General features: G+C 72.0%; 48 protein-coding genes, 3 tRNA genes and 1 pseudogene (2 of these 52 only partly in view). 24 read left to right on the forward strand and 28 right to left on the reverse strand.

What is annotated here, in order from left to right; translation table 11 throughout:
- Positions 1 to 979, reverse strand: the 5' portion of a protein-coding gene (locus tag ACFYS8_RS21905) for an MFS transporter (RefSeq protein ID WP_387643178.1). It extends 506 nt beyond the left edge of the window; 979 of the gene's 1,485 nt are visible here — the first part of the coding sequence; its start codon is at positions 977 to 979; its stop codon lies beyond the left edge, outside the window.
- Positions 976 to 1,599, reverse strand: a complete 624-nt coding sequence (locus tag ACFYS8_RS21910; protein WP_387643179.1) for a helix-turn-helix domain-containing protein — start codon at positions 1,597 to 1,599, stop codon at positions 976 to 978. Before ACFYS8_RS21910 ends, ACFYS8_RS21905 begins: the two co-directional genes overlap by 4 nt.
- Before the next feature lie 137 nt (positions 1,600 to 1,736).
- Here ACFYS8_RS21910 and ACFYS8_RS21915 point away from each other — a divergent pair, with 137 nt between their 5' ends.
- The 3 genes from ACFYS8_RS21915 (at position 1,737) to ACFYS8_RS21925 (ending at position 6,324) form a co-directional block, all read left to right on the forward strand.
- Positions 1,737 to 3,011 (forward strand): deoxyguanosinetriphosphate triphosphohydrolase, encoded by a 1,275-nt coding sequence (locus ACFYS8_RS21915; protein WP_387643180.1) that lies wholly within the window; start codon positions 1,737 to 1,739, stop codon positions 3,009 to 3,011.
- A gap of 66 nt (positions 3,012 to 3,077) precedes the next feature.
- The gene (gene dnaG / locus ACFYS8_RS21920) at positions 3,078 to 4,988 is read left to right on the forward strand and encodes a DNA primase (protein WP_387643181.1); all 1,911 of its coding nucleotides are present in this window, start codon (positions 3,078 to 3,080) and stop codon (positions 4,986 to 4,988) included.
- 178 nt (positions 4,989 to 5,166) lie between these two features.
- The gene (locus ACFYS8_RS21925; RefSeq protein ID WP_387643182.1) at positions 5,167 to 6,324 is read left to right on the forward strand and encodes a sigma-70 family RNA polymerase sigma factor; all 1,158 of its coding nucleotides are present in this window, start codon (positions 5,167 to 5,169) and stop codon (positions 6,322 to 6,324) included.
- A 19-nt stretch (positions 6,325 to 6,343) separates the two neighbouring features.
- Here the strand turns inward: ACFYS8_RS21925 and ACFYS8_RS21930 are convergent, their stop codons facing one another.
- The 3 genes from ACFYS8_RS21930 to ACFYS8_RS21940 form a co-directional block, all read right to left on the reverse strand.
- Positions 6,344 to 7,753: a glutamate decarboxylase gene (locus tag ACFYS8_RS21930; RefSeq protein WP_387643183.1), complete on the reverse strand. Its 1,410-nt coding sequence runs from the start codon at positions 7,751 to 7,753 to the stop codon at positions 6,344 to 6,346.
- Between the two features lie 99 nt (positions 7,754 to 7,852).
- Positions 7,853 to 9,292, reverse strand: coding sequence for an FGGY family carbohydrate kinase (locus ACFYS8_RS21935; protein ID WP_387643184.1), 1,440 nt, complete (start codon positions 9,290 to 9,292; stop codon positions 7,853 to 7,855).
- Between the two features lie 141 nt (positions 9,293 to 9,433).
- Positions 9,434 to 9,727 carry a hypothetical protein gene (locus ACFYS8_RS21940; RefSeq protein WP_387643185.1) on the reverse strand — a complete coding sequence of 98 codons (294 nt, stop codon included), beginning with the start codon at positions 9,725 to 9,727 and terminating at the stop codon, positions 9,434 to 9,436.
- A gap of 299 nt (positions 9,728 to 10,026) precedes the next feature.
- Between ACFYS8_RS21940 and ACFYS8_RS21945 the strand changes: the two genes are divergently transcribed.
- Together ACFYS8_RS21945 and ACFYS8_RS21950 are read left to right on the forward strand one after the other, a co-directional pair.
- Positions 10,027 to 10,099 (forward strand) — tRNA-Asn (locus ACFYS8_RS21945).
- Positions 10,100 to 10,104: 5 nt separating this feature from the next.
- A tRNA-Asn gene (locus ACFYS8_RS21950) sits at positions 10,105 to 10,177 on the forward strand.
- 124 nt (positions 10,178 to 10,301) lie between these two features.
- On the opposite strand, the gene ACFYS8_RS21955 is transcribed toward ACFYS8_RS21950, so the two are convergent.
- Entirely contained in the window at positions 10,302 to 11,060 is a 759-nt protein-coding gene (locus ACFYS8_RS21955; protein ID WP_387643186.1) for a trypsin-like serine peptidase, read from the reverse strand.
- 120 nt (positions 11,061 to 11,180) lie between these two features.
- Positions 11,181 to 12,095, reverse strand: a complete 915-nt coding sequence (locus ACFYS8_RS21960) for a trypsin-like serine peptidase (RefSeq protein ID WP_387643187.1) — start codon at positions 12,093 to 12,095, stop codon at positions 11,181 to 11,183.
- Between the two features lie 242 nt (positions 12,096 to 12,337).
- On the opposite strand from ACFYS8_RS21960, the gene ACFYS8_RS21965 reads away from it, so the two are divergent.
- A tRNA-Ile gene (locus tag ACFYS8_RS21965) sits at positions 12,338 to 12,411 on the forward strand.
- A gap of 460 nt (positions 12,412 to 12,871) precedes the next feature.
- Here ACFYS8_RS21965 and ACFYS8_RS21970 read toward each other — a convergent pair.
- Positions 12,872 to 15,148, reverse strand: a complete 2,277-nt coding sequence (locus tag ACFYS8_RS21970; protein ID WP_387643188.1) for a collagenase — start codon at positions 15,146 to 15,148, stop codon at positions 12,872 to 12,874.
- A 478-nt stretch (positions 15,149 to 15,626) separates the two neighbouring features.
- Here ACFYS8_RS21970 and ACFYS8_RS21975 point away from each other — a divergent pair, with 478 nt between their 5' ends.
- A complete protein-coding gene (locus tag ACFYS8_RS21975; RefSeq protein WP_387643189.1) occupies positions 15,627 to 16,253 on the forward strand; it encodes an ankyrin repeat domain-containing protein in 627 nt (208 codons plus the stop codon).
- Positions 16,254 to 16,294: 41 nt separating this feature from the next.
- On the opposite strand, the gene ACFYS8_RS21980 is transcribed toward ACFYS8_RS21975, so the two are convergent.
- On the reverse strand, positions 16,295 to 17,764 hold the full coding sequence (locus ACFYS8_RS21980) for a PLP-dependent aminotransferase family protein (RefSeq protein WP_387643190.1): 1,470 nt from the start codon (positions 17,762 to 17,764) through the stop codon (positions 16,295 to 16,297).
- Between the two features lie 46 nt (positions 17,765 to 17,810).
- On the opposite strand from ACFYS8_RS21980, the gene ACFYS8_RS21985 reads away from it, so the two are divergent.
- Positions 17,811 to 18,263 carry a carboxymuconolactone decarboxylase family protein gene (locus ACFYS8_RS21985; RefSeq protein ID WP_387643191.1) on the forward strand — a complete coding sequence of 151 codons (453 nt, stop codon included), beginning with the start codon at positions 17,811 to 17,813 and terminating at the stop codon, positions 18,261 to 18,263.
- An 87-nt stretch (positions 18,264 to 18,350) separates the two neighbouring features.
- Positions 18,351 to 19,262: a 1-aminocyclopropane-1-carboxylate deaminase/D-cysteine desulfhydrase gene (locus ACFYS8_RS21990; RefSeq protein WP_387643192.1), complete on the forward strand. Its 912-nt coding sequence runs from the start codon at positions 18,351 to 18,353 to the stop codon at positions 19,260 to 19,262.
- A 34-nt stretch (positions 19,263 to 19,296) separates the two neighbouring features.
- On the opposite strand, the gene ACFYS8_RS21995 is transcribed toward ACFYS8_RS21990, so the two are convergent.
- Both ACFYS8_RS21995 and ACFYS8_RS22000 read right to left on the reverse strand, forming a co-directional pair.
- Positions 19,297 to 20,850 (reverse strand): LCP family protein, encoded by a 1,554-nt coding sequence (locus ACFYS8_RS21995; RefSeq protein WP_387643193.1) that lies wholly within the window; start codon positions 20,848 to 20,850, stop codon positions 19,297 to 19,299.
- A 221-nt stretch (positions 20,851 to 21,071) separates the two neighbouring features.
- Positions 21,072 to 21,536, reverse strand: a complete 465-nt coding sequence (locus tag ACFYS8_RS22000; protein ID WP_387643194.1) for a MarR family winged helix-turn-helix transcriptional regulator — start codon at positions 21,534 to 21,536, stop codon at positions 21,072 to 21,074.
- Between the two features lie 94 nt (positions 21,537 to 21,630).
- Here ACFYS8_RS22000 and ACFYS8_RS22005 point away from each other — a divergent pair, with 94 nt between their 5' ends.
- Entirely contained in the window at positions 21,631 to 22,650 is a 1,020-nt protein-coding gene (locus ACFYS8_RS22005; protein WP_387643195.1) for an NADP-dependent oxidoreductase, read from the forward strand.
- Between the two features lie 291 nt (positions 22,651 to 22,941).
- Positions 22,942 to 23,436, forward strand: a complete 495-nt coding sequence (locus ACFYS8_RS22010) for a DUF3145 domain-containing protein (RefSeq protein WP_387643196.1) — start codon at positions 22,942 to 22,944, stop codon at positions 23,434 to 23,436.
- A 96-nt stretch (positions 23,437 to 23,532) separates the two neighbouring features.
- On the opposite strand, the gene fabF is transcribed toward ACFYS8_RS22010, so the two are convergent.
- From fabF to ACFYS8_RS22035, 5 genes are all read right to left on the reverse strand, one after another.
- Positions 23,533 to 24,801, reverse strand: coding sequence for a beta-ketoacyl-ACP synthase II (fabF, locus tag ACFYS8_RS22015; protein WP_387643197.1), 1,269 nt, complete (start codon positions 24,799 to 24,801; stop codon positions 23,533 to 23,535).
- 105 nt (positions 24,802 to 24,906) lie between these two features.
- A complete protein-coding gene (locus ACFYS8_RS22020) occupies positions 24,907 to 25,149 on the reverse strand; it encodes an acyl carrier protein (protein WP_073812203.1) in 243 nt (80 codons plus the stop codon).
- Positions 25,150 to 25,228: 79 nt separating this feature from the next.
- Positions 25,229 to 26,257: a beta-ketoacyl-ACP synthase III gene (locus ACFYS8_RS22025; protein WP_387643198.1), complete on the reverse strand. Its 1,029-nt coding sequence runs from the start codon at positions 26,255 to 26,257 to the stop codon at positions 25,229 to 25,231.
- The gene (locus ACFYS8_RS22030) at positions 26,254 to 27,192 is read right to left on the reverse strand and encodes an ACP S-malonyltransferase (protein WP_387643199.1); all 939 of its coding nucleotides are present in this window, start codon (positions 27,190 to 27,192) and stop codon (positions 26,254 to 26,256) included. Before ACFYS8_RS22030 ends, ACFYS8_RS22025 begins: the two co-directional genes overlap by 4 nt.
- A 90-nt stretch (positions 27,193 to 27,282) precedes the next feature.
- The gene (locus tag ACFYS8_RS22035; protein ID WP_387643200.1) at positions 27,283 to 28,479 is read right to left on the reverse strand and encodes a PucR family transcriptional regulator; all 1,197 of its coding nucleotides are present in this window, start codon (positions 28,477 to 28,479) and stop codon (positions 27,283 to 27,285) included.
- 247 nt (positions 28,480 to 28,726) lie between these two features.
- On the opposite strand from ACFYS8_RS22035, the gene ACFYS8_RS22040 reads away from it, so the two are divergent.
- Positions 28,727 to 29,551 carry a pirin family protein gene (locus ACFYS8_RS22040; RefSeq protein WP_387643201.1) on the forward strand — a complete coding sequence of 275 codons (825 nt, stop codon included), beginning with the start codon at positions 28,727 to 28,729 and terminating at the stop codon, positions 29,549 to 29,551.
- Between the two features lie 178 nt (positions 29,552 to 29,729).
- Here the strand turns inward: ACFYS8_RS22040 and ACFYS8_RS22045 are convergent, their stop codons facing one another.
- The gene (locus ACFYS8_RS22045; protein ID WP_387643202.1) at positions 29,730 to 30,557 is read right to left on the reverse strand and encodes a serine hydrolase domain-containing protein; all 828 of its coding nucleotides are present in this window, start codon (positions 30,555 to 30,557) and stop codon (positions 29,730 to 29,732) included.
- Positions 30,558 to 30,666: 109 nt separating this feature from the next.
- On the opposite strand from ACFYS8_RS22045, the gene ACFYS8_RS22050 reads away from it, so the two are divergent.
- A complete protein-coding gene (locus ACFYS8_RS22050) occupies positions 30,667 to 31,176 on the forward strand; it encodes a MerR family transcriptional regulator (protein ID WP_387643203.1) in 510 nt (169 codons plus the stop codon).
- The gene (locus ACFYS8_RS22055) at positions 31,173 to 32,183 is read left to right on the forward strand and encodes an aldo/keto reductase (protein WP_387643204.1); all 1,011 of its coding nucleotides are present in this window, start codon (positions 31,173 to 31,175) and stop codon (positions 32,181 to 32,183) included. Before ACFYS8_RS22050 ends, ACFYS8_RS22055 begins: the two co-directional genes overlap by 4 nt.
- Before the next feature lie 7 nt (positions 32,184 to 32,190).
- Here the strand turns inward: ACFYS8_RS22055 and ACFYS8_RS22060 are convergent, their stop codons facing one another.
- From ACFYS8_RS22060 to ACFYS8_RS22090, 7 genes are all read right to left on the reverse strand, one after another.
- Positions 32,191 to 33,381 carry an alpha/beta hydrolase gene (locus tag ACFYS8_RS22060; protein WP_387643205.1) on the reverse strand — a complete coding sequence of 397 codons (1,191 nt, stop codon included), beginning with the start codon at positions 33,379 to 33,381 and terminating at the stop codon, positions 32,191 to 32,193.
- 144 nt (positions 33,382 to 33,525) lie between these two features.
- Entirely contained in the window at positions 33,526 to 33,861 is a 336-nt protein-coding gene (locus tag ACFYS8_RS22065; protein WP_387643206.1) for an MmcQ/YjbR family DNA-binding protein, read from the reverse strand.
- A gap of 51 nt (positions 33,862 to 33,912) precedes the next feature.
- Entirely contained in the window at positions 33,913 to 35,121 is a 1,209-nt protein-coding gene (locus ACFYS8_RS22070) for an acyltransferase (RefSeq protein WP_387643207.1), read from the reverse strand.
- A gap of 22 nt (positions 35,122 to 35,143) precedes the next feature.
- On the reverse strand, positions 35,144 to 36,238 hold the full coding sequence (locus ACFYS8_RS22075) for an alpha/beta hydrolase (RefSeq protein ID WP_387643208.1): 1,095 nt from the start codon (positions 36,236 to 36,238) through the stop codon (positions 35,144 to 35,146).
- Between the two features lie 132 nt (positions 36,239 to 36,370).
- Entirely contained in the window at positions 36,371 to 37,045 is a 675-nt protein-coding gene (locus ACFYS8_RS22080) for a response regulator (RefSeq protein ID WP_387643209.1), read from the reverse strand.
- Complete coding sequence (locus ACFYS8_RS22085) at positions 37,042 to 38,328, reverse strand: histidine kinase (RefSeq protein WP_387643210.1); 1,287 nt, start codon at positions 38,326 to 38,328, stop codon at positions 37,042 to 37,044. The genes ACFYS8_RS22080 and ACFYS8_RS22085 overlap by 4 nt, the downstream gene beginning before the upstream one ends.
- 85 nt (positions 38,329 to 38,413) lie before the next feature.
- Complete coding sequence (locus ACFYS8_RS22090; RefSeq protein ID WP_387643211.1) at positions 38,414 to 39,079, reverse strand: TetR/AcrR family transcriptional regulator; 666 nt, start codon at positions 39,077 to 39,079, stop codon at positions 38,414 to 38,416.
- A gap of 127 nt (positions 39,080 to 39,206) precedes the next feature.
- Here ACFYS8_RS22090 and ACFYS8_RS22095 point away from each other — a divergent pair, with 127 nt between their 5' ends.
- Both ACFYS8_RS22095 and ACFYS8_RS22100 read left to right on the forward strand, forming a co-directional pair.
- Complete coding sequence (locus ACFYS8_RS22095) at positions 39,207 to 40,796, forward strand: MFS transporter (protein ID WP_387643212.1); 1,590 nt, start codon at positions 39,207 to 39,209, stop codon at positions 40,794 to 40,796.
- A 150-nt stretch (positions 40,797 to 40,946) separates the two neighbouring features.
- Positions 40,947 to 42,467: a hypothetical protein gene (locus ACFYS8_RS22100; RefSeq protein ID WP_387643213.1), complete on the forward strand. Its 1,521-nt coding sequence runs from the start codon at positions 40,947 to 40,949 to the stop codon at positions 42,465 to 42,467.
- Between the two features lie 119 nt (positions 42,468 to 42,586).
- Here ACFYS8_RS22100 and aceE read toward each other — a convergent pair whose 3' ends face one another.
- Positions 42,587 to 45,337, reverse strand: a complete 2,751-nt coding sequence (aceE, locus tag ACFYS8_RS22105; protein ID WP_387643215.1) for a pyruvate dehydrogenase (acetyl-transferring), homodimeric type — start codon at positions 45,335 to 45,337, stop codon at positions 42,587 to 42,589.
- 458 nt (positions 45,338 to 45,795) lie between these two features.
- Between aceE and ACFYS8_RS22110 the strand changes: the two genes are divergently transcribed.
- From ACFYS8_RS22110 to ACFYS8_RS22120, 3 genes are all read left to right on the forward strand, one after another.
- Positions 45,796 to 46,233: a DUF3052 domain-containing protein gene (locus tag ACFYS8_RS22110; protein WP_387643217.1), complete on the forward strand. Its 438-nt coding sequence runs from the start codon at positions 45,796 to 45,798 to the stop codon at positions 46,231 to 46,233.
- A 204-nt stretch (positions 46,234 to 46,437) separates the two neighbouring features.
- The gene (locus ACFYS8_RS22115) at positions 46,438 to 46,896 is read left to right on the forward strand and encodes a peroxiredoxin (RefSeq protein WP_387643218.1); all 459 of its coding nucleotides are present in this window, start codon (positions 46,438 to 46,440) and stop codon (positions 46,894 to 46,896) included.
- 129 nt (positions 46,897 to 47,025) lie between these two features.
- Entirely contained in the window at positions 47,026 to 47,601 is a 576-nt protein-coding gene (locus ACFYS8_RS22120; RefSeq protein ID WP_387643847.1) for a TerD family protein, read from the forward strand.
- A 58-nt stretch (positions 47,602 to 47,659) separates the two neighbouring features.
- On the opposite strand, the gene ACFYS8_RS22125 is transcribed toward ACFYS8_RS22120, so the two are convergent.
- Positions 47,660 to 47,980 (reverse strand): hypothetical protein, encoded by a 321-nt coding sequence (locus tag ACFYS8_RS22125; protein WP_387643220.1) that lies wholly within the window; start codon positions 47,978 to 47,980, stop codon positions 47,660 to 47,662.
- Positions 47,981 to 48,670: 690 nt separating this feature from the next.
- Here ACFYS8_RS22125 and ACFYS8_RS22130 point away from each other — a divergent pair.
- Both ACFYS8_RS22130 and ACFYS8_RS22135 read left to right on the forward strand, forming a co-directional pair.
- Positions 48,671 to 49,246, forward strand: coding sequence for a TerD family protein (locus ACFYS8_RS22130; protein ID WP_387643222.1), 576 nt, complete (start codon positions 48,671 to 48,673; stop codon positions 49,244 to 49,246).
- 48 nt (positions 49,247 to 49,294) lie between these two features.
- Positions 49,295 to 50,383 carry a DUF475 domain-containing protein gene (locus ACFYS8_RS22135; protein WP_387643224.1) on the forward strand — a complete coding sequence of 363 codons (1,089 nt, stop codon included), beginning with the start codon at positions 49,295 to 49,297 and terminating at the stop codon, positions 50,381 to 50,383.
- A 109-nt stretch (positions 50,384 to 50,492) separates the two neighbouring features.
- Here the strand turns inward: ACFYS8_RS22135 and ACFYS8_RS22140 are convergent, their stop codons facing one another.
- Positions 50,493 to 51,599 (reverse strand): DUF2637 domain-containing protein, encoded by a 1,107-nt coding sequence (locus tag ACFYS8_RS22140; protein WP_387643225.1) that lies wholly within the window; start codon positions 51,597 to 51,599, stop codon positions 50,493 to 50,495.
- Between the two features lie 233 nt (positions 51,600 to 51,832).
- On the opposite strand from ACFYS8_RS22140, the gene ACFYS8_RS22145 reads away from it, so the two are divergent.
- Positions 51,833 to 52,573, forward strand: a complete 741-nt coding sequence (locus ACFYS8_RS22145) for a Tellurium resistance (RefSeq protein ID WP_387643227.1) — start codon at positions 51,833 to 51,835, stop codon at positions 52,571 to 52,573.
- A gap of 108 nt (positions 52,574 to 52,681) precedes the next feature.
- On the opposite strand, the gene ACFYS8_RS22150 is transcribed toward ACFYS8_RS22145, so the two are convergent.
- Complete coding sequence (locus ACFYS8_RS22150; RefSeq protein WP_387643229.1) at positions 52,682 to 53,803, reverse strand: TerD family protein; 1,122 nt, start codon at positions 53,801 to 53,803, stop codon at positions 52,682 to 52,684.
- 277 nt (positions 53,804 to 54,080) lie between these two features.
- On the opposite strand from ACFYS8_RS22150, the gene ACFYS8_RS22155 reads away from it, so the two are divergent.
- A complete protein-coding gene (locus ACFYS8_RS22155; protein ID WP_387643231.1) occupies positions 54,081 to 55,253 on the forward strand; it encodes an HpcH/HpaI aldolase/citrate lyase family protein in 1,173 nt (390 codons plus the stop codon).
- A gap of 303 nt (positions 55,254 to 55,556) precedes the next feature.
- A pseudogene (locus ACFYS8_RS22160) lies at positions 55,557 to 55,966 on the forward strand (phosphoribosyltransferase); it runs 2,125 nt beyond the window's last position.

Genomic DNA, 55,966 nt, shown 5'->3' on the forward strand with positions numbered 1-55,966 from the left:
CGACGGTGCCCTCCGCGATCCCGACCTCGCGGATCAGGAAGACGACCAGCAGGGACTGGTAGCCGGTCAGCACCAGGTTGGAGGCGGCGCCGAACAGGGTGAAGGTGCGGAACCAGACGTCGGAGCCGAGCAGCCGCAGGCCTTCGCCGATCTCCTTGCGCAGCGCCCGGCGGGGCCGGTCGGCGCGGCTGGTCTCGCGGTGGCCGATCCGGGCGGTGCACCAGAGCGAGAGCAGGAACGTCGCGGTGTTGGCGAGCAGGCCGTTGACCGGTCCGGCGAGCTGGGCGATCAGGCCGCCGCTGCCGAGTCCGACGATGCCTGCGGCGGAGGCGCTGCCGTGCAGTTTGGCGTTGCCTTCGGGCTGGTCCGCGGGGTCGAGCAGCTGTGGCAGGTACGCGGTGTACGCGGTCTGGAAGAACACCCCGGCGGCCCCGGCGAGCAGGGCCACGGCCAGCAGGTGCCACAGGGTGAGGGTCCCGGCGAGGGCGGCCAGTGGGACGGTGGCGTACAGGACCAGCGAGATCGCGGTCGCGGTGAGCATGATCGGTCGGGCGCGCAGCCGGTCCACCCACACCCCGGCGGGCAGGCCGATCAGCAGCCAGGGCAGCCAGCCCGCCGCGCCGAGCAGGCCGACCTGGAAGGTGCTCGCGTGCAGGGTGCTGACCGCGATCAGCGGCAGGGCCAGGCCGGTGACGGCGGAGCCGTACTTGTTGGCGGTCTCGCCGACCCACAGCAGCCGGAAGTCGCGGTGGCGCCGCAGCAGCCCGGCGCGGCGGCGGGCGGTCGGGTCGGCGACCACGTAGCCCGGCCGACGGGACCCGGCGGTGACGGGCTCCGCGACCGGCTCCGCGACGGGCTTCGCGGCGTGTTCCGTGACCGCCTTCGCAGCTGGCCCGACGACTGGCCCGGCGGCCGGCCCGACGACTGGCCCGGCGACCGGCTCGGCGGGGTGGGACTCGGTGGAGGCGGTCGAGGTCATGGCCGGTCGGGTTCCTTTCGGGGCAGTACCTGGATCTGGACGATGGCCGGTCGCGCGTCGGGGTCGGGGGCGGCGTCCGGGTCGGGGGTGTGGCGGGCGACGACGGCGGCCAGTTCGTCGCCGAGGGCGCGGAGTTGAGCGGGCGTCAGGACCAAGTTGCTCCAGTCGCTCACGAGGCCCGTGTTGCGCCAGTCGTCCCCCCACTCGGCGGCCAGCGAGTCCGCGACCCGCTGGTACTGACGGCGCAGGTTCTCCGCCTGGTAGACGGAGACCGCCGCCTTGGCGCCGGGGTCCTGCTCGAAGTCGGCGGCGGCCAGCGTGATCGCACCGCGAACGGCGCGCCACCAGCGTTCCCGCTTGGTGCCGCGGCCGGCCTCCTCCTCGATGAACCCGTGCTCGGCGAGGTGCCGCAGGTGCCAGCTGATGGTGCCGGTGGACTCGCCGGTGCGCTCGGCGAGCCGCGCGGAGGTCGAGGGTCCGTGCAGGCGGAGCTCGTCCAGCAGTTGCATCCGCAGCGGATGGGCCAGCCCGCGCAGGCTGTTGGCGTCGAGTCGGCGTCGCGGGGGCTCGCCCTTCGGTGCGGGGGTGACGGGGTGTTCTTCGGGGCGGTGCTCGTTCATGACGGCAACACTAGAGTGCAGAGACTTCTCTGCATAGATCTCTTTGCAGAGAAGTCTCTGCAATTTGCCGCGGCGGCGCCGGGTGTTCGCGCGGCGCAGGTCCGAATGTCCGTCATCCGGCGTACCGTGACTGACATATGAAGACCACCACTCCGTACGACCCGCAGTCCGAAGCCCGCTGGGTGCCCGAGCCCGACAAGCGGCCCGGCCGCACCGCCTTCCAGCGTGACCGCGCCCGGGTGCTGCACTCGGCTGCGCTGCGCCGCCTGGCGGGGACGACCCAGGTGGTCGCGCCGATGCGCAGTGATTTCCCGCGCACCCGGCTCACCCACTCGCTGGAGTGCGCGCAGGTCGGCCGGGAGCTGGGCGCGGCGCTCGGCTGCGATCCGGATCTGGTGGAGACCGCCTGCCTGGCCCACGACATCGGCCACCCGCCGTTCGGCCACACCGGCGAGGAGGCGCTCGACCAGGCCGCCGCGGCCTGCGGAGGCTTCGAGGGCAATGCCCAGTCGCTGCGCATCCTGACCAGGCTGGAACCCAAACGCTTCGCCCCGCTCGACGAGCCCGAGGTCCGGCTCTCCCCGTGGCCCGGCCGCAGCGTCGGCCTCAACCTGACCCGGGCCGCGCTGGACGCCGCCACCAAGTACCCGTGGGCACGCGGCGGCCACCCCACCGACCCCGCCTCCACCAAGTACGGCGTGTACGGCGACGACCTTCCGGTCTTCCGCTGGATGCGCACCGGCGCGCCGGACGGCCGCCGGTGCTTCGAGGCCACCGTGATGGACTGGTCCGACGACGTCGCGTACTCCACCCACGATGTGGAGGACGGCTTCCAGGCCGGCCACATCGACCCGGAGGCGCTGCGTGCCCCGCAGGAGCGGGCCGAGCTGTTCAAGATCGCCGAGCGGTTCGCCGCCGAGACCGGGCCGGAGGAGTTCGGCACGGCCCTCGACCGCCTGCAGTCCGAGGAGTGGTGGCCCACTTCCTACGACGGCACCGCCCGTGCCCGGGCCGGCCTCAAGGACCTCACCAGCCAGCTGATCGGCCGGTTCTGCCTGGCCGCCGAGCAGGCCACCCGGGCCCGCTACGGCCCGGGCCGGCTCACCCGGTACGCCGCCGAGCTGGTCGTCCCGCGCGACGTCCGGCTGGAGTGCGCGGTGCTCAAGGCCGTCGCCGTCCGGTACGTGATGCAGCGCGACGAGCAGGCCCAGCTGCGCTCCCGCCAGCGCGTGGTGATCGCCGAACTCGCCGACGCCCTGCTGCGCACCGCCCCGGACGGGCTGGACCCGGTGTTCGCCGCCCAGTACGCGGAGGCCGAGGACGACCGCGCCGCGCTGCGCACCGTGATCGACCAGATCGCCACCCTGACCGACGCCTCCGCCCTGGCCCTGCACGCCAAGCTGACCGGCTGAGCCCGGAGCCGGTGCGACCGCTTCGTGCGACCGCTGGAACGAACGCCGCTCCCGTAGACTTTCCCAGTGGCCGGGAGGATCAGGGACGAGGATGTGCAGGCGGTGCGTGCCGCCCTGCCGATCGACGCCGTGGTCGGCGACTACGTGCAGTTGGCCAATGGTGGCGGCGCCCAGCTGAAGGGCGTGTGCCCGTTCCACGACGAGAAGTCCGCGTCGTTCTACGTGCACCCGGGCAAGGGCGTCTTCCACTGCTTCGGCTGCGGTGAGTCCGGCGACACGATCACCTTCCTGATGAAGATCGAGCACTGCTCGTTCGCGGAGGCGGTCGAGCGGATGGCCGCCCAGGCGGGCGTCACCCTGCGCTACGAGGAGGGCGGCTACAGCCCCCGGCACCAGCAGGGCGAGCGGACCAGGCTGATCGAGGCGCACAAGGTCGCCGCCGCCTGGTTCCAGGAGCAGCTGGCCACTCCCGAGGCGGAGATCGGCCGTCGTTTCCTCGCCGAGCGCGGCTTCGACGAGGCCGCTGCCAAGCACTTCGGGGTGGGTTACGCCCCGGTCGGCTGGGAGCACCTGGTGCGTTTCCTGCGCGGCCGCGGCTTCACCGACAAGGAGATCTCGGTCGGGGGTCTGGCCTCGCAGGGCCAGCGCGGCGGCCTGATCGACCGCTTCCGGGGCCGCCTGGTCTGGCCGATCCGGGACAGCTCGGGCGACGTGGTCGGTTTCGGTGCGCGACGGCTGCGCGAGGACGACAACGGCCCGAAGTACCTGAACACCCCCGAGACGCCGATCTACAAGAAGTCGAACGTCCTGTACGGCATCGACCTGGCCCGCAAGGAGATCGCCAAGTCCGGCCGGGCAGTGGTGGTCGAGGGCTACACCGACGTGATGGCCTGTCACCTGGCGGGCGTCACCACGGCGGTGGCCACCTGCGGCACCGCGTTCGGCGAAGACCACATCAAGATCATCCGTCGGCTGCTGATGGACACCTCCACCTACCGCGGTGAGACGGTCTTCACCTTCGACGGTGACGCCGCCGGGCAGAAGGCCGCCCTGCGGGCCTTCGAGGACGACCAGAAGTTCGCCGCCCGTACCTCCATCGCCATCACCCCGGGCGGCATGGACCCGTGCGATCTGCGCCTCGCCCAGGGCGACGATGCGGTCCGCACCCTGGTCGAGAACCCCGTCCCGCTGTTCGAGTTCGCGCTCCGCTCGGCGGTCGCCCGGCACCGGGTGGACACCGCAGAGGGCCGCGCCGCCGCGCTCGAAGAGGCCGCCGGCATCATCGTCAAGATCAAGGACCGCTCGATCCAGCACGAGTACGCGGTCCAGCTGGCCGGCATGGTCGGCATCCTGGACGAGCAGTTCGTGGTCCGCCGGATCTCCCAACTCGCGCGCTGGCAGCGGGAGAACCAGCAGAACGGCCAGCGCCGGCCGCTGCACCGACCCGACCCCGCAGGGCAGCAGCCGGCCCGTCCGGAGCGCCCGGCGTTCCGGCTCAACCCGCGCGACCCGGCGCAGTTCGTCGAGCGCGAGCTGCTCAAGCTCGCGCTCCAGCACCCCGATCTGGTCAGCCCGGCCTTCGACCAGTACGGCGAGGACGAGTTCCCCACCCCGCCGTACCAAGCCGTCCGCCGCGCCATCGGCCAGGTCGGCGGCACCGCGTACGGCGCGAGCCTGCCGGACTTCACCGCCGCCGTCCGCGAGGCCAGCCCGGACGACCAGGTGCGCGGCCTGGTCACCGAACTGACCGTGGAGCCGATCCGCTCCCGCCGCAAGGCCGACGAGGTGTACGCGGGGGAGTTCCTGGTCAAGCTCCGCCTGCAGGCCGTGGACCGGCGGGTCGACGAGGTGCGGGCCCACCTGCGTCGGCTGGGCGACCGGGCCACCGCCGAGGAACTGCACCCGGTGCAGAGCGAGTTGTGGGCCCTGCAGCAGTACGGCCAGCAGCTGCGCTCGCGCGGCGTCGCCGCCCTCTGACCGGCGCCCGCCCGCCCCGCCGCTCCCTCGACCGCCCCCGCCCGCCCGGCGGCACCCGGGCGTGCGCCGGGTGCCGTTTGTCCGGATCGCGGCCTCCCACAGGTGCCCGGGCCCGCCGGGCTGGGTATCCCCTCCGGTGTGGCGCGGCACCCCCAGGCCGCGCGCGGCCCCTGGAGGGATGCCCGTGGAGCTCTCAGTCGCCCGCCCGCACCGGACCGCCCCCGCCCGGGACGCCGCGATCCCACGCCAGCCCGGCCCGGCCGGCCCGCAACTCCCCACCGGCGAGGCGCAGTCCGGCCCGACGGACCCCGAAGCCGAAGCCGGGACGGTCCCCGGATCCGAGGGGGCCCAGGAGCCCGAGACCGAGCCCACCGCCGAGGACCTCGCGGACGAGCCCCCGGAAGCCGCCCTGGACGAGGGCGCCGGCCCGGCCGCCGACCTGCTGCGGCAGTACCTGCGCGAGATCGGCCGGATCCGGCTGCTGACCGCCGCCGAGGAGGTCGAGCTGGCCTGCCAGATCGAGGCGGGCCTGTTCGCCGAGGAGGCGCTCGACCGCGCCCCGGACGGGGACGAGCGGCTCACCGACGACCTCGACCGGCTGGTCGTGCTCGGCCGGATCGCCAAGCGCCGCCTGATCGAGGCCAACCTGCGGCTGGTGGTCTCGGTCGCCAAACGCTACGTCGGCCGCGGCCTGACCCTGCTCGACCTGGTCCAGGAGGGCAACCTCGGGCTGATCCGGGCGGTCGAGAAGTTCGACTACGCGCGCGGCTACAAGTTCTCCACCTACGCGACCTGGTGGATACGCCAGGCGATGAGCCGCGCCCTGGCCGACCAGGCCCGCACCATCCGGGTGCCGGTGCACGTGGTCGAGCTGATCAACCGGGTGCTGCGGGTGCAGCGCTCCCTGCTGCAGGAGCGCGGCGTGGAACCGACCGCCGCCGAGGTCGGACTGGTGCTCCAACTGCCGCCGGAGCGGGTCCGGGAGATCCTCAAACTGGCCCAGGAACCGGTCTCGCTGCACACCCCGGTCGGCGAGGAGGACGACGTGGCCCTCGGCGACCTGATCGAGGACGCCGACGCCGCCTCCCCGCCGGAGAGCGCCGCGTTCCTGCTGCTGCGCGAGCACCTGGAGGCGGTGCTGGCCATCCTCGGCGAACGCGAACGCCAGGTGGTCCAGCTCCGCTACGGCCTCGACGACGGCCGCCCCCGCACCCTGGAGGAGATCGGCCAGCTGTTCGGCGTGACCAGGGAACGGATCCGGCAGATCGAGGCGAAGACCCTCCGCAAGCTCCGCGAACACGCCTCCGCCGACCAGCTCCGCGGCTACCTGGACTGACCGCACCCCCGGCGGCCCGTCAGTGGTGGAACCCGCTGCGCTGCGGCATGCCCAGCTCGCTGAGCGGCGCGGGCTGGCGCTCGAGCTCGGGCAGCAGCCGCCGCAGGTCGCCGAGCAGCAGGTCCGCCAAGTCCCGGGTGAACCCGTTGCGGCACACCACGCGCAGCACCGCCAGGTCGGTCCGCCCCTCCGGGAAGGTGTACGCGGGTACCTGCCAGCCGCGTTCGCGCAGCCGCCGGGACACGTCGAACACGTCGAAGGAGGCACCCTCGGCCGTGGTGAAGGCGAACACCGGCAGCTGGTCGCCCCGGGTGATCAGCCGGAACGGGCCGAGCTTCTCGATCTGCCCGGCCAGGTACTCGGCGACGTCCCGGCAGGCCTGCTGCACCGCGTGGAACCCGGCCCGCCCGAGCCGCAGGAACGTGTAGTACTGGGCGACCACCTCCGAGCCCGGCCGGGAGAAGTTCAGCGCGAAGGTCGGCATGTCGCCGCCCAGGTAGTTGACCTTGAACACCAGCTCCTCGGGCAACGCCTCCTCGTCCCGCCACAGCGCCCAGCCGACCCCGGGGTACACCAGCCCGTACTTGTGGCCCGAGGTGTTGATCGAGGCCACCCGGGGCAGCCGGAAGTCCCACTTCAGGTCCGGGTCGAGGAACGGCGCGACCATGCCGCCGGACGCGGCGTCCACGTGCACCGGAATGTCGAGCCCGGAGCGTTGCTGGAGGCCGTCCAGCGCGGCGCAGATCTCGGCGATCGGTTCGTACGAGCCGTCGAAGGTGGAGCCGAGGATGCCGACCACGCCGATGGTGTTCTCGTCGCAGTGCGCGACGGCCTGATCGGCGGTCAGGTGGAAGCGGTCGCCCTCCATCGGGACCAGCCGCGCCTCGACCTCCCAGAAGTTGCAGAACTTCTCCCAGCAGACCTGCACGTTGATGCCCATCACCAGGTTGGGCCGCGCCCCGGCCGCGTACCGGTCGGCGTTGCGCCGCATCCAGCGCCGCTTGAGCGCCATCCCGGCGAGCATGCAGGCCTCGCTGGAGCCGGTGGTGGAACAGCCCACCGCCGCCCCGGGATCGGGCGCGTGCCACAGGTCGGCGAGGATCGCCACGCAGCGCCGCTCGAGTTCCGCGGTCTGCGGGTACTCGTCCTTGTCGATCATGTTCTTGTCGCGGCACTCGCTCATCAGCCGGTCCGCGTGCTCGTCCATCTGCGTGGTGACGAAGGTCGCCAGGTTGAGCTTGGCGTTGCCGTCCAGCATCAGCTCGTTGTGGATCAGCTCGTACGCGACCGAGGGCGGGATCGCCATCTTGGGCAGCTGGTGCAGCGGCGGGGCCACCTGCATCGCGCCCAGCGGGTCGGTCAGTACGTGCATCGGGCTGAACGGCAGCCGGCGGTTGTCCCCGTGCGTCTGCCCCTTGTGCAACGCCATGACGAACCGTCCCTCCAGTCGTGGAGCCCCCAACGTTGCCACCCCGGGCCGCATGACGCATCTTCAGCGTCGTTTCGCCGGAAAGGTGCGGACGGCCCGTCAGGAGGTCGCGGCGGTCTCCGGGTGGAACTGCTCGCGCACCGCCGCGTACTGCTGGCGCACCGCGTTGCCGACCGCCAGGTCGTGCTCCTGGTCCGGGTTGAGCAGGGTGACGTCCGGCAGTTCCCAGTGCGGGGGCTCGGCCGTCCCGGCGAGCGCCCAGGCGGCCTGGCGGGCCGCGCCGCGCGCCGCGTGGTCGCCGCGCGGCGGCACCACCACGGGCAGCCCGAACACCAGGGGGGCTATCTGCTGGACGGCGGGCAGCCGGCCCGCCGTCCCCAGCAGGAACACCCGGTTGACCGCGACGCCGTGCCCGCGCAGCACGTCCAGCGCCTCCGCCAGGTTGCACAGCATGCCCTCGACGGCGGCCCGCGCCACGTGCTGCGGCGCCATCGACTCGGCCCGCAGCCCGGTCAGGGTGCCCGCCGCCTGCGGCAGCTTCGGGGTGCGCTCGCCGTCCAGGTAGGGCAGGAAGACCATCCCGTACGCGCCCGGCGAGGACTGCAGGGCCAGCTCCGACAGGCCCTCCAGGTCGGTGCCGAGCATCGCGGCGGTGGAGCGCAGCACCTGGGCGGCGTTCAGCGTCGCCACCATCGGCAGGTGTCGGCCGGTGGCGTCCGCGAACGAGGACACCAGGCCGGACGGGTCGACCACCGCCCGCTCGTGCACCGCGAAGATCGTGCCGTTGCCGCCCAGCGACACCACCGCGTCGCCCGGGACCAGCCCCAGGCCCAGCGAGGCCGCCATGTTCTCGCCGGTGCCGGCCGAGATCAGCAGCCCCTCGGGGGTGTGCCCGGCGGGCTCGGCCGGGCCGAGCACGTCCGGGACCTTCAGCTCGTGGCCGAACGCCAGCTTGATCAGGTCCTGCCGGTACTCGCCGGTGATCGGCGACCAGTAGCCGGTGCCGGAGGCGTCGCCGCGGTCCGTGGTGCGCCGCCGGGCGCCGCCCAACAGTTGGGAGACCAGCCAGTCGTGCGGCAGCAGCACCTCGGCGATCCGCTGCGCCGACACCGGCTCGAACTCGGCCAGCCAGCGCAGCTTGGCGATGGTGTACGTGGGGCCCGGCACCGCGCCGATCGCCTCCACCCAGGGCTGCGCACCGCCGAGCGCGTCCAGCAGCGCGGCCGCCGAGCCCGCCGAGCGGGGGTCGTTCCACAGCAGCGCGGGCCGCACCAGGACGCCGCCGGCGTCCAGGCCGATCAGCCCGTGCTGCTGGGCGGACACCCCGATCGCCCGGACGCCCTCCAGCAGGCCCCCGGCGGCGGCGTCGCCGAGCGAGTGCAGCCAGCTCTGCGGGTCGACCTCGGTGGAGCGGGCGTCGTCGCCCTCGGGCAGCGGATGGGGGGCCCGGCCCTGCCGCAGCACGGCGCCGGTGTCGGCGTCGCACGCGACGATCCGGGTGCGAGTGGTGGAGCTGTCGATGCCCGCGACGATGGCCATGCCGAGATCATGCCGCAGTCGGCGGCCGGGGCGGGCCCGACTGCCGCAAGTGTTGCCCAGTCGGTACCGGAACCAGCCCCGCCTCCGACCCTCCGTGCCTGGTCGGAGGCGGTCCGTGCGGACCGGGGACGTTCGGTGCGATCACGGGCGGACGGTGCCCCAGCCGTCGTCCTCGCCCTGGTGCTTCGCGAAGTACGGGACGCGCTCGGTCAGCGAGTTCGGCAGCTTCTCGCCGACCTTGTCGGCCACCGCCCCCGCGGCCTTCCCGGCCACCGCGCCCGCCTGCTGCTTGGCCTTGCCGGCCGCGTCCTGCACCCGCGGGTTCTCCCGCAGCTGTCGGGCCGCACCGGCCAGCTGGTCGTACCGTTCCCGCCCGGCCCGGGTACCGAGGACGTACCCGATCCCGATGCCCACGATCAACGACACCTTCCACATGCCCTGGTTCCACCCTTCGTCGCCGCGCGATTGTCTGCCGCGTCTACCCGTCCGGCCGGGCCGTGAACCGCCCTGCCGGTGGCGGGTCCGGGCCAGCCGGAGCCACCGTGCACCAGCATCCCCGTCCGCACCGTACGGCGCGCGCGGGGCACGCCGGACCGGCCCGCGGCCGAGGTGGGGGAGGCCGCTGCCGAAAGCGATTGGCGGAACACCCCCCTGAGTGCGCTAATGTATGTCCCGCAGCGAGCACCGTGGGCCCGGAGAGATCCGGAGACCGGGGTGGTCGAAGCGAAGCACTATCCTCCATAGCTCAATTGGCAGAGCAGCCGACTGTTAATCGGCAGGTTATTGGTTCGAGTCCAATTGGAGGAGCGCGGTCCCCCATAGCTCAATTGGCAGAGCAGCCGACTGTTAATCGGCAGGTTATTGGTTCGAGTCCAATTGGGGGAGCTTCACCGGAAATTACGGTGATCGGTACAGAGCGAAGGCCCTTCGGTGAAGCCGAGGGGCCTTCGTGTTTTCCGCACGCCCGGTACCCCCGGGGCCCGCGCCCCGGAGGCTTACGGCGGGGTGCTCAGCCGCCGGCCTGCCGGTAGAGGTCGGCGAGGCGGTCGCCGAAAGCGACGCTGTAGGAGACCTCCGGGCTGTTCCCGCCCTGCTGGTAACCCCCTATTACGCCGACCACCTGACCCTGCTCGGTCACCCAGGGGCTGCCGCTGGTGCCGTCGGTGAATCCGGCGCAGTCGAAGCGCTGCTGGGTATTGCTGCGCGAGGTGGTGAGACCCTCGCAGGTGATCGGGGACACGGCGTTGTTGGGATAGCCGGTGACGGTGACGTCCAGCCCGAAGCCGAGCCCGGTGGCGAGCGTGAAGGCGCCCATCGCGTCCTCGATCTGCCGGCCGCGCACCGTGCCGACAGTGAGGAACGCCACGTCGTACCCCTCGTTCTCGTCCGGCCCCCAGCGCGGATCCACCAGCACCGCGTTGACCGGCCAACTTCCGTACGGGGCGCGCTGGTCGCGGTAGCCGGGGGCGAACACCAGACCGTCCAGCGGGACGCCGCGCGGGGCCGCGCAGTGGGCGGCGGTGATCAGCAGATTGTGGCCCCGGCTGTGCACCACGGCGGCCGTGCAGGCCCGCATGCCGTCGGTGTCGTCCACGAACAGCGGCCCGATCCGGTTGCCCAGCGGACCCGCGGGGGCGGGCCGGGCGGTGGGGCCGCTGTTGGTCGGCTCGGCGGAATCGCAACCGGTCGCGGCCGCCCCCAGCAGGAGCAGCAGCGCGCAGGCCGCGGCGGCCGGGCCGCTGCCGATTCGGGGAGAGGTGCGCGGCACCGTCACTCGCTTCCGCTCGACGGGCCCGCCCGGGGGTGCCGGGCGGAGGATGCAGCAAGATCTACCAGGGCCCGCACGGCAGCGGCAAACGCCTCGGCGTGGGGCCCGCCCGACTGGGTGTCAGGAAGCCTGGGACGCTTGCATGTAGAGCATCTGCACCCGGTCGCCGAAGTAACTGCTGTACGAGATGTCGGCGGTGTCGCCGCCCCGCTGGTAACCGCCGATCACGCCGACCACGGTGCCGGTGTGCGTGCTCGGATCCAGCTCGGTCACCCAGGGGCTGCCGCTGGTTCCGCCGGTGTAGTCCGGGCAGTCGATCCGCAGCTGGGTCGGGCTCTGCTGGACGGTGGTGTTGGTGCAGGTGATCGGCTCGTCGGAACTGCTGGGGTAGCCGGTCACCTTCACCGGCAGGGTGTAGCCGCGGTTGGTGCCGAGCCGGTTGGCGCCCAGCACCTGCTGTACCTGCCGCCCGTTCTGCGGCTGCACGGTGGCGAACGCCACGTCCAGGTCCTGATTGCCGCGGGTGCGCCAGCTCGGGTCGACGGTGACGGTGCCGAGCGGCCAGACACCCGACGGCGCGTCACCGGAGCGGTAGCCCGGTACGAACACCAGGTCCGTGCGGGAGGTGCCGATTCCGGGATCGACCAGGCAGTGCGCCGCCGTCACGATCAGGTTCCGGGCCGGGCTGCCGACCACGCTGGCGGTGCAGAAGTGGTCGCCGTCCGCGGCGTGCGTGAACACCGCGCCCACCCGGCTGTTCAACGGCGTCGGCAGGGCGGTGTGCGTCGTCCCGGCACGCCTGCCGAGCGCCGCCCGCAGCCGGTCCCGGTTCCAGCCGTGCTCGCCGATCCGCGAGGCGAGGGCGCCCGACGGCAGCGACGCCGGCGGCTGTGTGGTGCTCTCCCCTCCGGTGGGGCCGGACGGGCCGCAGGCCGCCGCCAGGACCGCCGTTGCCAGCAAGGCCGTCGCGCCCGCCGACCGCTTCATCCCGGCCACCCGCTCCCGCTCGCCACTCGCCGCCGATCCGATGATCAAGCGTCACCCGCGGTGCGGCGCGGTGCCACCGTCGCTCCAGAGCGGTTCGCCCGTCTGGGTGTCCGCCGGACGGCCGTGGCCGGGGCCACGAATGGGCGGCGCGGACGGGACGGGAACGGGCGGACCCGGATGCGCCCCCGGCGCGCACCAGGGGTGACCGACCGGCTATGCTGCCGGGGGCGTCCCTGAGGGGCCGTCCACTGCTGCCAGGGCCGCGTGTCGGCCCCGGCGGGTCGAGTCGGGGGGCGGTAGCTCAGCCGGTTAGAGCAGGGGACTCATAATCCCTTGGTCGTGGGTTCGAGTCCCACCCGCCCTACCTCGGCCGCTGACCGACCGTCAGCCGATGGAGCTCCCTGGCCAGGCGAAATGCCGGACTTGTCGAGCTCTGAGCGTAGATTAGCGTCCCCGGCAGCTCCTGCGCGCAGCGCCGCGAGCGCGCGCCGAGGAATTCCGGGGAACTCGGGCAGGATCCGAACCCCGGGCGGTGCTTCCGGGTGGCCCCGGCGACCTGGGCCGCATCGCTGTCCGCCCTTGCCGGGGCCCGTGGTTCCCCCTGGACGTCGAAACGGTCCGGTGGTTGGCCGCGGCCGGGAGATTCACCCCATCGGGAATTGCTGCGCGGTGACCGTTTGGGTACGCATGATTCGGTGCGGGTACTCCGGGGGCAGGGACCACGATCGCCGGGCGCGGAGGGCCGGGGAGTCCGGCGGCCGAGCCGGATGCGGCGCGAGGCCCGCGGTCCTGGGATCCGCGGGCCTCGGGTGTCACCGGGCGGGTCAGTACTGCGTGGTGACGGTGACTCCGGAGAAGGAGTTCTGGGCGTAGAGGCTGAAGTACACCCAGCCTGCGGGCGGGTTCGTGATGGTCAGGGTCTCACCGTTGCCGCTGTTGGTGGACTTGGCGGCGTAGGAGCCGGTGGTGGCCCAGCCGGCGGGGTTCCAGTAGAGGTCCGCGTTGCCGGTGCCGCCGGTGGTGGTGATGGTGAGCTGCTTCACGCCGGCCGGCAGGTTGAGGAAGCTGTAGCTGTAGTTGCCAGTGGTGGCCGCGACGTTGTCGCGGCGGCAGTTCTGCCCGTACGAGCGGGTGTCCTGGCTGGCGCAGAGCGGGGCGGCGGGCGGCCGGGTGCCGCAGTTGCCGGCGCCGCAGGCGGCCAGGTAGGTGGCGAAGTCGGCGTCGTACGAGGTGCCGATGCCGGTGATGACGGCGCGGGCGCCGGTGAAGTCGCCGCTACGGGTCTTGGCCAGGTAGGCGGCGACGTCCTGCGGGTGCGACTGCAGCATGTAGCGGACGGCCAGGTAGCCCCAGTTGTAGGTTCGGGTGGAGTCGGTGTTCTGGTAGGTGGTGTCGAACAGCGTGCTCAGCTTGTAGGTGCCCTTGGCGGCCTGCGCGATCGCGTCGTCGTAGCGCACGTCCCGGTAGGTGTAGGACATGTACTCGGCGAAGCCCTCGATCCACCAGATGTTGGGGACGGTCTGTCCGGCGTCGTAGTCGCCGTAGAAGTCGAAGCGGCCGTCGAGGTAGTGCGCGTACTCGTGGTTGAGGTTCCAGATCGAGAACGCCGGGCGCAGCCACTCCGCCTCGTGGGCGATGAAGCGGGCCTGGTTACCGGGCTCGTTGGGCTTGCCCTCCAGGTACATGCCGCCGTTGTCCACGTCGATGTCGAACATCGACCAGGCGTACAGGCGGTAGTCGTAGGAGGAGTCGTAGACCACGACCTCCAGCTGGGTGTTGAGGTCACCGGGGACGGGGCCGTTGTCCTTGACCACGCTGTGGAACAGGGCGTCCTCGTTGGCCAGGCTGGAGCAGGTGCTGTCCAGTTCGGCGGCGGTCAGCGCCTGGGCGCGGATGTGCAGGGTCGGGCTGCAGATTCGGTCGACGGTCAGGACCAGCGGGGCGAGCCGGGTCGGCAGGTCGCACAGCCCGTAGTAGGAGCAGTGGCCTTCGTCCTTCTTTTCGGTGAACCAGGCGAGGTTCATCGTGAGCGGGCCGGTGGCGCCGATCAGCGGGAAGGCGTTGACCAGATCCTTGACCAGCGGGCGGGCCTGGGCCTGCAGCACCGGCTGCTCCAGAAAGGAGCCGAGGTCGATGCCCAGGCCGGTGGCCAGGTCGCTGCCGTTGAGCATCGAGCTGTTGCGCTTGACGAAGGCGGAGATCGAGGCGGCTACGGACGGGTCGGCGGCCAGCGCGGCGTTGAAGGAGTCGGTGCCGAGGCCGTTCTCCAGCACCAGCTTGGTGTTGGAGACGGCGGTCCACATGCCGCCGGTCCAGGAGCTGGTGTAGCGGTCCAGCAGGTCCTTGACCACGCCGGTGTAGCGGGCGTTCTCCTGAGCGGAGTCGATCAGGATGACCGCCTCGGAGAGGATCTGGCCGTTGGCCTCGGTGACGTCCTTGGCGTGCGGGGCGGCGTAGAACGCGTCCAGCGCGCCGCGGATCGAGGTCTGCAGTGCGGTGCCGTACGGGCCGACCGCGTCGGCGTGGTTCCACTGGACGTAGTAGCCGGCCCGCAGGAAGGCGATCAGCTGGGCGGCGGACGCCGAGTCGGTGCCGTCGTAGCTCGCCGAGGCGGTGCGCAGGGCGTCGGCGACGGCGACCATCTGCGGCTCGCGGAAGGTGTTCTTCGCGTCGGTGCCGGTGATCGAATAGAGCTTGCCCAGGCAGTCCAGGCCGGCCGACTTGACCGTGTTGACCAGGGTGGTGCCGCCGGTGGAGCCGAACAACGAGGTGTCGCAGCCGGTGGCGTCGGCGGCGAGCGCGCCGAGCTTCTTGACCGACTCGACGGCGGGGGCCCGGGTGGCCTGTCGCGGTGCGGACTTGGCGCCGGTCCCGACCTGACCCGGGGTGGGGCGGGCGTCCTTCGGCTCGTCGGCCGACTTCGGGACGGGGTGTGAGGCGGGGGTGGTGGCCGTGTCGGCGGGGGTGGCGCCGGTGGCGGGCTGGGTGGGGGCGGCGAAGGCGCGGCCCTGTGGGGCGAACAGCCCGACGGTGAGGACCAGCGCGAAAGCGAGTGCGAACAGCCGGCCCAACTGGGCGGCAGATATCCGGATATGACGCACGGTGGGGGACTCCGAGCGGTAGTGGCCGGGCCGAGGGGGGCACCAACCATCTGACGTGTGACATGTAAAATGGCACAGAATTCCGACGGGCGGAAGAGGGAGATCGCCATGGTGATCGAATCTCCACGTTCGCGGCCCTGCCAGGTTTCCTCGGCCGCCCCGCCTGTGTCGACTTCTCAACGCCCGGCCCGTGCCAGCCTCTTGTAGCGGATCGTCAGCATCGCCGACTCTGCATCGGGTGCCGGAGCCGGCCCCTGCGGACGTCGTGCATCGACTGATCGGATGACGTCGGTATCAGCCGGAAGGCTCGCGGGGACTGGCCGGTTCGACGACGAATCGAGCCCGGGGGCGGGGCAAATATGGAGGTGAGAGGTTCGTCGGAGGCAGCCGGCGGGCCCACCGTTCGGCCCGGCCCGACCTCGTCTGTGTCGAGGACTGCCCGTGCCGTACCTGTCGTCCCTTCAGGAGGAGGACCGTGATGACGACCGCGATCGACCAACGCCTGCTCGGCGCTGCGCACACCGGCGACCTCGCCGCCGCCAGGGCCGCCCTGGCGGCCGGCGCGAACCTGGAGGCGCGCGATCCGCAGGGGCGGACGGCGCTGCTTGCGGCCGCGCTCGCCGACCAGGTGGCCGTCGCCGAGTTCCTGGTCGCGGCCGGCGCGGATCCGGACGCGCAGGACCACCGGGAGGACAGCCCGTGGCTGGTCACCGGCGTCACCGGCAGCGTCGCCATGATGCGGGCCCTGCTGGTCGCCGGGCCGGATTTCGGGCTGACCAACCGGTTCGGCGGGGTGAGCCTGATACCCGCGGCCGAGCGTGGCCATGTCGCGTACGTGCAGGCGGTGTTGGAGGAGACCGACCTCGATGTCGACCACGTCAACCGACTGGGCTGGACGGCCCTGCTGGAGGCCGTGATCCTCGGCGACGGGGGTGGCCCGCACACCGAGATCGTCCGCCTGCTGCTCGCCGCGGGCGCTGACCCACAGCTCGCCGACGCCGACGGCACAACGGCGCTCCAGCACGCCGAGCGCCGCGGTTTCAACGGCATGGCCGCCCTGCTGCGCGCAGCCGCATCCGATTCGTGGAAGGGAGACACCTCATGACCGTCCGTCGATGGCACACCGCGCCGTTTTTGGTCCGCCGGTCACCCGCGGGGGAGAGCGGCGAAGGTCTGGCAGAGGGCATCCAGGGCAGCGGGGAAGGCGTGGTCGGGCGGGGTGCCGTAGCCGATCACCAGGCCGTCGCGGGGTGGCATGGTGCTGTCGGGGTGGCGGTAGGGGCGCAGCCCCTCCAGGGCCAGGCCCAGTCGGCGGGCGGTGCCGAGGGCCAACGGCTCGGTGTGCTCGGGGAGTTCGAGCACGGCGTGCAGCCCGGCGGCGATGCCGCTGACCCGGATGTCCGGGGCGCGGTCGGCGAGGGTGCGGACCAGCAGGTCGCGTCGGCGGCGGTAGCGGCGGCGCATCCGGCGCAGGTGGCGGTCGTAGGCGCCGCGGGCGAGGAAGTCGGCCAGGGTGAGCTGGTCGATCACCCCGGTGGTCAGTTCGCGGGTGCCCTTGGCGGCGAGCACCGGCTCGACCAGTTCGCCGGGCAGCACCATCCAGCCGAGCCGCAGCGCGGGGGAGAGGCTCTTGCTGGTGGAGCCGAGGTAGACCACGCGGTCGGGGTCGAGCCCCTGGACGGCGCCGATCGGCTGGCGGTCGTAGCGGAACTCGCCGTCGTAGTCGTCCTCCAGGAGCAGTCCGCCGTGCACGCGGGCCCAGTCGACCGCCAGGGCCCGGCGTTCGGCGTGCAGCGGGCCGCCGGTGGGGAACTGGTGGGCGGGCGTGAGCAGGGCGGCCCGCGCGCCGGTGGTGGCCAGTTCGGCGGTGCGGGCCCCGGCCCCATCGACGCCGATCGGGACGGTCCGGCGGCCCGCCTCCGCCAGCAGCCCGCGGTGGAAGGCCAGACCGTACGCCTCGACCGCGACGGGCCCGTCCAGGATTCCGCCCAGCAGGCGCAGGGCGTGGGCGAAGCCGGCGCAGACCACGATCCGATCCGGCTCGGTGCGGACGCCCCGGGAGCGGGCCAGGTACTCGGCCAGCGCGGTCCGCAACTCGGGGCGACCGCGCGGGTCGCCGACGCCGAAGGCGTCGTTGGGCGCGGCGGAGACGGCCCGCCGGGCGGAGGCCAGCCAGTCGGCCCGCGGAAACGCGGAGGCGTCGGGCGAGGACGGCATCAGGTCGTGGACCACCGGGCGGGGAGCCGTCCGGCGGGCGGGGGCGTCCCGGCCGGTGGGCAGCGGTGCGGCCCGGTGGGCGACCCGGGTGCCGGAGCCCTGGCGGGCCGACAGTCGCCCCTCGGCGACGAGTTCGGCGTACGCGTCCGCCACCGTGTTGCGAGCGATGCCCAGATCGTGGGCGAGGCTGCGGTACGGGGGCAGCCGGGTGCCGGGGGCGAGCCGTCCGGAGTCGACGGCCTCGCGCAGCGCCTGCATCAGCTGGGCGCGTCGGCTGCCGCGGCCGGAGAGCTCCAGGAACAGGTCGGTGCCGAGCGGTCCGGCCGGCACGGCGGACGGGGGATCGAAAGGCGCGCCGGCCGAGGAGGCGGCCGGGGAATTGACCCATGTTTCTGCCACGGAAATGCACCCTATCCAGGGTCGATCGGCGCCCTACGGTTGAGTTATGACAACGCTTCAGGTGCCGCAGCGCATGGACTTCTCCGCCGTCGCCCCCAAGGTCTTCAAGGCCGTCCTGGCGCTCGACGCGGCCGCCCGCGAGGGGCTGGACCCCGAGCTGCTGGAGCTGGTGCAGATCCGGGTCGCGCAGGTCAACAAGTGCGCGTACTGCATCGGTTACCACGCTGTGGACGCCCGGAAGGCCGGGGAGAGCGAGGAGCGGATCTACCAGCTGACGGCGTGGGAGGAGTCCAGCCTGTTCACCGAGAAGGAGCGCGCGGCGCTGGCCCTCGCGGAGGCGGTCACGCTGCTGCCCTCCGGTGTGTCGGACGAGGTGTACGAGGAGGCGGCGAAGCACTTCGAGGAGCGCGAACTGGCGCAGCTGATCGCCCTGGTGTTCACGGCCAACGCGTGGAACCGGATGAACGTCTCCACCCGCAAGACGCCCGGCACGCTCTGACGGGACGCCCAAGAGGGCGAGGCGGGGGCCGACGGACGGTCGCCAGCTCCCGAGGCCCGGCCCGCGGTCCCCGGTTAGGGTGAGTGGATGCTCGTGCCCGCTGACCTGCCCACGCCGTTGACGGTGGTCGACGACCCGGAGCTCGCCGCCGCGGGGGTCGAGCTGCGGCTGAAGCGGGACGATCTGGCGCATCCGACGGTGCCCGGCAACAAGTGGCGCAAGCTCGCGCCGAACCTGGAGCGGGCTGTCGCGGACGGCTGCGGGGCGCTGCTCACCTACGGCGGGGCGTACTCCACGCATGTGCGGGCGGTGGCCGCGGCGGCGCGGGCGCTCGGGCTGGAGAGCGTCGGGGTGATCCGCGGGGCCGAGCTGGCGGGAATGCCGCGGAACTGGTCGCTGGCCCGGGCCGAACGGGACGGCATGGTGCTGGAGTTCGTCGAGCGTTCCGTCTACCGCGAGATCGCCTCCGGGCGGCAGGAGCGGCGGGCGGGGCACTTCGTCCTGCCCGAGGGCGGGTCGAACGCGGCGGCTGTGCGCGGGGCCGCGGTGGTCGCCGCGGAACTGGCCGAGCAACTGCCGGACTTGGGTACGCGGGACGTGGTCTGCTGCGCGGTCGGCACGGGTGGAACGCTGGCCGGGATCGCCGCCGGTCTGCCGCCGGACGCGCAGGCGCTCGGCGTGGCGGTGCTGCGCGGCGAGGGCTACCTGGAGCGCGAGGTTGCGGCGCTGCAACTGGCCGCGTACGGCCGGGAGTTCGACAACTGGCGGCTGGAGCACGGCTGGCACGGCGGCGGGTACGGGCGGGTGCCGCAGGAGTTGGAACGCTTCGCCGCCGGGTTCGAGCACCGGCACGGGGTGCCGGTGGAGCGCCGGTACGTGGCGAAGGCGTTGTCCGCGGTCTACGGCCTGGCCCGGGCGGGCGAGTTGGCGGACCGGCGGGTCACCCTCGTGGTGACCGGCCTTCCGGACCCGGACCCGGCCGCGCCCCAGGAGGCGTAGGCGCCGCCGGGCCCGGGGGCCCGGCGGCCGGGGGTCAGCCGAAGCTGAGGTCGGCGCAGAGGTCGCTGTCGGCGGGCCGGGTGTTGTCCGTGATGCCGTTCGGGATGGTGGACGGGATGGTGCCGGCGGAGGCCCCGGCGTCGGGAATGCCGGGGGTGTCGGCGCCGGCCCGGTCCTGGCCGACGGTCAGGGTGATGCCATCGCTGCCGGAGGCGGCGCGGAGTTCCGCACCGGGGTAGAGCCGGGCCAGGCGTTCGGCGGCGGGGCGCTGGTCGGGCGCGTACTCGATCAGCGTGGTGTTCCGGGCGGGCGTGTTCTCGGCGATGGTGACGTTGCGGTACCCGTTGCCGCGCAGCGCGGTCGCGGTGCGTCCGGCCAGGCCGGGCGACTTGGCGGCGTTGTGGACCGTGATCGGCACGTCCAGGTTCGCGCTGTCGGGGCTGCCGGTGGCGGACGGGCTGGCCGAGGCCGAGGGGTCGGCCGACGCGGAGGCGCCTGCCGAGGCGTCGGCCGAGGCGCCGGCGGACGGGCTCGCGGTGTCGCCGGTGAGTCGGCCGTCCAGGGTGCGGTCCTGGCGGAGCAGGTCCCACAGGATGCCGGCGTCCGGCTGCACGATGGCGACCCGGGCGCCCTGGAAGCGCCAAGGCAGGGTGACGAACTGGATGTCGGCGAGCTTGATGTTCTGCAGCGACTGGGCGAACTCGGCGAGCTTGTACGGCGATCCGAGGTCGGGGTCGACGGTGAGCGACTTGGTGGCGGCGTCGGCCAGCGGCAGCAGGGTGGTCAGGTCGAAGCCCTCGCCCTGCACCTTCTTGATCAGCGAGGACATGAACGCCTGCTGACGGCGCATGCGGCCGATGTCGGAGCTGTCGCCGAGGCCGTGCCGGGCGCGGACGTAGTCGACGGCCTGCTGCCCGGCGACGGTCTGCCGGCCCTTGGCCAGCTGGATGCCGTAGGAGTTGACGTCGTTGGGCACGCATACGTCCACGCCGCCGACGGCCTCGGTGATGGAGGCGAAGCCCTTGAAGTCGACGACCAGGGTGTGGTCCACCCGCAGGCCGGTCAGCTCCTCCACGGTGTTCTGCGTGCAGGCGGGGTTGCCGTCCTTGAACTCGCCGATGGTGAAAGCCGAGTTGAACATCTGGCTGGCCCGGGCGGTGGTCCACCGGCCGTCCGCGAGCCGGCACGGCGGGATAGTGACCAGGGTGTCCCGGGGGATCGACACGCCGACGGCGTGTTTGTGATCGGCGTAGACGTGCAGCAGGATCGCGGTGTCGGAGTGCCCGACTCCCACGTCACCGCCGCCGAGGTCGCCGTTGCCGTCGCTCCGGGTGTCGGAGCCGAGCAGCAGGATGTTGACGGGGTGTCCACCGGTGGGCGCGGGAGGCCCGGCCGGCGGGCGGGTGGAGGCGATGCCTTCCGGGGCGAAGGTCGTGATGTTGTGGTCGAGCCGCTGGTAGTACCAGGCGCCGAGTCCCGCGGCGACGACCACCATGACGGCGGCGGTCGCCCCGAGACCCTGGGCTATTCGGCGGCCTCTGCGGCGTCGTGGCGAGGCCGCGGCAGTGCTCTGGGTGGCGTCGGTCATCGATCCGGGATCTCTCTGCGCGCAACGGGAACTGGTGCCCGAGGGCAGGCACTTGCCGCCTCCGCGACACTGCGGACGGCGGGGCGTTCGTCACCACTTAGACGGCGCGGTGACGGGAATGGTTACACGCGAACCATCATTTCGGAGAGATTTTTCGACCCTCGAACCGGGGTACCCCCGAACCGTCCGACGCGGAGTCCGGGGGGCGGTCCGGCGGAGGGTCAGTCGCGGGCCGAGGAGTCGAGCATCCGCCGCAGCAGGTCCCGCAGTTGGGCCCGTTCGGGGGCGTCCAGCGCGGCCAGCGGCTCGCGGGCGAAGTTCAGCGATTCGCGCAGTTCGGAGGAGGCGGTGAGCCCCGAGTCGGTGGCGACGACCAGCTTGACCCGGCGGTCCTGCGGGTCGGACTCGCGGGTGACGAAGCCGCGGCCCTCCAGCCGGTCGACGATGCCGGTGACGTTGGACGGCTCGCAGGAGAGGGTCTGTGCGATGTGCCGCATCGGCATCGGCCCGCGCCGCAGCAGCGCCAGCACTTTGGCCTGCGCGCCGGTCAGCGAGCGGGCGGCGGCGGCCTCCTCGTACTCGCGGTGGAAGAGTCCGACCAGGCGTGCCATGAGGTCGACGACCTCCACGGTGATCGGGTCGGCGGTCGGAATCGGTGCCTGCTCCATGACCTGCTCCTTCTCCATGGCGCCGAGTCTAGCTGAACAGTTGACAACATGAACCTTTCATCCACAGGATTACTTGAGCCGCTGAATGTTTCAGGTTGATAAGGAGCGTGTGATGGCACAGCAGGACCTTCCCGCCACCGGCCGCGAATGGCACCTGGCCGCCCGCCCGCAGGGCTGGCCGGTTCCCGGCGACTTCGCCCTGGTCGAGGCCCCCGTCCGGCAGCCCGGTCCGGGCGAGATCACCGTGCGCAACGCCTACCTGTCCGTCGACCCGTACATGCGCGGGCGGATGAACGACGTGAAGTCCTACGTCCCGCCGTACGCGCTGGGCGCGCCGATGGACGGCGGTGCGGTGGGCCACGTGGTCGCCAGCAACGCCGAGGGCTTCCAGGTCGGCGACGCCGTGCTGCACGGGCTCGGCTGGCGCGAGTACGCCACCGTGGACGCGGCGCGCACCGTCAAGGTCGACCCCGAACTCGCCCCGCTCTCCGCCTATCTGGGCGTGCTCGGGATGCCCGGCCTCACCGCGTACGCGGGGCTGCTGGAGGTCGCCTCGTTCCGCTCCGGCGACACCGTGTTCGTCTCCGGCGCGGCCGGCGCGGTCGGTTCGCTGGTCGGCCAGATCGCCCGGCTCAAGGGCGCGAAGCGGGTCATCGGCTCGGCCGGCTCCGCCGAGAAGGTCGCCACCCTGGTCGACGACTACGGCTTCGACGCCGCCTTCAACTACAAGGACGGCCCGGTCGCCGAGCTGCTCGGCCGGGCTGCCCCCGACGGCATCGACGTCTACTTCGACAACGTCGGCGGCGAGCACCTGGAGGCCGCGATCGGCGCCCTGCGGGTGCACGGCCGGGCCACCCTGTGCGGGGCGATCGCCCAGTACAACGACACCTCCGCCCCGGCGGGGCCGCGCAACCTGGCGCTGGCCGTCGGAAAGCGCCTTCGCCTGCAGGGCATGCTGGTCAGCGACCACAGTGCGCTGCGCGGCCAGTTCCTCGAGGAGGTCGGCGGCTGGCTGCGGGACGGCTCGCTGCGCTACGACGAGACCGTGGTCGAGGGCGTGGAGAACGCCGTGGAGGCCTTCCTCGGCATGCTGCACGGCGCCAACATCGGGAAGATGGTCGTACAGGTCTGAACGGCGCAATAGCTGATGATGTGACAGCTTTTGCTGCGTCAACCCGCCCCCGCCGGATGCGCGATCCGGTGGGGGCGCGCGTTTAGGTCCGTTCGGGGGAGGTGGGCGCTGTGGGGGTAGACCTCCCGGGGGAACCGACTAGCATGGAGGGAAAGCTTGTCCGTTTTGCTCGATTTGATGACCTAATGTCGAATAAGTTGAGCGTCACGGGGTAGCCACTGGTCCGTACCGACCGGCGACGGCGCGAGGCAGCTGGGGAAGGCGACCCTCGTCCACAGCCAGGAGGTCCCGGTGACGACACGTGGTGTGCTCTACATCCACTCCGCGCCACGCGCGCTGTGCCCGCACGTCGAGTGGGCGGTGGCGGGCGCCCTCGGGGTGCGGGTCAACCTCGACTGGATCCGGCAGCCCGCCGCGCCCGGCCACTGGCGGTCCGAACTCTCCTGGCAGGGAGAGCCCGGCACCGCCTCCAGGCTCGCCTCCGCGCTGCGCGGCTGGCAGATGATGCGCTACGAGGTGACCGGCGAGCCCTGCGCCACGGCCGAGGGCGAGCGGTACTCCTCCACGCCCAGCCTCGGCATCTTCCACGCCGTCACCGGCATCCACGGCGACATCCTGATCCCCGAGGACCGGCTGCGGGCCGTGCTGCTGCGCTCCCGCAGCGAGGGCAGCGACCTGGAGACGGAGATCGGCCGGCTGCTCGGAAAGCCGTGGGACGACGAGCTGGAGCCGTTCCGGTACGCGGGTGAGGGTGCGCCGGTGAGGTGGCTGCACCAGGTGGTGTGACCCGTAGCGGCGCGGAGACGGGACCGGCCCGGCACTCGATCGGAGTGCCGGGCCGGTCGCGCAGTTGTTCGCGCGGGTGTCTCAGACGGTGGTGTCTCAGACGCTGCGGAAGGCCAGGACCACGTTGTGGCCGCCGAAGCCGAAGGAGTTGTTGAGGGCGGCGATGCGGCCCTCGACCGGGAGCTTGCGGGGCTCGTCGCGGACGATGTCGGCCTCGATGTCGTCGTCCAGGTCGACCACGTTGATGGTCGGCGGGGCGATCCGGTGGTGCAGGGCGAGGACGGTGGCGACCGTCTCGATGCCGCCGGCGCCGCCGAGCAGGTGGCCGGTCATCGACTTGGTGGCGGAGATCGCCACGTGCCCGAGGTGCTCGCCGAGTTCGCGGCTGAGCGCCTTGACCTCCGCGGTGTCACCCTGCGGGGTGGAGGTGGCGTGCGCGTTGACGTGCACGACCTCGGCCTTGTCCAGCTCGTTGCGGTCGAACAGGTCGGCGATGGCGCGGGCCACGCCGGCGCCGGTCGGCTCCGGCTGGGCGATGTGGTGGGCGTCCGAGGACAGGCCCTGGCCGATCGCCTCGCAGTACACGCGGGCACCGCGGGCGGCGGCGTGCTCGGCGGACTCCAGCACCACGACGCCGGCGCCCTCGCCGAGGACGAAGCCGTCACGGGCCTTGTCGTACGGCCGGGAGGCGTGCTCGGGGTCGTCGTTGTTCTTGGACATCGCCATCATGTTGGAGAAGGCGACGATGGGCAGCGGGTGGATCGCCGCCTCGGTGCCGCCGGCCACCACGATGTCGGCGCGGCCACTGCGGATCATCTCGATCGCGTAGCCGATCGCCTCGGCACCGGAGGCGCAGGCGGAGACGGGGGTGTGCACGCCGGCCCGGGCGCCGACCTCCAGGCCGACGTTGGCGGCCGGGGAGTTGGGCATCAGCATCGGGACGGTGTGCGGGGAGACCTTGCGGACGCCCTGCTCCTTGAGCACGTCGTACTGGTCGAGCAGGGTGGTGACGCCACCGATGCCGGAGGCGATGACCGCGCCCAGACGCTCGGGGGTCAGCTCGTTGGAGTCGGCGGTGGCCGGGCCCTCGAAGCCGGCGTCCTTCCAGGCCTCGCGGGCGGCGATCAGCGCGAACTGGGCCGAGCGGTCCAGCTTGCGGGCCACCGGGCGGGGCAGGATTTCGGACGGCTCGACGGCGACCCGGGCGGCGATCCGGACCGGCAGGTCGGCGGCCCACTCCTCGGTGAGCGCGCGGACCCCGGACCGGCCGGCCAGCAGGCCCTCCCAGAATGTGGCGGCGTCGCCGCCCAGCGGCGTGAAGGCGCCGATACCCGTGACGACCACGGTGCGGTTTTCAGCAGTCACTGGTTTCTTCTTCTCTCACGTAGAGCGGGGGGCCGGACGAGCCGGACGGAAAGGGGGACGGTCGGGGCGCGGCTGGCGCGCCCCGACCGGCAGCCTGACGACTGGTCAGACGTTGGCGACGATGAAGTTCACCGCGTCGCCGACGGTCTTCAGGTTCTTGACCTCGTCGTCCGGGATCTTCGCGCCGAAGCGCTCCTCGGCGGCGACGACGACCTCGACCATGGACAGCGAGTCGACGTCCAGGTCGTCGGTGAAGGACTTGTCGAGCTCGACGTCCTCGACCGGAATGCCGGCGATCTCGTTCACGATCTCGGCGAGACCTTCGAGAACCTCGGTCTGGGTAGCCATATCGGCTGCTCCTCTTCGGTGGTGACGGCGGACGGTCCGACGGACCGCCGCGGGTTTCATGTGGTGCGGAGAAAAACGCCTAGGGGAGAGTAACGACTGCTGCGGCGTAGACCAGGCCGGCCCCGAAGCCGATGATCAGCGCCAGGTCGCCGCTCTTGGCCTCGCCGCGCTCCAGCATCCGCTCCATGGCGAGCGGAATGGAGGCGGCGGAGGTGTTGCCGGTCTCGACGATGTCGCGGGCCACCGGGATCTCGGCGGGCAGCTTCAGCGTCTTGATCATGGCGTCGATGATGCGCATGTTGGCCTGGTGCGGGATGAACGCGCCGAGCTGGTCGGCGGTGATCCCGGCGGCGTCCAGCGCCTGCTGCGCGACCTTCGCCATGTCGTACACGGCCCAGCGGAAGACCGTCTGGCCCTCCATCCGGAGCGCGGGCCACTTGATCTCCTCGCCCGCGCCGTTGACGGCGTCGGGCTTGGCGAAGGCGGTGTCCCAGGCCTTGGTCTGCGAAATCACCTCGGACTGCGAGCCGTCCGAACCCCAGACCACCTTGCCGATGCCGGGGGTGTCGGACGGGCCGACGATCGCGGCGCCCGCGCCGTCGCCGAAGATGAACGCGGTCGAGCGGTCCGACTTGTCGGTCAGGTCGGACAGCCGCTCCACGCCGATCACCAGCACGTACTCGGCGCTGCCGCCGCGCACCATGCCGTCGGCCAGGCTCAGGCCGTAGCCGAAGCCCGCGCAGGCGGCGGAGATGTCGAACGCGGGGGCGGTGCCGCAGCCGAGCCGCTGGGCGATCTCGGTGGCGATCGCCGGGGTCTGCTTCAGGTGCGAGACGGTGGCGACGATGACGCCGCCGATCTGCTCCGGAGCGATCCCGGACATCGCGATGGCCCGCTCGGCCGCCTGCACCGACATCTCGGCGACGGTCTCCTCCGGGCCGGCCCAGCGGCGCTCCGCGATACCGGAACGCGAGCGGATCCACTCGTCCGAGGAGTCGATCCAGTTCAGCACCTCGGAGTTCGGGATCACCCGGGTCGGGCGGTAGCCGCCGACCCCGAGGATGCGCGAGAACTGGGCGCCGGTGGCCGGCTTGATGGTGGCAGTCATGCGGACTTCTCCTGCTTGCCGTGCTCGGCCACGAGCTCACGGGCCCGGTCGAGATCGGCGGGGGACTTCAGGGCCAGCGTGGCGACACCCTTGACGTTGCGCTTGACCAGGTTGGTGAGGGTTCCGGCCGGGGACAGCTCGATCACGGCGGTCGCGCCCAACTGCTGCAGGGTCTCCATGCACAGGTCCCAGCGGACCGGGTTGGACACCTGCGAGACCAGACGGGACAGCACCTCGGCACCGTCGCCGACCACCTCGCCGTCCTTGTTGGACACGTACGCCACCGCCGGGTCGGCCGCCGTCAGCGTGGGCGCCAGCTTCTCCAGCCGGGCCACGCCCGGGGCCATGTGCGCGGTGTGGAACGCGCCCGCGACCTTCAGCGCGATCAGCCGCGCGCCGGCCGGCGGGTCCGCCTTCAGCGCGGCCAGCTGCTCCAGCGTGCCGGCCGCGACGATCTGGCCGCCGCCGTTGTTGTTCGCCGCGGTGACCCCGTGCGCGGCGAGCTTCTCGGCGACCGCCTCCGGGTCGCCGCCGAGCACCGCCGCCATGCCGGTCGCGGTGGCCGCGGCGGCCTCCGCCATGCCGAGGCTGCGCTCGCGGACGAAGGCCAGCGCGTCCTGCTCGGACAGCACGCCCGCCAGCGCCGCGGCGGTGATCTCACCGACGCTGTGGCCGGCCAGCGCGCCGACCGACGCGGAAACGCCCTGCGGCAGCAGCGCCTGAGCGGTCACCAGGCCGGCGGCCACCAGCAGCGGCTGGGCGACGGCGGTGTCCTTGATCTCCTCCTCGGAGGCCTCGGTTCCGGCGTGCACCAGGTCGAGGCCGGCCACCTCCGACCACTGGCGCAGCCGGTCGGCGACGCCGTCCAGTTCGAGCCAGGGGTTGAGGAAGCCGGGAGTCTGGGCACCCTGTCCAGGGGCGACGATAACGAGCACGGTTCAACCCTCTCTCGCCGGACGCCGTGGGGCGGGTAGGCGACGATGACGAAGAAAAGCACGTCGGATTGTGGATTCCCTACAGTGCGATCAGCCCTGGTCAGGCCCGGAGCCGAGACGCCCCAGGGCAAGGGCGATGCGCAGGGTGAACGCCGAACGCACGTCCGATGGAGCATAGCCGGTGACATCTGTCACACGACGCAGCCGGTAGCGCACGGTGTTCGGGTGGACGAAGAGCATCCGGGCGGCACCTTCCAGCGAGGACGCCTGCTCCAGATAGACACTCAGCGTCTCCAGGAGTGCCGAACCGGCCTCCTCCAATGGTGTGTAGATCTCCTCCACCAGCTGACGGCGCGCCACCTCGTCGCCCGCCAGCGAGCGTTCGGGCAGCAGATCGTCGGCCAGCACCGGGCGTGGCGCGTCCGGCCACGCCGAACACGCCTTCAGGCCCTGCGCGGCGGCATGCGCCGAGCGGGTCGCCGACAGCAGGTCACCGACCGTCGGACCGACCACCACCGGGCCCGGCGCGAACTGACCGATCAGCGCCCGCGCGGCGTGCACCGGCTCCTTGTCGCCGCCGACCACCACCACCAGGCGGCGGCCCAACACCCCCGTCAGCACGTGCAGCTTGGCGTACCGGGCGGCCCGCCGGATGGCCTCCACCACCAGCTCGCTGTCGCCGTCCGGGGCACTGCCCATCACGACCCGCACCTGGCTCGGCTGACCCCAGCCCAGTGCCGCCGCCCGGGACAGCACGCCCTCGTCGGCGTCCCCGGAAAGCAGCGAGTTGACGACCAGCGCCTCCAGCCGGGCGTCCCACGCGCCGCGCGCCTCCGCGGCCTGCGCGTACACCTGGGCGGTGGCGAAGGCGATCTCCCGGGCGTAGACCAGCACCGACTCGCGCATGCCCGCCTCGTCGCCGGGCGCGGCCACCTCCTCGATGGCCTCCTCCATCACCTCGATCGTGGTGCGGATCAGCTCCACCGTCTGCCGCAGCGTGATCGCCCGGGTCAACTCCCGCGGGGCGGTGCCGAACACATCGGTGGAGATCGCCTGCGGCGCCTCCGGGTGCCGGTACCACTCGGTGAACGCCGCGATACCCGCCTGCGCGACCAGACCGATCCACGAACGGTGCTCCGGCGGCATCCGCCGGTACCAGGCCAGCTGATCGTCCATCCGGGCAATCGCCGCGGACGCCAGCTTGCCCGCCGACTTCTCCAGCCGCTTCAGCGTCGCCGCCCGCAACTCGGCGCGCTCCGAAGCGAGTCGGCGCTCCTCGGCGGTCATCCGGCCGCGGCCGGGGACCGCCGCGGTACCGTTCGGCCGCGCCGGACGTTTCGCGGACTTCTTATCCGGGCCCCGGTCGGCGGGCCGCTCCTGGGCGGGCGGCTCGCCGGACGTCCGGTCGGATGCTTTGTCGGGTTTCGCTGAAGCGGATGGCACGGCACTAGCCTGCCTCACGCGGACGGGTGCTCGTGCACACCCCGCGCCGAGAAGACCGGTGGCACCCGTCACACCGGCTACCGTGGTGCCCGTGAGCGTGGATTCCTCGCCCCAGGACGGGCACCCCCTCGAAACCGCCGCACCCGCGTCCGGGGCCGGACGGAAGGAACGCGGCCGCGCCGACCTGCGCCGGGCCGGCGAGCGTTACCTGTCGGAACCCGCCGAAGGCATCACCACCCTTCACGCGTTCTCCTTCGCCGGGCACTACGACCCGAAGAACACATCTTTCGGGGCGCTGCTCGCCTGCAACGAGGAGACGCTCGCCCCCGGCACCGGCTACGACACGCACCGGCACACCGACACCGAGATCGTCACCTGGGTGATCGACGGCGCGCTCGCCCACCGCGACGACGCGGGCCACGCGAGCGTGGTCCGGCCCGGCATGCTCCAGGTGCAGTCCGCGGGGGCGGGCATCAACCACACTGAGCGGAACCTCGGCGGGGCGGAGTCGTCCGTGACGTTTCTTCAAATGTGGCTCCAGCCCGATCAGTTCGGTTCGGAACCGGGGTTCGGGCTGCGGTCGGTTGCGATTGAGGACGGGCTGACGTTGCTCGCTTCCGGGCGGCCCGCGGACGACGCGCTGCGCCTGCGGCGGGCGGACGCAGCGCTCTGGCTGGTCCGGGCCGGTGCGTGGGCGGCGTTGCCGGAACTTCCGGCCGCGCCCTACCGGTACGTGCACGTGGTGTCGGGCTCGGTCGGCTATCGGACCGTTCCCGGTCCGCAGGGCGGCGGGCGGTCGGCGAGCGCCGGCGACGCGATCCGGATCACGGGGGATGCGTTCGCGGATCCGACGGCGGGGGAGAACGGCGTGGAGCTGCTGCTCTGGGAGATGCACAGTCCGTTGCAGTACGGGTGAGACAGCGCGTGGGCGCGAAAACAGGGGCGCGGGGAACTGCGCGACAAGCGCACACCACGCCCGTAAGGTCGCGATCAAGTGCAGGTCATTGTCCTGCGTCGCGATCTTGCGGTGAGGTGCCTTCCGCTTCGCGCAGTTCCCCGCGCCCCTGGTGGTGCTCTCCCAGGCTTCGCACCCCTTACATCTCGGAGAGAACCGCGTCGCTGAGCTGGGGCCAGACCTCCGCTGCCCACGGGCCGAAGTCGCGGTCGGTGAGGGCGAGGCAGGCGAGGTCGGCGGTGGGGTCGACCCAGAGGAAGGTGCCGGACTGGCCGAAGTGGCCGAAGGTGGCGGGGGAGTTGGTGGTGCCGGTCCAGTGCGGGGTCTTGTGGTCGCGGATTTCGAAGCCGAGGCCCCAGTCGTTGGGGCGGCGGTGGCCGAAGCCGGGCAGGACGCCGCTGGTGCCGGGGAAGGCGACCTCGCGGGTGGCGGTGTGCAGGGTGGCGGGGTCGAGCAGCTTGGGGGACTGGAGTTCGGCCGCGAAGCGGGCGAGGTCGGCGGCGGTGGAGAGGCCGCCCGCGCCGGCGGGCGCGCGGTGGGCGGTGTTGATCAGGGTGGCGTGCATGCCGAGCGGCTGGAAGACGGCTTCGGCCGCGTACTGGGCGAACGGGATGCCGGAGGCGTGTTCCAGGGTGGCGGCGAGGACTTCGAAGCCGGCGTTGGAGTAGAGGCGGCGGTTGCCGGGGGCGGCCATCACGCGGTGTTCGTCGAAGGCCAGGCCGGAGGTGTGGGCCAGCAGGTGGCGGACGGTGGAGCCGTCGGGGCCGGCCGGGTCGTCGAGTTCGAAGACGCCTTCCTCGACGGCGATCAGTGCGGCGTACGCGCTGAGCAGCTTGGTGACGGAGGCGAGCGGGAACAGGTGGTCCTGCGGGCCGTGTGCGCCGAGCAGGGCGCCGTCGCTTCCGCGTACGACCGCCGCAGCGGCGTTCGGTACGGGCCAGTCCTCGATCATCCGCAAGCTCTGCATGGGCCGAACTCTAAACGACGGTCCGGGAGATCCGGTGTGCCAGGCTTGCTTGGAGTGCGCTCCAACTGAGTAGCGTCGGAGCCGTCGTCGAGAGCGGGGGTCGGGCAGGATGGCGGAGTTCGCCCAGCGGGATTCTCAACTGTCGGGCTGCGAGCAGGCGTTCGGTGCGCCGAGTGCGGTGCCGGACCGGACGCCGCGGCATCCGATCAGCGAGGTGTCCGCGATCAGCGGGCTCACTGCGCACACGCTGCGCTGGTACGAGCGGATCGGCCTGCTGGACCGGGTGGACCGTTCGCACGCCGGCCAGCGCCGGTACAGCGACGCGGACCTGGCGCGGCTGGCGTTCCTGACGAAGCTCCGGCTGACCGGGATGCCGGTGGCCGACATGGTCCGGTACGTCGAGCTGGTGCGGGACGGGGACGCCACCCGGGCCGAGCGCCGGCAGCTGCTGGTGGACCACCGGGCGGAGGTCCGGCAGCGGCTCGCGGACCTGCACGCCACGCTCGCCGTGATCGACCGGAAGATCGATCTCTACGGCGAGCCGGCCGCACCCGTTCCGGGCGACGACGCGACTGAGACGACGGCCGATTATTCGATCGAGGACAGGAAGAGCGCATGAGCAGCATCGAGACCACCCGGCTCGGCAGCAACGGCCCCGTCGTGGGTGTGCAGGGCCTGGGCTGCATGGGGATGAGCGAGTTCTACGGGCCGACCGACACCGAGGAGGCGCTGGCCACCCTCGGCCGGGCGCTGGAGCTCGGGGTGACCCTGTTCGACACTGCCGACATCTACGGTTCGGGCGCCAACGAGGAGCTGATCGGTCCGTTCGTCCGGGCGCACCGCGAACAGGTGGTGCTGGCCACCAAGTTCGGGATCGAGCGGCGCGCCGACGACCCGAGCTACCGGGGCGTCAACAACGAGCCGGCGTACATCCGGCAGGCGGTGGACGCCTCGCTGCGGCGGCTCGGGGTGGACGAGATCGACCTGTACTACATGCACCGCCGCAACCCGGAGGTGCCGCTGGCCGAGTCGGTCGGGGCGATGGCGGAGCTGGTCGCGGCCGGCAAGGTGAAGCACCTGGGTCTGTCCGAGGTGACCGGTCCGGAGCTGCGGGAGGCGTACGCGGTGCACCCGATCGCGGCGCTGCAGTCCGAGTGGTCGCTGTTCGCCCGCGGCCCGGAGCGCACCGCGGTGCCCGTGGCGGCCGAGCTGGGCGTCGCGCTGGTGCCGTACTCGCCGCTCGGCCGGGGCTTCCTGACCGGGGCGTTCGCCAACGCCGAGCAGCTGGGCGCGGACGACTTCCGCCGTCACCTGCCGCAGTTCACCGGTGCGAACGCGGTGGACAACGCGGAGCTGGTCGAGCCGATCCGGAAGGTCGCCGCGGAGCGCGGTGTGACGGCCGCCCAGGTCGCGCTGGCCTGGCTGCAGCAGCGGGCCGAGGTGCACGGCCTGACGGTGGTGCCGATCCCGGGCACCCGCAAGCGCAGCCGGCTGGAGGAGAACGCCGCCGCGACCGCGCTGAAGCTGACGGCGGCGGAGCTGGCCGAGCTGGAGCCGATCGGCGGCCGGGTGCAGGGCCCCCGCTACGCGGACATGAGCGCCACCTCGGACGCCCGCGAGGTGTGACGTCCGGTCAATTGCCGGAGTTGTTCGGGTGGCTGACGTCGCCGTAGTGGCCGAGGGCGATCGCGGCGAAGTTGTGCCGGCTGGCGGTGCCCTCGGCCAGGTAGCCGTTGTGGCCGCTGGCGCCGGCCGAGGAGACGGTCATCGCGCCGAACGCCTGGGTGGTCGGGTCGGCGCCGTGCCCGAGGCCGCCGACCTCCAGGTAGGGGACGTTGCCGATCCAGTCGGCGGGGTTGCGGGCCGCCCACACCTGGACGCCGGTGCCGAGCTCGGCGGCCGAGTCGACGCCCATCCCGGGGCTGCCGAACGCCACCAGGTCGGTGGGCTGCGTGCCGTGCACGGTCGGCGCGGCGGTGCCGCACACCACCGAGCCGTACGAGTGGCACAGCAGCGTCGGCGGCGCCTCCGGGTGGCTGGTCTGCTTCAGCCCGGCGAGCAGCCGTTCCAGGCGGGGCGCGGCGGCCTCGGCGAGCCGGGAGGTGGCCGCGTCCGGGCCGAGGCCCTGCGGGGTGACGTAGCCGGTCCAGGCGATCACCGCGGTGCGGGTGTTCGGGGACTGGGCGTGCTCCTCGGTGAACAGGGCGCGGGCCATGCCGGCGGGGGAGCGCAACGGCTCGACGGCCTGGTCGAAGTGGGCGAGGTCGGCGTCCGAGCCGGGCACCAGGACGGCGACCCGCTGGGCGGCGGCCAGGTCGCCGTACACCTCGGTGACCAGGCCGCGGCCGCGCGGGTCGAAGGCGAGGATCTGCCGGCCGCCGGCCAGCAGCGCCTCGGAGTCGTTGGCGCGGGAGGCGGCCAGCGCGCGGGCGGTCGGGTCCAGGGCGCGGTCCTCGGAACGCTGCCGGGCCCGGTCGCGTTCGGCGGCGATCGCCTCCCGGTTGGCCCGGTACCGGACGGCCGGCGGCGCACCGTCCAAGTTGCCGACCACCAGCGGGTATTCGAGGATCAGCCGGTCGAGTTCGGCGTTCGTCAGCGAGGCGAAGAAGGCGGCGACGGCGGCCGGGTCGGCGGTGGCCGGGTCCGGCAGGGCGCGGCCGAAGGTGTTGTCGGCGACCCAGGCGGCGCTGCCGGCCGGCGGCGTGGTGATGGCCAGCTGCTCGCTGGACGCGGTGGCCTGGGCGACCGCCGCCCCAGCGTCCACCAGGGCGGCACAGCCCGCGAACACGCCGATCAGGATCCGCTTGACCCGCCTGCGCTGCATGGCGTCCACTCCCTCGGGCCGGTACATCGCAGCGGGCCGGGCCCGATGGTGCTACGACTGCCAACTACTAGTCAGCCAGACTAGAGGGCGGCAGACGCGCCGGGCAGGGAGCAAACAGTGTTCCGTGTCACATTCGCCCGGACGCTACCTGTCGTATCCGTCCCGGACGCGCTTCGGAGCGATCGAACGCCAGGCCTCGGTGAGCAGTTCACGCAGCTCCTCCGGCTCGACCAGGGCCAGTTGCACCCGCACCCAGCCGAACCGGCCGGTGTACGGCGCCATCGAGTACACCTCGGGCGCGGCGGCGATCAGTTCGGCCTGATCGGACACCGTGGCCTTCACCGAGACCGCCCCCGACTCCGGGTGTCCCATCGCGAAGATCTTCCGGCCGACCCGGAACGTCTCCTGCTCCCAGGTGGTTTCCTGGTGCGCCTGCGGCAGCTCCAGTGCCAGCGCGATCAGTTCGTCGAAGGTCGCCATGGCCGCCAGGGTACGGCCAGGCTCCGACAACCGAAGGGAATTGACGCAACGTCAGACCGCGCCGAGCGCGTACACCGCGAACAGTGCCGCGCCCGCCGTCGCCACCGCCCGCCAGGCGCGGGACGGCCACGGGGCGTCGAAACGCCGCGCCCAGCGGCCGATCAGCGCCAGCACCACCGCGAACAACGGCAGCCAGGCCAGTCGGGCCAGCGCCCACAGGCCGGAGTCGGGGGCGGCGGTCAGGCCCGGCAGCGTGCCCAGTCGCGAACCGGCAAGCGCGGTCAGGAACATCGCGGTCTGGTGCCAGCAGAAGATCGTCATCGCGCCCAGGTTGACCACCACCACCGGCAGCCACAGCAGCGGCCGGCGCAGCGCCCGGCCCAGCCGGTCCTTCAGCAGCATCGCCGCACCGCCCTGCACCGAGGCCAGCGCCAGCACCAGCAGGGACGGCGGGTGCGAGTTGGTGCGGGCCGCGCCCGGTACGCCGACCATGCTCGCCGGGTAGTGGAACACCAGCAGCAGCACCGCGAACAGCGCCGCCCCGCCGAAGGCCGTCAGCCGCGCCCCGGCCCGGGAGATCCGGCCGTGTGCCCAGTCCACACCCAGCTGGTAGGCGAACAGCCAGCCCGGCAGCAGGTTCAGCAGGCTCAGCCACCCCGGCATCGACGCGCCCCACGGTCCGTACCGCAGCAGGTCCACCGCCGCGACGGCCGTCAGCAGCGCCGCCGAGGCCCAACCCTTCATCCGCGCACCGAACTTGACGCACAGCGGGGTGAGCGCCGTCAGCGCCAGGTACATCGCGATGTACCAGAGCGGCTGCACCATCAGCACCGCCCCCGTGCGCACCGTGTCGGCCGGCACCCCCAGCCCGCGCAGCACCGGGATCAGCGCCGCCCACACCGCGGCCACCCCCAGCACCGGCCGGGCCAGCCGCAGCACCCGGCCGCGCAACCACTCCCCGGTACCCACCCCGCGGTCGGCCGCCCGGCGCAGCGACAGCGCCGACGCCCGGCCGCCGACCAGGAAGAACACCCCCAGCATCTGCAGCACCCAGCTCAGCGGCGCCATGAACGACAGCGCCGTCAGCGGACTCGCGTTGTGCAGCACGCCGTCGGAGAGGGTGAACCCGCCGAGCAGCCAGTGCCCGAGCGGCACCGAGAGCAGTGCGACGGCGCGCAGGCCGTCCAGCGCTCGGTCACGGGTGGTGGGGGTCTTGGCATCGACGGTCGCCGCGGCGCGGCGAACGGAAACAGGCAGCATCGGACGTCTCCTCGACAGGTCGTCAGGCGGTGGTGGGGGAGCCGGTCGCGGCGAGCGCGGCGAAGGCCGCGAGCGAGGCCGAACCGGGAGCGAAGTAGTCGCTGTGGCCGTGCGAACCCGTCGATGGCAGCAGGCGGGCGTGGAACCCCGGGGACGTCGGGTCGGCGCCGTGCCCGAGCCCGAACACCGAGACGTGCGGCACGTTCGAGATCCAGTCCTCCGGATTGCGGGCCACCGCCCACACCGGCACCTTCAACTCGTCCGCCCGCTCCAGGCCCAGCCCCGGCGAGGCGAACACCACCAGCCCCGAGACCCGCGCCGGATCCGGCGCGGACTGCCCGCACACCACCGAGCCGTAGCTGTGGCAGAAGAGAGTGGCGGGCCCGGTCAGCGGGGCCAGGCCGGCGACCAGACGCTCCAGCCGCGGGGCCCCCGCCCGGGCGAGCTCCTCCCGGGCGGCGTCCAGCCCCACGCCGACGGGCGTGGTGTAGCCGACCCACGCCACCACGGCGACCTGGTCCTTGGCAGCGGCGCGCAGTTCCTTCGCCATGGCGGCGAGGCGGTCGGACGAGGCCAGATCGACGTCCGAACCGGGCACGAGGACGGCGGTGCGGGCGGCGTGGGCCAGATCGCCGAACACCTCGGCGAGTTGGCCGCGGCCGCGAGGATCGAAGACGAGAAGTTGGCGGCCGGTCAGTTCGGCGTAGCGGGCGGCCTTCCGGGCGGCCTGCTCGCGCTCTTCCGGCAGGAGCGAGGCGTCGGTGGCGCGGGCCTGCTCACGGGCGCGTTCCTGGGCGAGGGCCAGGGAGTTCGCCAAGTAGCGGAGGGGGACCGGCGCGCCGTCCAGATTGCCGAGGACCTGCGGGTGCCGGAACGCGAGCTGCCGCTGCTGGTCCGGGGCCAACGCGTCGAAGAACGCCGCAACTTCGGCCGGGGAGGCGTTCGTCGGATCGGGCAGCCGCACCCCCAGCGCGGTGTCCGCCACCCACTCCGCGGACCCCGGCGGCGGCCCCGTCAGCGGCGTCTGCGCATCCGCCGACGTCCACGACCCCACCCCCAGCACCGCCGCCAGCACCAACCCCGCGACGGCCGTCCCTCGACGCAGACGCCCCAGCATCGCTTCCTCCTCCCGTTCGGTGACGAGGAGGAAGGTAGGAACGAGGTGCGTGGCGGGGCGTCACCCTGCGGAGCCAAGACGCACGTCATACCTGGGTGGGAGCGCGGGCAGCCAGGGGCGCGAGGAGGTTGCTCAACTGCCGGGCTGCACCAAGCCGCTCTCGTAGGCGAGGACGACGGCCTGCGCGCGGTCGCGCAGGTTGAGCTTGGCGAGGATGCGGCCTATGTGGGTCTTGACGGTCTGTTCGGCGAGGATCAGGTGGGCGGCGATTTCCTGGTTGGAGAGGCCGCGGGCGATGAGTTCGAGGACTTCGGTCTCGCGGGGGGTGAGCCCGTTGAGGCGGAGGCGGGGGTCGCGGCGGGGGGTGGGGCGGTTCTGGGCGAAGTCGGCGATCAGGCGGCGGGTGACGGAGGGGGCGAGCAGGGCGTCGCCGGCGGCGACCACGCGGACGGCGTTGATCAGGTCGGCGGGTGGGGCGTCCTTGAGGAGGAAGCCGGAGGCGCCGGCGCGGAGGGCCTCGTACACGTAGTCGTCGACGTCGAAGGTGGTGAGCATCAGGACGCGGGGGCGGTGGATCACGCCGGGCGGGGGGTCGAGGAGGTGGCGGGCGGCTTCGAGGCCATCCATCTCGGGCATGCGGACGTCCATCAGGACCACGTCGGGGTGGGTGTGCCGGCTGACTTCCAGGGCCTGGAGGCCGTTCGCGGCGTCGCCGACCACGTCGATGTCGCTCTGGGCGCCGAGCAGGGCGGCGAAGCCGGCGCGGACCATCGCCTGGTCGTCGACGATGAGGACGCGGATGGTCATGCGGTGTTCTCCCCTGGGGCGGTGCCGACCGCCGTTGCGGGGCGGTCGATCGGCAGGACGGCGGCGACCCGGTAGCCGCCGTCGGCGGTCGGGCCGGTGTCCAGGGTGCCATCCAGCAGACGTACGCGTTCCCGCATTCCGGTCAGGCCGTGTCCGGTGGAGGCGGAGACTTCGACGGCGGTGGCCTTGCCGGGGGCCGGGTCGTTGTGGACGTCCACGGTGAGGGCGCCGTCGGCCGCCGCGACCCGGACCCGGGCGGTGGCGCCGGGGGCGTGCCGGACGACGTTGGCCAGGGCTTCCTGGACGATCCGGTACGCGGACAGGCCGACCGCCTCGGGGACGGGGCCGAGGGCCCGGACGTCGTCGGCGAGGTCGAGTTCGGCCCGGACGCCGGCCTGGGCCACGGTGGCGAGCAGGCCCGGCAGGTCGTCGAGGCCCGGTTGCGGGGCCTTGTCGGCCTCGGTGTCGGCGGCCCGCAGCACGCCGAGCAGGCGCCGCATCTCGGCGAGCGAGCCGCGGGCAGCGGAGGCGATCTGCCCGAATTCGGCGACGGCGGGCTCGGGCAGGCCCTCGAGGCGGTACGGGGCGCTGTCGGCCTGGACGGCGATCACCGACATGTGGTGGGCGACCACGTCGTGCAACTCGCGGGCGATCCGGGCGCGTTCCTCCAGCAAGGTGCGTCGTGCGCGTTCGGTCTCGGAGATCTGTTCCTGGGCGGCGAGCAGCCGCTTCGCCTCGTCGCGGCTGCGCAGGCTCCAGCCGAGCAGCAGGATCACCCCGGAGAGCACGGTGACCACCACCGAGGTGCCGTCGAAGTGCTCGTTGAAGACGGACCAGCTGAGGCTGTTGCCGACGAAGGTGACCGCCCAGACGGCGAGCAGGGTGCGTCCGCTCTCCCGGATCGCCAGGAACACCATCAGGAACAGGTAACTCAGCAGGGTGGGGACCGGCCACGGCCAGGCCTGGGTGGCGGCCTCGCCGTGGGTGACGACCGCGCCGACCAGCACCGACGGTGCCACCAGCTGCCAGGCGGTCAGCGGCCGGACCAGGGCCAGTGCCAGCGCCCCGGCCTGGACCGTGGCCAGTGCGGCGGCGAGGCCCCCGTTCACCCCGTAGAACTGCGTCAGCGCGACGATGCCGGTGGGCAGCAGCGCACCGATCATGGCCAGCACCACCACGAAGGGCAGCGCCCGCATCCATGCTTTGCGGGCATTGGCCAGCGGCGGCCGGTGGTTCGGGACGGGTTCGACGAGGGCGCTGAGGAAGGTCTTCCAGGTGGTCACCGGGCCGAGGGTAGAACGGGGCGGGGCCGGTGTCCTCATACTCCGGTCGGGCGACGGGGGTGATACCGGAGTACTACTCGGGCCCTCAGCGCCAGGAGCCGGCCAGCGCCGGTCCGAGTTCGTCGAAGTGGCGCTCCAGCAGGGCCAGCATGCCGTCCGTGCAGTGGCTGTGCTGGTCGGCACTGGCGGCGTACGACAGGTGCGAGATCCGCACCACGGTGCCGAATACCGCGGCGAGCAGCCGGGGGCGCAGGTCGGTCTCCGGGTCGAGTGCCTCGCGTTCGGCGAGGATCCGGGCCACTTCGCCCTCCTGCTGGAAGGAGTGCCGCAGGTGGGCGGCGAGCAGGGTGGGGGTGGACTCGATCAGTTCGAACAGCTCCAGGACGGCGGTGACGGTCCCGTAGCGGGCCCCGCGGTCCTGGTCGATGGCCTGCCAGACCTCGTGCACCGCGCCGCGCATCGCCTGGAGCGGGTTCTCCTCGGCGGGCCGGGTGCGCAGCCGCTCGAGGAACTCTTCCTCGACGTCGGCGAGCACCGCGAGGGCGACCTCCTCCTTGTTGGCGAAGTACCGGAAGAAGGTGCGCTGGGAGACCTCCACCTCGGCCGCGATCTCGTCCACCGTGGTCTGTGCGAAGCCCTGGCCGAGAAACAGTCGGTGCGCGGCGCCGATCAACGCGTCGCGAGTGCGCTGCTTCTTGCGTTCGCGCAGGCCAGCGGGGGGCTGGACGGCGGCGGGGAGCGGGGTGGCCATGCTTCTACGATAGCGTCCTGCCATTTGTCATCAAGTGGCACAAGTCACGGCATGTCGATTGTCAGCGACTGACATAATGGCCGAGCCGCTCTCTCGCCACACCACACGAACGGGGAAGTTCCGAGCCATGAGCCAGTCCGTCGTACTCGACAAGGAGGCGGCCCCGGCCGCCGGAGGGAAGCTGCGGGGGCACCCCTGGCTGACCCTCCTCACCGTCGCCGTCGGCGTCATGATGGTGGCCCTCGACGGCACCGTCGTCGCCATCGCCAACCCGGCGATCCAGACCGACCTGAAGGCCAGCCCCGCCGACATCCAGTGGGTCACCTCCGGCTACCTGCTGGCCCTGGCGGTCTTCCTGATCACCGCCGGCAAGATCGGCGACCGGTTCGGCCACAAGTCGACCTTCCTGGTCGGCGCGGTCGGCTTCGCCGCCACCTCCGCCGCGATCGGCTTCGCCGGTTCGATCCAGCAGGTGATCTTCTTCCGGGTGCTGCAGGGCCTGTTCGGCGCGCTGCTCCAGCCCGCCGCGCTCGGCCTGCTGCGCGGGGCGTTCCCCGCCGAGAAGCTCAACATGGCGATCGGCATCTGGGGCGGCGTCATCGGTGCCTCCACCGCGGCCGGTCCGATCGTCGGCGGTCTGCTGGTCGAGCACGTCAACTGGGAGTCGGTGTTCTTCATCAACATCCCGGTCGGCATCGTCGCGCTGGTCCTGGGCCTGCTGATCCTCAAGGACGTCCGCGCCGATAACGCCGCCAAGTCCTTCGACATCCCCGGCATCGTGCTGCTCTCCGGTGCGATGTTCATGCTGGTCTGGGGCATCATCAAGGCCCCGACCTGGGGCTGGGGCGACCCCGCCACGCTGCTCTTCCTCGGCGGCGCGGTGCTCGCGCTGGTGGTGTTCGCGGTCTGGCAGAACTTCGCCAAGGAGCCGCTGATCCCGCTGTCGCTGTTCCGCTCGGTGCCGCTGTCGGCCGGCACCCTGCTGATGGTGCTGATGGCCTTCGCGTTCTTCGGCGGCATCTTCTTCGTCACCTTCTACCTGCAGAACGTGCACGGCATGGCGCCGGTCGACGCGGGCGTCCACCTGCTGCCGATGACCGGCATGATGATCGTCGGCGCTCCGGTGGCCGGTTTCCTGATCGGCAGGATCGGCCCGCGCATCCCGATCATGGTGGGCATGCTGCTCACCACCGGCGCGATGCTCGGCATGTCCACCCTGGACATCCACTCCGGCAACGGCGTGATGTCGCTCTGGTTCCTGCTGATGGGCCTCGGCCTCAGCCCCGTCATGGTCGGCGCCACCGAGGTCATCGTCGGCAACGCCCCGCTGGAGCTGTCCGGTGTGGCCGGCGGCCTCCAGCAGGCCGCGATGCAGGTCGGCGGCAGCCTCGGCACCGCCGTGCTCGGCGCGGTGATGGCCTCCAAGGTCACCAGCGTGCTCCCCGGCAAGTGGACCGCCGCCACCGGCCAGCCGCTGCCCGGCGGCGAGCAGGGCGAGGGTCTCAAGCAGCTCGCCCAGCTGGGCATCGCCCCGCCGGCCCAGCCCGGCGTCCCCGCCGAGGTCACCCAGGGCATCGCCGACGCCGTCCACTCGTCCTTCGTCAGCGGCATGGGCCTGGCCTTCACCGTCGCCGCGATCGTCGCCGCCGTCGCGGCGGCCCTCGGCCTGCTCACCAAGCGCGGCGCGAACGACGCCGGTCCGGCCGTGCACATCTGACGCACCGCCAAGGCCCGTCCGGGGGAAGGAGGTTCTTCCCGCGGACGGGCCGCTCCGTTTTCCGGGGGTTGCCCGCGCGGGTTTTGCGATCTTTTTGCCCCCCTCCTGGCACTCGATTCGATATTCGATTACTGCACTAAGGTGCGGTCCGTGAGTGAGCAGAGAACGCAGGGGCGCCAGGCAGTGCCGCGTCGCCGAACGGAACGGGTGGCGGCGTTCCTCGGGCGCTGGTGGGTGTTCGGCCCGCTGGTGGGGCTGGCGGCCGCCGCGGCGATGGTCGTCCGGATCTTCCACAACGGCCCGATCGGCCTCGCCGACAACGGCGACGGCCCGAGCCGGATGTGCGCCCTCGACGCCAAGGTGCACCTCGACGAGGGCTCCTGGTGGTGGTTCAAATGGGCCAACTTCCGTTACGACCACGCGCTGCCCGGCGAATGCCCCCCCGGCAACCGCTACCCCGGCAGCGGCCAGTGGATGCCGGAACTGGCCCGGCCGATCAGCCGACTGCTCGGCTACCACGGCTACCTGGACCTGCGGGCACAGGCACTGCTCTGGTGCGCCCTGGTGGGCCTGGCGTTCGCGGTCTTCGCGGTCGCCCTGCGCGGCCGCCTGACGCTGCGCCTGCTGGTCTGCGCGGCGCTGTTCGTGGTCGTCGGCGACTCGGTGGTCGCGGACTACGCCGCCTCGCCGTTCAGCGAGCTGGCCGGGCTGACCGGCCTGCTGTTCGCCACCGCCGGAGCGATGCACCTCGGCGGCTCGCGCCGGGCCCGGGTACTGGGCCTCGCGGTGTTCACCGTCGGCTCGGTGACGGTGTGCGCGTCCAAGATGCAGGCGCTGACGATGGCCGTCCCGTTCCTGATACTGCTGCTGACGTCCCGCGTCCCGATCGGCCGGTGGACCGGCCGCCTCGGCTCCCGGGCCCTGCCGCTGGCCGCGGCGGCGGTCGTCGGCGCGGCCGGGCTGCACACGCTGATGTTCCAGATGGACTCGTTCAAGGAGATCAACCGGACCGAGATGATCTTCGTCGGGATCATGGGCAAGAGCCCCCACCCCGAGAAGGACGCCGTCGCACTCGGCCTCCCGGCCGACTTCGGCCAGTACGCCGGACTCAACTGGTGGGGCGAGAAGGCCCCGCAGAAGGACCCGCGCTGGCCGGAGGTCAAGGACAAGATCACCTACGGCAACATCGGCGGCTACCTGCTGCGCCACCCCGGCGTCGCACTCCGGATCGCCGACGGCGGACTGGACGACTTCGCCACCTCCCGCCCCGAGAACCTCGGCACCTACCCGGTCGGCGCCGGAAAGCCGGCCGGCGCGCAGGAACACCGCCTCTCCCTCTACACCGGCTTCCTGCGGACCTTCGGCGGCGGCTTCGTCCTCGGCCTCCAGCTCGCCCTCGCCGCGGCCGGTGCGTGGTGGCTGCGCCGCAGCGCGGGCAACCCGCGACGCCGGGCGTTCCTGGCGCTGATGATCTGCCTCGGCGGGGTGACCCTGACGCAGTTCGTCACCGCGATGTACGGCGAGGCGATCGAGAACACCAAGCACCTGATCTACGGCATCTTCGCCACCGGCCTGGCCTTCGTCCTGGCCCCGGCAGCGCTGCTCGCCGCCCCGGCGACGAAGCCCGCGGAGCGCGACGCGAGCGAGAGCAGGCCGCTGGCCCACGTCTGACGCGACGTCCACAGCGCCCCGCAGGGGCGCGGGGAACCGCGCGAAGCGGAAGGCCGCAACGCAAAGATCCGCCCGAGGAGGGAAGTTCCCTCCTCGGGCGGATCTCTGTGTCAGAGCGATCAGGCGTCGCCGCCCGCGGCACCCGGCTCGGCCGCGGCCACGTCGAGCAGCTGGTAGCGGTCGATCGCGGACTTCAGCGCCGAGCGGTCGATCTTGCCCTGCTTAGCCAGCTCCGTGAGGGTGGCCAGGACGATCGACTGAGCGTCGATGTGGAAGAAGCGCCGGGCCGCGCCGCGGGTGTCGGCGAAGCCGAAGCCGTCGGCACCCAGGGACTGGTACTGGCCGGGCACCCAGCGGGAGATCTGGTCCGGGACGGCCCGCATCCAGTCGGAGACGGCCACGAACGGACCCTCGGCCCCGGAGAGCTTCGACGTCACGTACGGGACGCGCTGCGGCTCCTCCGGGTGCAGCAGGTTGAACTCCTCGGCCTCGACGGCGTCGCGGCGGAGCTCGTTCCAGGAGGTGGCCGACCAGACGTCCGCCTTGACGTTCCACTCCTCGGCGAGGATGCGCTGCGCCTCGAGGGCCCACGGCACCGCCACGCCGGAGGCGAGCAGCTGCGCGGGGATCTGGCCGGCGCCGCCCTCGGCGAGCTTGTAGAGGCCCTTGAGGATGCCGTCGACGTCCACGCCCTCCGGCTCGGCCGGCATCTTGATGGGCTCGTTGTAGACGGTCATGTAGTAGAAGACGTCCTCGCCGTGCGGGTGCTCGGCGGAGGAGCCGTACATGCGGCGCAGGCCGTCCTGGACGATGTGGGCGATCTCGTACCCGTAGGCCGGGTCGTAGGCGACCACACCGGGGTTGGTGGAGGCCAGCAGCTGGGAGTGGCCGTCGGCGTGCTGCAGGCCCTCGCCGGTCAGCGTGGTGCGGCCGGCGGTGGCGCCGATCACGAAGCCGCGGGCCAGCTGGTCGGCCATCTGCCAGAACTGGTCGCCGGTGCGCTGGAACCCGAACATCGAGTAGAAGACGTAGACCGGGATCAGCGGCTCGCCGTGCGTCGCGTAGGACGAGCCGGCGGCGATCAGCGAGGCGGTGCAGCCGGCCTCGGAGATGCCGTCGTGCAGCATCTGGCCGGACGGGGACTCCTTGTACGCCAGCAGCAGCTCGCGGTCGACCGACTCGTAGGTCTGGCCGAGCGGGTTGTAGATCTTGGCGGACGGGAAGAGCGAGTCCATGCCGAAGGTGCGGTACTCGTCGGGCGCGATCGGCACGAAGCGGTTGCCGATGCCCTTGTCCCGCATCAGGTCCTTGAGTACCCGGACGAACGCCATGGTGGTGGCGATGGTCTGGTTGCCGGAGCCCTTCTTGACCGCCTTGTACGCGTCGTCGCCCGGGAGTTCGAGCTTGCGCGGGCGGACCTTGCGGGTGGGCACGTAGCCGCCGAGCTCCTTGCGGCGGTCGTGCATGTACTGGATCTCTTCCGAGTTGCGGCCCGGGTGGTAGTAGGGCGGGTAGCCCTCGTCGAGCTGCTTGTCGGTGATCGGCAGGCGCAGCCGGTCGCGGAAGCGCTTAAGGTCCTCGACCGTCAGCTTCTTCATCTGGTGGGTGGCGTTGCGGCCCTCGAAGTTGGGGCCCAGCGTCCAGCCCTTGACGGTCTGCGCCAGGATGACGGTCGGCTGGCCCTTGTGCTCGCGGGCGGCCTTGAACGCGGCGTACACCTTGCGGTGGTCGTGACCGCCGCGGCCCAGGTGCTGGATCTGCTGGTCGGTCATGTTCTCGACCATGGCGCGCAGGCGCAGGTCGCCGCCGAAGAAGTGCTCGCGGATGTACGAGCCGGTCTCGGTGGCGTAGGTCTGGAACTGGCCGTCCGGGGTGGTGTTCAGCTTGTTGACCAGGACGCCGTCGCGGTCCTGGGCCAGCAGCGGGTCCCAGGTGCGGTCCCAGACCAGCTTGATGACGTTCCAGCCGGCGCCGCGGAACTGCGACTCCAGCTCCTGGATGATCTTGCCGTTGCCGCGGACCGGGCCGTCCAGGCGCTGCAGGTTGCAGTTGACCACGAAGGTCAGGTTGTCCAGGCCCTCGCGGGCGGCCAGGGACAGCTGGCCGAGCGACTCGGGCTCGTCCATCTCGCCGTCGCCGAGGAAGGCGTACACCTGCGAGTCGGAGGTGTCCTTGATGCCGCGGTGCTCCAGGTAGCGGTTCATCCGGGCCTGGTAGATCGCGCCGAGCGGGCCGAGGCCCATCGAGACGGTCGGGAACTCCCAGAAGTCCGGCATCAGCCGCGGGTGCGGGTAGCTGGACAGGCCGTACGGCGCCTTGGACTTCTCCTGGCGGAACGCGTCGAGCTGCTGCTCGGTCAGTCGGTCCAGCAGGAAGGCGCGGGCGTAGATGCCCGGCGACGCGTGGCCCTGGAAGAACACCTGGTCGCCGGACTCGCCGTCGGCGTCCTTGCCGCGGAAGAAGTAGTTGAAGCCCACGTCGTACAGCGACGCGGACGAGGCGAAGGTGGCGATGTGGCCGCCGACGCCGATGCCGGGACGCTGGGCGCGGGAGACCATGACGGCCGCGTTCCACCGCGTCGCGTTGAGGATCTTGCGCTCGATCTCCTCGTTGCCGGGGAAGAACGGCTCGTCCTTGGTGGCGATGGTGTTGACGTAGTCCGTGCTGCGCATCTCGGGCACGGCGACACGCTTTTCACGGGCGCGCTCGATCAGCCGCAGCATCAGGTAGCGGGCACGCTCGCGCCCGCGCTCGTCGATGGCAGCGTCAAGCGACTCCAGCCATTCCGCGGTCTCCTCGGGATCGAAGTCCGGGACCTGGCTCGGGAGGCCGCCAATGATGATCGGGTTGCGATCGGATCCGGAAGCCACGCTGTTCCTTCACTGTCGGTCGAAACTGAGTTGTCGCGCCGCCTCCATCGTGCTACCGCGTTCGGAGATCCGTCATCTCTACCGATCGGTAACCGTTCCGCCGGTTGGGCGGTACGGTCAGGAGGTGGTCCGACCTGGGACCCCGGCCGGACGATGGCGGCCGGCCGGGATGAGGGCCAACAGAAGACTTTACGCCCGCACACACGGCTGGCCCGAATGCCGTTCGTATCTCGGGCAGGCGTACGGTCTGCGTGTGGGTGGGCGACGAAGCGTCCCGGTCCGGTACGGATACGGACATTTCGGAGCAATTGGCCACACGGAGGGCGGCGTGTCGGCCCCCGACGCGTCAACCTTTGGGTGGGATCGGGGGTCGGGTACTTGCGCGAACCGCCGCTCCCGTGTGGACTACGGCCACAGCCTCGGCATGGATGCCGAGCCGAATACTGGAGGTTATTCCCGTGAGCGCGACCGCGGACCCCGCGGACAAGTCCAACCCGGCTCTTCGTCTCGGCTTCGAACAGGGCCAGATCATTCAGGAGATCGGGTACGACGAAGACAGTGACCAGGACCTCCGCGAGGGGATCGAGGACATCACTGGCTCCGAACTCGTCGACGAGGACTACGACGACGTCGCAGACGGCGTCCTGCTGTGGCACCGCGACGAGGACGGGGATCTCACCGACGCCCTGGTCGACGCCCTGGAGTACCTGGCGGAGGGCGGCCTGATCTGGCTGCTGACGCCGAAGACCGGCCGTGACGGGCACGTCGAGGCGCACGAGATCGCCGATGCCGCCAAGACTGCCGGCCTGTCGCAGACCAGCTCGGTGGCGATCGCCAAGGACTGGGCGGGTACCCGCCTGGCCACCCCGAAGGCCTCGAAGACCGGCAAGCGCTGAGCTTCGGACCGCGACCGAAATGCGGGCCCCGGCGGAGAAGACTCCGCCGGGGCCCGCGTTCCGTTGCCACCGCCACCTTGTTCGCTCAGGGCTGAACGACGCCTCGAACGGCCCCACCGCCTCACCCGAACGGCCGAACTGGGGATGTGCGAGTGGGAAGATTTCCCTGCCCGCACCACCAAGATCCGGCAGGAAGGTCCCCTCATGGCCATCGAGATCGGCGCCCAGGCCCCCGACTTCGAGCTGAAGAACCAGCACGGCGAGTCGGTGAAGCTGTCCGACTTCCGCGGCGAGCAGAACGTCGTCCTGGTCTTCTACCCGTTCGCCTTCACCGGTGTCTGCACCGGCGAGGTCTGCGAGATCCAGAAGGAGCTGCCGCGCCTGCAGAACGACGAGGTGCAGGTGCTCGCCGTCTCCGTCGACTCGCCGTTCTCGCTGCGGGTCTTCGCCGACCAGCAGGGCCTTGAGTACCCGCTGCTGTCGGACTTCTGGCCGCACGGCGAGGCCTCCCGCGCCTACGGCGTCTTCAACGAGGAGAAGGGCTGCGCCGTCCGCGGCACCTTCGTCATCGACAAGGAGGGCGTGGTCCGCTGGAGCGTCGTCAACGGCCTCCCGGACGCCCGTGACACCCAGGAGTACCTGGCCGCCCTCGGCGCGCTCTGACACCACCCTCGGCCGGGCGCCGGGCCGATTTTCGGCGCGGCGCCGGGCCGAGTCGCCACCCCCGGCCGGGAACCCCGCACTACGATCGGGCCGTTGACGGATCGGGAACCCGACTTCTTGGAGGACCACGTGGGTGTCAGCCTGAGCAAGGGCGGCAATGTCTCGCTCACCAAGGAGGCGCCCGGCCTGACCGCCGTGGTTGTCGGCCTCGGGTGGGACGTACGCACCACCACCGGCACGGACTTCGACCTGGACGCCAGCGCGTTGCTCTGCACCGAGCAGGGCCGGGTCCGCTCCGACGCCGACTTCATCTTCTTCAACAACCTGAAGAGCGCCGACGGCTCGGTCGAGCACACCGGCGACAACCTCACCGGTGAGGGCGAGGGCGACGACGAGCAGATCAAGGTCGACCTGGCCGGCGTCCCGGCCGACGTGGCCAAGATCGTCTTTCCGGTGTCGATCTACGACGCGGAGAACCGGCAGCAGAGCTTCGGCCAGGTCCGCAATGCCTTCATCCGGGTGCTGAACCAGGCCGGCGGTGCCGAGATCGCCCGCTACGACCTGTCGGAGGACGCCTCGACCGAGACCGCGATGGTCTTCGGCGAGCTGTACCGCAACGGCGCCGAGTGGAAGTTCCGCGCCATCGGCCAGGGCTACGCCTCCGGCCTGCGCGGCATCGCGCAGGACTTCGGCGTCAACGTCTGAGGCTGCGCCGGGCGCGGTGCGGGCCGGGTCCGTTCGCGGGCCCGGCCCGTCGCCGTCGCTACTCCGCGGGGAGCGCCATCACGCGGTCGCCCTGGACGGCGATCAGCAGGTCGTCGTTGCCGGCCAGGTGCCAGGGCAGGTCGATCGAGGCGCTGGTCTGGAAGGTCCAGCGGAGCTTGTGGTTGACCACGTCCACCGCGTTGAAGGCCACCACCCGGCTCGGGGCGGCAGGGGTGTCGGTGGTGCCCTGGCTGGTCATGGTCAGGCCGCCGAGTATCGAGTAGACGACGTGCTTGCCGGCCGTGGGAGCCGAGTACCACATGTGGGTGGAGCGGTCGGAGGTCTTCGCCCACACCTGCTTGCCGTCGGCGATCCGCACGCCCTGCAGGCCGTTCGGCGTCCCCCACCGGGGCGGTGAAGGTGCCGCCGGCGGACCGGGCGGCCGTCACCTCGCGGCGGAAGCGCTCGCGGAACTCGGCGTTGCCGGCGAGCTCGGCGCGCACCACCTTGACCGCGACGGTCCGGCCGCCGGCCGGACGGGCCGGGTAGACCCGCCCCTCCCTCCTTGCCCGCCGCCGGGCAGGAGGGACCCATCGCCGACGCAGAGGCGCGCCAACAGCCGGTAGGGGCCTACGGGTTCGGGGTCGGTGCGGTCGAGCGGTTCGAACGGCATCGTTGCGGTGCTCCCTCTGTCCGTCCTGATGCGTCCGTGCCCGCGCGACGGTTCGTCCGGCGGTCCCGGCAGCGTACCGGGCGGGTTCCGGCCGGTCCCGGTCGGAGCGGAACCGGGGCGGGGGCTTGATAGATTCGGCCGCGATCCGCCCCCGGCCGGGGTGCGCGCGGGGCGATTTCGGGCCCGCGGGGCGCGGCGGCCGGGCCGGGCGGAGAGAGCGGAGTTCAGGAAGTTCAGTCGGGTGTGCAGCACTGTACGGCCGTCGAGGGGCGTAGATCTCTTGGGGTGCGTCCTTCGGGCGCGCCCCGTCGGACCGGCCCTCCCGGGCGGCTTCGACGGCAGACCACCGCTGTACACCCCGGGAGCCCCGGAGACGGGAGCTGGGAGGAAAGTCCGATGACCGTCACCCTTGCCAAGGGCGGAAACGTCTCGCTGACCAAGGCCGCGCCGAACCTGACGCAGGTTCGGATCGGCCTCGGCTGGGACGCCCGGTCCACCACTGGCGCGCCGTTCGACCTGGACGCCAGTGCACTGCTGTGCTCCGGCGGCCGGGTCCTCGGCGACGAGTACTTCGTCTTCTACAACAACCTGCGCAGCCCCGAGGGCTCGGTCGAGCACCAGGGAGACAACCTCACCGGCGACGGTGACGGCGACGACGAGGTGGTCGACGTCCACCTCGACCTGGTGCCAGTGCAGATCGACAAGGTCGTCTTCGCGGTGTCCATCTACGACGCCGACGCCCGGCTGCAGAGCTTCGGCCAGGTCTCCAACGCCTACATCCGTGTGGCCAACGTGAGCGACGGCAACGAGATCGCCCGCTACGACCTCACCGAGGACGCGTCCGGCGAGACCGCGATGATCTTCGGCGAGCTGTACCGCTACCAGGGCGAGTGGAAGTTCCGTGCCGTCGGCCAGGGCTACGCCTCCGGCCTGCGCGGCATCGCGCTCGATTTTGGCGTCAACGTTCAGTAAGCAGCCCGGAATCGGTCAATTCCGGTAGCCAGAAAGGTAACTGACCCCGTGTTCCTCCGTACGTTCGGATGGTCCTTCGCCATCACGATCGCCGGCCTGATTGCCGCCGGCCTGATCTGGGGGGCCGAAGGATTCGGCGTCGTCCTGATCCTCTCGATCCTCGAGATCTCCCTGTCCTTCGACAACGCCGTCGTCAACGCCACCGTTCTCAAGCGGATGAACGCCTTCTGGCAGAAGATCTTCCTGACGGTCGGTGTGCTGATCGCGGTCTTCGGCATGCGGCTGGTCTTCCCGCTGCTGGTGGTGGCCCTGACCGCGCACCTCAACCCGGCGACCGTGGTGCAGCTGGCGCTCGACTCCAGCAAGACCCACGACGGGCACACCTACGCGCAGTACCTGGAGATGGCCAACCCGGCGATCGCCGCGTTCGGTGGCATCTTCCTGCTGATGATCTTCCTCGACTTCATCCTGGAGGAGAAGGAGTTCAACTGGCTGCGCTGGATCGAGAAGCCGCTGGAGAAGATCGGCAAGCTGGAGGCCCTCTCCTCGGTCATCGCGCTGGTGCTGCTCGCCGTGTCGGCCCGGCTGTTCGCCGGTGACCGCGCCGAAACGGTCCTGCTGGCCGGTGTCTGCGGTCTGGCCACCTACCTCGCCGTCAACGGCCTCTCCGGGGTCTTCGAGGCCGGCCTGGAGGAGCAGGAGGAGGCCGAGCACGAGGCCGAGCGCAAGGGCAAGTCGATCGTCCAGGTCGGCGGCAAGGCCGCGTTCTTCCTCTTCCTCTACCTGGAGGTGCTGGACGCGTCCTTCTCCTTCGACGGCGTGGTCGGCGCGTTCGCCATCTCGCAGGACATCTTCCAGATCACCCTGGGCCTCGGCATCGGCGCGATGTACATCCGTTCGCTGACCGTCTACCTGGTCCGCAAGGGCACCCTGGACGACTACGTGTACCTGGAGCACGGCGCGCACTACGCGATCGGCGCGCTGGCGCTGATCCTGCTCGCCTCGATCAAGTACCACATCCCGGAGCTCGTCACCGGCCTGGTCGGCGTCGCCTTCATCGGCGCGGCACTGGCCAGCTCGATGGTCCGCAACAAGCGGGAACAGGCGCTGGAGGGCGCCTCGCCGGCCGAGAGCTAGCCGGCGCACCGCACGCAGAGAGCCGCCCACCGGGAAACTTCCCGGTGGGCGGCTCTCGTTTGTGGCGGGTTCCGGTCGCGCTGCGGGGTTCAGACCGAGCTGCCGGGCCTCAGCCGAGCTGCTGCTCGATCGCCCGGAGCTTGCGCTCCAGCGAGTCCAGCTTCGGCATCGACAGGGTGTCCTCGTCCATCGTCAGGTCGATGCTCGACGAGTACGAGCTGCTGGACGAGTACGAGCCGCTGCCGGTGGTGGGCGACTCGACGGCGGCGCGGGGGCGACGGCCGGCGTTCAGGGCGGCGGGCTCCAGGGCGGAGGCGCCGACCCGGTCGAGAGCGGATTCCTCGGCGGCTAGGGCAGGCTCCGTAGCGGACGACGGGGAGTCGCCCGCGGCGGTCAGGGCGGGCACCTGACGGCCGCCCCGGCTCCGGCCCAGCACGCCGTTCTGGCGGGAGATCGCCTTCAGCTCGGCCCGCTCGCGGCGGTCGGCGCTGCGGGCGCGGATCTTCGCGTCCATCTTGGCCTGGCGCTCCTCGCGGACCTCCTCGACGGCCTCGTCCAGGCTGCGGACGTTCTCCAGCAGCATCAGCGACCAGGCCGCGTAGGTCTCGCGCGGGGCGCGCAGCCAGCGGACCACGCGGATCTGCGGCAGCGGACGCGGGACCAGGCCCTGCTCGCGCAGCGCCGCCACGCGGGTCTGCTTCAGCGCCCGGTCGAACAGTACGGCCGCCGAGATCGACATGCCGGCGAAGAACTGCGGGGCGCCGTCGTGCGAACCGCCGCGCGGGGCGTGCACCCAGTTGAACCAGGCCGAGGCGATCGCGAACAGCCACACCAGCATGCGGGAGCCGAGCGCCGCGTCACCGTGGCTGGCCTCGCGCACCGCGAGCACCGAGCAGAACATGGCCGCGCCGTCCAGGCCGAACGGGACCAGGTACTCCCAGCCGCCGGACAGGTTCAGGTTCTGCTGGCCGAAACCGACCAGGCCGTGGAAGGACAGCGCGGCCGCGACGCCGGCGCAGCAGAACAGCAGGACGTACGACGCACCGCCGTAGATGGCCTCCTTGCGGCGGCGGCGCTCCTCGCTGCGCTCCCAGGAGTCGCCGGACTCCTCGGCCTTGTTGTTCTTGAAACGCAGGAAGGCCACCAGGATGGCGGTGAACAGCAGGGCTGCGCCGCCGACCACGGCCCAGACCAGCTGTATGGAGGAGAGGTTCATCGCGGGGAGGGCCTCGGCTTTCCGCAGGGCAGGGGAAGTTGGAGGTGACGTGGCGCACGGGACAACGCACGGGACACCTGTGCGGACAGACGATATCGCGTCCTGGGGGCGGGCATCGTACGGGAGTGACGAACCCTCTGCCAGCGGTCCGTACCAGCGGGTTGACGTTGACTCAGGACCCCGTGGGTGGGTATTGGAGAGCTAGGACAGAACCGGCGCTGGGGGAGGACACGATGGTCTCGGTGTGGGAGTTCCTGAAAGGGGACCGCAACAGCTTCGACACCGGAGGGCAGTTCAAGGTCACACTGACCAAGTCGCAGCCACAACACGCGATCACGGGCTCGGCGGCCACCACCGGTTACCTGTACATCAACCTGCACTGGTCGACCCGCAGCGCTGACCGGCCCACCGCGGGCAACGCGTTGCGCCGGTTCTTCGACCCGCGGATCCTGCGCCCGCTGGCGCCCACCGCCGGCGGGTCCGCCCCGCTGAACGTCGACCTCGACCTGGCCTGCCTGTACGAACTCGCCGACGGCACCCGGGGCGTGGTGCAGCCGCTCGGCCGGCTCTTCGGCGACCTGAACCGGCCGCCGTACATCAAACTCTCCGGTGACGACGTGTCAGGCGCCTCGTCCGGCGAGACCATGCACATCAACCTGGAGAAGAAGGACCAGTTCAAGCGGCTGCTGGTGTTCGTCTACATCTACGACGACACCCCCGCGTTCGACCGCACCCAGGCGGTGGTCACCATCGTTCCGCAGAGCGGCCCGCGGATCGAGATCAAGCTGGACGAGCGGGCCGCGGCGGCCCGCTCGTGCGCGGTGGTGCTGATCGAGAACGACGGCGAGGGCAAGCTGACGATCCGCCGCGAGGTGAAGTACGTGCACGGCTTCCAGTCGGACCTGGACCGGCTGTACGGCTTCGGCATGCAGTGGGAGCGGGGGTACAAGACCCCCGACCGGCCCGGGAGTTGACGCTTCGGCGCCGTGATGTTGCGGCGCCGTGACGTTGCGGCGTTGCGGTGCTTTGGCGCCTTGGTGCTCGGCGTCGCGGTGCTTTGGCGCTCTGGTGCGCCGGTGCGGTCAGCGCGGCTGGAACTGCGGGCCCTGCGGCGGCAGTGCGAACGGCGCGCCCGGCTGCGGGGGTGCCGGGGGCTGCTGGGCGGGCTGCTGCGGTACGGGTGCGGGCTGCTGCTGCACCGGCTGCTGGTGGGTGGGCGGCGCGGGCGGCTGCTGCGGGTAGCCGTAGCCGCCCGCCTGCGGTTGCGGGTGGCCGTAGCCGGGGGCGGCCGGGTGGGGGTAGCCGTAGCCGCCTGCCTGCGGCTGGGGCTGGGGTTGAGCCGGCGGGTAGCCGTAGCCCTGCTGCTGCGGCTGTGGGTAGCCGTACCCGGCGGCCTGCGGGACGGGGGGCTGCGCGGCGTGGTGGACGGTCGGCGGCAGCGCCGGCGGCGGCGGGGCGACGATCGGGGCGGGCTGCGCGGCGACCGGCGCCGGGGCGGGGGCCTGGGCCTGGGTGGGCAGGGCCGGGGCGATCGTCCAGTCGTCCTCGTCCACCGGGAGCGGGGCGGGCGCGGACACCGGCGGCTCGGTGGCGGCCGCGGGTGCGGTGGCCGGGTCGGGCAGGCGGGGGTCGGCGGACAGCGGGGTGCCGCCGTCGCCCGTGGAGTCCTCGACGGTGATGCCGAAGTCGGTGGCCAGCGCGATCAGCCCGTTCACGTACCCCTGGCCGACGGCGCGGAACTTCCAGCTGCCGGAGCGGCGGTACAGCTCGGCGGCGACCAGCGCCGTCACCTGCTCGTACTCGTCGACGGCGAACTCGGCCAGCGCGGGCGTCCCTTCGGGCAGGCCGGCGTCGAACAGCAGCACCCGCAGGCCCGGCACGGCGGGGAACGACCCGCCCTCGGCGGAACCGGCCAGCACCACCCGGTCCACCCCGGCGGGCAGCTTCGCGAGGTCGATCTCCACCGCGTCCCAGATCCAGCCGTCCGCGGCCTGCTTGGGCAGGTGGCGGACCAGACCGGACGGGTGCCGGGGCTGGTTGTAGAACACGAAGTCCAGGTCGTCGCGGACCCTGCCGTCCTCGGCCAGCAGCAGGGCCGAGGCGTCCACGTCCGGGATGCCCGGGGTGTCCGTCCAACGCAGGACGGCACGGACGGCGTTGGCCGTCAGCGGGATGTTGGCGCCCTTCGCCATCACGTGCGTCATAACGCACCATCCTGCCGCCTGCCCGGGGCCCGGGACAACGCGGGCGCGGTATCGGCGAGTCCGGGCGGTGGCGGCCGGCCGGTGGGACTCGGGGTTCCGAACTGCTTCCCCGGTGTTGCCCGGTCGTACGATGGGCGGCCGGCGGCCCGGTGCTCCCGACCCCACCGCGGCGACCGCCGCCGCGGTGAACTATCCGGCCACGCCAACCGTCCATGTGTCGAGGCGTCAGCCGTACGCGGCCCCGAGCGGGCCCCACAGATCAGAGCGGGAGAGCACTTTGCGCCACTTCGGGCATCTCGCGGACGACGTCCGCAACCGGCTCTTTCACGAGCAGCCCGTCGCCTTCGACCGGGACAGCGGGGCGGACGTCCTGGCCACCGCGCTCGGCGCCACGCTCTACAGCCCCGCCACCCGTCCCACCCTGGCCCGGGACATCCGGCGGCAGGCCGCCCGCGGCGTGATCTCCATGGTGCTGTGCCTGGAGGACGCGATAGCCGACCACGAGGTGGATGACGCCGAGCACAACCTGGTCGCCCAACTCACCGAGCTTGCCCTTGATGACGCCGCCTCGCAGCTGCCGCTGCTGTTCGTCCGGGTCCGCGCTCCCGAGCAGATCACCGACCTGGCCCGGCGGCTCGGGCCTGCGCTGCGGCTGCTCAGCGGCTTCGTGGTGCCCAAGTTCACCGAGGACAGCGGGCGGCCCTTCCTGGACGCGCTGGCCCGCGCCGAAGAGACCGGCGGGCAGCGGCTGTTCGTGATGCCGGTGCTGGAGTCGCCCGAACTCGCCCACCTGGAGAGCCGCCGCGAGCAGCTGTTCGGCATCGCCCGGCTGCTCGACAAGCACCGCGACCGGGTCCTCGCGGTCCGGCTCGGCGTGACCGACCTGTGCTCCGCGTACGGGCTGCGCCGCTCGCCCGACCTCACCGCCTACGACGTGGCGCTGGTCGCCCAGGTGATCGGCGACGTGGTCAACGTGCTGGGCCGCGCCGACGGCACCGGGTTCACCGTCACCGGTCCGGTCTGGGAGTACTTCCCGCTCCAGGAACGGATGTTCAAGCCGCAGCTGCGCCGCACCCCGTTCGCCGAGGTCACCCCGCCCGCCGACCAGGTCCGGCAGCGACTGATCGAGCACGACCTGGACGGGCTGATCCGGGAGATCGAACTCGACCGGGCCAACGGCCTGTTGGGCAAGACCTGCATCCACCCCAGCCATGTCGCCGCCGTGCACGCGCTGTCCGTGGTCACCCACGAGGAACTGTGCGACGCCAGCGACATCCTGCAGCAGCACCGGGGCGGCGGCGGGGTGAGCCGCTCCGCGTACACCAACAAGATGAACGAGGCCAAGCCGCACCGGGCCTGGGCCGAGCGGGTGCTGCTGCGCGCCGGGGTGTTCGGCGTCGCGCGGGCCGACGTGTCGTTCGCCGAACTGCTCTCGGCCTGTGTGTCCTGAGTCCTGTGCGTCCTGAGTCCTGCGCGTCCCGGGCCCTGCTTCCTGTGCCCTGCCTCCTTCGTCCTGCTTCCTGCGCCCGTTTCTGGGCCGGTTTCTGATCCGGAGTCAGCCGATCGGACGATGCCGGTGTCCACCGGACGGTCATCCGATTCGCGCCGATCGGTGCGCGGAGGTTGGCCGGTCGGCCGATCCGCGGGCAGTTGCGCTCCCCGTACGCTCGAACCCGGACGTGCAGCCGTGCGTCCTTCCAGGCACCAGCAGCACCACCCGCACCACCCGTCGTCGTGATGAGAGGAGCCCCCGATGACCGTAGACACCACCGCCCCCGGGCCGGTCGGGGCCGACCCCTGGACCGGCCAGTGGGTCACCGACCGGCTGGGCCTGCGCCTGACCGGCGGGCCGGAACTCACCGCGCTGATCGGCCTCGCGCTGCGCCGCAACCCCAAGCGCGCGCACCTGCTGGTCTCCCAGGTGCTGGGCAAGCACGTCCCGCAGCGGCCCGAGGTGGTGCACGGCGCCGGGCTCGAACTCGGCCGCCGGGTGGCCGCGTTGCTCGGCCCCGCGGAGGCGGCGCGGGCCGTGGTGCTCGGCTACGCGGAGACCGCCACCGCCCTCGGCCACAGCGTTGCCGACGGCCTCGACGCGCCCTACCTGCACTCCACCCGCCGCCCGGTGCCCGGCCTCGTCCCGCTCGGCGGCTTCGAGGAGGAGCA

Source organism: Kitasatospora sp. NPDC004615, assembly GCF_042873545.1.
In the GTDB taxonomy this organism is placed as follows: Bacteria; Actinomycetota; Actinomycetes; order Streptomycetales; family Streptomycetaceae; genus Kitasatospora.

Excerpts from the sequence above, each read along its gene's own strand:
- ACFYS8_RS21910 (WP_387643179.1), bottom strand. The coding sequence starts at position 1,599 with ATGAACGAGCACCGCCCCGAAGAACACCCCGTCACCCCCGCACCGAAG.
- ACFYS8_RS21915 (WP_387643180.1), top strand. The coding sequence starts at position 1,737 with ATGAAGACCACCACTCCGTACGACCCGCAGTCCGAAGCCCGCTGGGTG.
- ACFYS8_RS21925 (WP_387643182.1), top strand. The coding sequence starts at position 5,167 with ATGCCCGTGGAGCTCTCAGTCGCCCGCCCGCACCGGACCGCCCCCGCC.
- ACFYS8_RS21930 (WP_387643183.1), bottom strand. The coding sequence starts at position 7,753 with ATGGCGTTGCACAAGGGGCAGACGCACGGGGACAACCGCCGGCTGCCG.
- ACFYS8_RS21935 (WP_387643184.1), bottom strand. The coding sequence starts at position 9,292 with ATGGCCATCGTCGCGGGCATCGACAGCTCCACCACTCGCACCCGGATC.
- ACFYS8_RS21940 (WP_387643185.1), bottom strand. The coding sequence starts at position 9,727 with ATGTGGAAGGTGTCGTTGATCGTGGGCATCGGGATCGGGTACGTCCTC.
- ACFYS8_RS21975 (WP_387643189.1), top strand. The coding sequence starts at position 15,627 with ATGACGACCGCGATCGACCAACGCCTGCTCGGCGCTGCGCACACCGGC.
- ACFYS8_RS21985 (WP_387643191.1), top strand. The coding sequence starts at position 17,811 with ATGACAACGCTTCAGGTGCCGCAGCGCATGGACTTCTCCGCCGTCGCC.
- ACFYS8_RS21990 (WP_387643192.1), top strand. The coding sequence starts at position 18,351 with ATGCTCGTGCCCGCTGACCTGCCCACGCCGTTGACGGTGGTCGACGAC.
- ACFYS8_RS21995 (WP_387643193.1), bottom strand. The coding sequence starts at position 20,850 with ATGACCGACGCCACCCAGAGCACTGCCGCGGCCTCGCCACGACGCCGC.
- ACFYS8_RS22000 (WP_387643194.1), bottom strand. The coding sequence starts at position 21,536 with ATGGAGAAGGAGCAGGTCATGGAGCAGGCACCGATTCCGACCGCCGAC.
- ACFYS8_RS22005 (WP_387643195.1), top strand. The coding sequence starts at position 21,631 with ATGGCACAGCAGGACCTTCCCGCCACCGGCCGCGAATGGCACCTGGCC.
- ACFYS8_RS22020 (WP_073812203.1), bottom strand. The coding sequence starts at position 25,149 with ATGGCTACCCAGACCGAGGTTCTCGAAGGTCTCGCCGAGATCGTGAAC.
- ACFYS8_RS22025 (WP_387643198.1), bottom strand. The coding sequence starts at position 26,257 with ATGACTGCCACCATCAAGCCGGCCACCGGCGCCCAGTTCTCGCGCATC.
- ACFYS8_RS22035 (WP_387643200.1), bottom strand. The coding sequence starts at position 28,479 with ATGACCGCCGAGGAGCGCCGACTCGCTTCGGAGCGCGCCGAGTTGCGG.
- ACFYS8_RS22045 (WP_387643202.1), bottom strand. The coding sequence starts at position 30,557 with ATGCAGAGCTTGCGGATGATCGAGGACTGGCCCGTACCGAACGCCGCT.
- ACFYS8_RS22050 (WP_387643203.1), top strand. The coding sequence starts at position 30,667 with ATGGCGGAGTTCGCCCAGCGGGATTCTCAACTGTCGGGCTGCGAGCAG.
- ACFYS8_RS22055 (WP_387643204.1), top strand. The coding sequence starts at position 31,173 with ATGAGCAGCATCGAGACCACCCGGCTCGGCAGCAACGGCCCCGTCGTG.
- ACFYS8_RS22060 (WP_387643205.1), bottom strand. The coding sequence starts at position 33,381 with ATGCAGCGCAGGCGGGTCAAGCGGATCCTGATCGGCGTGTTCGCGGGC.
- ACFYS8_RS22065 (WP_387643206.1), bottom strand. The coding sequence starts at position 33,861 with ATGGCGACCTTCGACGAACTGATCGCGCTGGCACTGGAGCTGCCGCAG.
- ACFYS8_RS22070 (WP_387643207.1), bottom strand. The coding sequence starts at position 35,121 with ATGCTGCCTGTTTCCGTTCGCCGCGCCGCGGCGACCGTCGATGCCAAG.
- ACFYS8_RS22075 (WP_387643208.1), bottom strand. The coding sequence starts at position 36,238 with ATGCTGGGGCGTCTGCGTCGAGGGACGGCCGTCGCGGGGTTGGTGCTG.
- ACFYS8_RS22080 (WP_387643209.1), bottom strand. The coding sequence starts at position 37,045 with ATGACCATCCGCGTCCTCATCGTCGACGACCAGGCGATGGTCCGCGCC.
- ACFYS8_RS22090 (WP_387643211.1), bottom strand. The coding sequence starts at position 39,079 with ATGGCCACCCCGCTCCCCGCCGCCGTCCAGCCCCCCGCTGGCCTGCGC.
- ACFYS8_RS22095 (WP_387643212.1), top strand. The coding sequence starts at position 39,207 with ATGAGCCAGTCCGTCGTACTCGACAAGGAGGCGGCCCCGGCCGCCGGA.
- ACFYS8_RS22115 (WP_387643218.1), top strand. The coding sequence starts at position 46,438 with ATGGCCATCGAGATCGGCGCCCAGGCCCCCGACTTCGAGCTGAAGAAC.
- ACFYS8_RS22130 (WP_387643222.1), top strand. The coding sequence starts at position 48,671 with ATGACCGTCACCCTTGCCAAGGGCGGAAACGTCTCGCTGACCAAGGCC.
- ACFYS8_RS22140 (WP_387643225.1), bottom strand. The coding sequence starts at position 51,599 with ATGAACCTCTCCTCCATACAGCTGGTCTGGGCCGTGGTCGGCGGCGCA.
- ACFYS8_RS22145 (WP_387643227.1), top strand. The coding sequence starts at position 51,833 with ATGGTCTCGGTGTGGGAGTTCCTGAAAGGGGACCGCAACAGCTTCGAC.
- ACFYS8_RS22150 (WP_387643229.1), bottom strand. The coding sequence starts at position 53,803 with ATGACGCACGTGATGGCGAAGGGCGCCAACATCCCGCTGACGGCCAAC.